The following is a 54,766-nucleotide window of genomic DNA, read 5'->3' on the forward strand; positions in this document are numbered from 1 at the left end:
GCGTACGGCAGGATCGGTGCAATGGACGCGGAGGTGTCACCGCCGTGGCGGCCGCCGACCCGGCAGGAGGTCGCGGCGGCGGCCGGTCGCGGCCTGGTGGATGTGATCGGTCCCGGCCTGCGGGTGCTGTTCTGCGGGTTCAACCCGGGGTTGTACTCGGCGGCGGTGGGGGAGCACTTCGCCCGGCGGGGTAGTCGGTTCTGGCCGGCCCTGCACGGCGCGGGCTTCACCGACCGGGAGTTGCGCCCGTGGGAGCGCGCCGAGCTGCTGCGGCAGGGGTTGGGCGTCACCAGCCTCAGCAACCGGGCCACGGCCCGGGCCGACGAGCTGACCGCCGCCGAACTGGTGGCCGGGGTGACCGGGCTGGCGGTCAAGGCCGAGCGGCACCGGCCACGGTGGGTGGCGATCCTCGGGGTGACCGCGTACCGGATCGCGTTCGTCCGGCCGAAGGCCGGCCTGGGGCCGCAGCCGCAGCGGCTGGGACCGGCCCGGGTCTGGGTACTGCCCAACCCGAGCGGCCTGAACGCGCACTTCCCGCTGCCGGCGTTGACGGCCGAGTTCGCCCGACTGCGCCGGGAGGCCGGACCCTAGGCCCGCTCGGCAAGGGTCTCGTAGTAGGACCGCATCGCGGGGTGGTACTCGTCGAACTCCGGTCGAGGCGTGCCGTCCCGCGAGGCGACGAGCATGTCCAGGTAGTACTCCCAGCCGGCGCCCACCTCGGCGACGCCGTCGAGGCTGCCCAGTTGCTGGGTGAACCGCAGCTCGGTGACGCCGGCGCTCTCGGTCAGCGCGAACTCCAGCAGCCAGTTGCCCGAGCCGTCGACCATCGACACGCTCAGGCGTCGCGGTGGCTCGCACTCCTCGACGCGGACGTCGCACCAGGGCTGCTGCTCCTCGTACGCCATCTGGACCCGGATGGTCCGGCCGGGCCCGGCGTCGCCCTCCCACGGGCCGAACCAGCGGGCCGTGCGCTCCGACTCGGTCAGGCTCGCCCACACGTCGGCCGCCGAGGCGCGGAACGTGCGGGTGAGGACGAGGTCGTGGCCGGTGGCGGTGGGGAACAGGCGGCCAACGGGGGTACGGGTCATGCGGTGTGCTCCGTTCGGTGCGCGGCCGGGCCGCGGCTGCGGCGTTCCCGGCGGGTTCGATAGACCTCGGTCTCCAACGCGTCGAGGCGCTGCTCCCACCGGTCGGGTGCGACGAGCTCGCCGAGCCAGTCGACAAGCGGGGCGAGCGGGCCCGGATCGAGCCGGTAGATCCTCGTGCGGCCGATCAGCTCGTCGCGGACCAGGCCGCTCTCGCGCAGCACCCGCAGGTGTCGGCTGATCGCCGGGCGGCTGATGGCGAACCGTCCGGCGATTTCGCCCGCGGCCAGCGGCGCGTCGCGGAGCATGCTCAGGATGCGCCGCCGCACCGGGTCCGCGAGCGCCGCGGCCACCTCGTCCACCCCGAAAGCGTAACTCATGAGTTACGGGTTTTCCGGTAGGGGTGCGTCGGTGGTGGGCACATGATCACGTGACCTGGCACTCTTGACGGCATGCCAGCCCAGCTTCGATCCCGCCTGCTCGACTGGACCGTCTCCGTACCCGTGCTCGCGGTGCTGGTGTTGCTCGTGACGTGGGGGCGAGAACTTCCCGGCCCCGTCGTCGTGGTGGTCGCCGCGCTGCTGGGCGGCGCGGTGCTCGCGGCCGTGCACCACGCCGAGGTGGTCGCCCACCGGGTCGGGGAGCCGTACGGCTCGCTGGTGCTCGCCGTCGCGGTCACCGTCATCGAGGTGGCCCTCATCGTCACGCTGATGATCAGCGGCCCGGAGAAGACACAGTCGCTGGCCCGCGACACCGTCTTCGCCGCCGTCATGATCACCTGTAACGGCATCCTCGGACTGTCCCTGCTGCTCGGGGCGCTACGCCGACGTGTGGCCGTATTCAACCCCGAGGGCACCGGCGGGGCCCTGGCGACCGTGATCACCCTGGCCACGCTGAGCCTCGTCATCCCGACCTTCACCACGGCCCGCCCCGGCCCGGAGTTCAGCCCGGCCCAGCTCACCTTCGCCGCCGTCGCCTCGCTGGCGCTGTACGGGCTGTTCGTGCTGGTGCAGACCGGCCGGCACCGCGACTACTTCCTGCCGGTCGACAGCCGGGGTCGGGTGATCGACGCGGAGGAGCACGCCAAGCCGCCCACCACCCGCGCGGCGCTGGTCAGCCTGGGACTGCTGCTGGTGGCGCTGGTCGCGGTGGTCGGCGACGCCAAGACCGTCTCACCGACGATCGAGGCCGGTGTGGCGGCGGCGAACCTGCCGCACGCGTTCGTCGGCGTGATCATCGCGCTGCTGGTGCTGCTGCCGGAGACCCTCGCCGCCGCCCGCGCCGCCCGCCGCGACCGCGTGCAGATCAGCCTCAACCTCGCCCTCGGCTCGGCGATGGCCAGCATCGGTCTGACCATCCCGGCCATCGCCATCGCCTCGATCTGGCTGGACGGCCCGCTGCTGCTCGGCCTCGGCGGCACCCAGCTCGCGCTGCTGGCCCTCACCGCCGTGACGGCGGTGCTGACCGTCGTGCCGGGCCGGGCCAACGTGCTCCAGGGCGGCGTGCACCTGGTGCTGCTGGCCGCGTTCGTCTTCCTGGCCGCCAGCCCCTGACGCGCCGGCGCAGCCTGGTCGGTGCCCGCGTTGCTCAGCCGGCGGTCGGGTCGTCCGCCAGGGCGTCCGCGCGGGCGTTGAGGTAGCGCTGCTGTGCCAGGTTCGTCGAGCGTGCCGCCGCCATCCGGTACGCCTCGCGCGCCGCGACACGCTCGCCGGTCAGCTCCCACAGGTGGGCGCGGGCAGCCGGCAGTCGCGGGCCGTCGGCCAACCGGGGGTCCTCGTCCAGTCCGGCACCATCCACCGGGCTGCGGTCTCCTCCCGTCGCGCCCGCGCCTGGTCACGCCGTAGCAGGTCGGTGAGCCGCCGGGACGCGACGGTGATCAGCCAAGCCCGAGGATTGTCCGGTACGCCGTCACGCGGCCACCCGTCCGCCGCCGCGATCAGCGCCTCCTGCACCGCGTCCTCGGCCGTGTCGAAGTGCCCGAAGCGGCGTACCAGCGCGCCGAGGACCTGCGGCGCCAACTCGCGCAGCAGGCCATCGGCGGGTGTCTCCGGCACGCCTCAGCCGGCCAGGTCCTCGACGCCGTCCAGCACCGGCCGCACGTCCACGTACGCGCCCGGGGTGTCCGGATCGACCAGGCCGGCGGCGATCTCGGTGGCCCGGTCGAAGCTGGCGCACTCCACGATCGTGTAGCCCGCCAGCACCTCCTGCGTCTCCGCGTACGGGCCGTCGGTCACCACGGGCGCCCCGCCCCGCACCTGCACGCGACGGGCGTGCACGGGCTCGCTCAGGCCCCGCGCGTCGACGAGTTCCCCGGACTCGGCGAGCGCCTGGTGGAACGTCTCCCATGTGCTGGTGCATGGCCGCGACCTGTTCGGCCGACATGGACGGCCGGTCGGAGGGCCGCCCCGACAAGGCGTCGTAGTACTGCTGCGAGCCGCAAAAGCATGATCATGTATTTCATGGTGGCCTTCCTGTTCCCGGTGCCGCCCCGGCACCGCTCACCAGAAACGTCGAACCCCAACCCCGCGCCCCGTCCCGTCCCCGTCCCGCCCCGTCCCCGTCCCACCCCGTTGATCATGAAGTTATTGCCATCGATGTCGGCGTGTCGGCGCAATAACTTCATGATCAACGGAAGTGGGCGGGTCGGCGATGCGGGGGTGGGGGTGGGGTGGGGGTGGGGTGGGGGTGGGTTATTGGCCGTAGGAGAGGCGGAGGCGGTTGTTGATCAGGTAGTTGAGGCGGTGGCGGAGGTAGCCGAGGGTGCTCTCGCTGGGCGGCTCCGCGTCGGGGGTGGTCAGAGTCCAACGCACCGCACAGTCACCGCCGGGCAGCCCGGGCGAGATGTCGAAACGGATCTCGTCCAGTGGCCGGTGCGGCCACAGCGACGACCACACCAGCAGCACCGGCGCGTAACCCGTCACCACCCGTGGCGGTACCTCGTCGTCGCGTAACTCCAGCCAGGGGCGACTCCCGGCCTCGTACGGGTCACGGAGCGACCGCCACACGACCTGCGCCGGGGCAGGCTGGCTCCGTTGACGGCTGCCCAGCACGTGCACGTCGCCCCTCCTGACCGGGCGGTCGCGTCCGCCCCCGGGCCATTGTGGCGGCCCCGCACCACGGCGCGCGAACCGCCCGGCCTGCGCCACGCCAACAACTCCGGCCGGCACCACGCCGCGACAACCTGTGCGTGAACTGTCCGGGCCGGTCAGGCGTGAATCCGGTGGCGGGCGTGGTGGTCGTACCGTCGGGGTATGGCGCGGTGCGAGCGCCGATGTTGGGGGAGGCACAGTGGGGGCTTGGTCAGGACGCGACTCCCGGGGACCCCTGGCGGGCCTGATCTGCTGGTGCATGGCCGCGACCTGTTCGGCCGACATGGACGGCCGGTCGCTGGCCCGGCCGGACAGGACGTCGTAGTCCTGCTGCGAGCCGTAGAGCAGAATCAGGTACTTCGCGGATCTCTTCTCCTGCCGCCGGCGCCGGTGCGGCGCCGCTCACCGGAGACGTCGACGCCGACCAGCCGTTCCGGACACCGTGGTGGCGACATCAGGGTGCGCCGACGGGGTGGTGCGCCGAGGCTACCGTCGGGCGCATGACGACGGTGTGGGTGGTGGTGGGCACCCTCGCCCTGCTTCTGGTCGGATCGTTCGGCTACGTCGCCCGGCGGGACCGCCGCCGGCTCAGCTCCGACGACGACGGCGGCGCCGCGCGCGCCGCTCGCTCCGCCCAGGAGCGGTACGCCGCCGAGCGGCACGCCGTGCAGGGCGACACCTGGCTGCGTGGCCGCGACGGCGCCTCCGGCTGAACCGTCCCGACGCGGCGGCCGTGTTGACTGTGGGGGATGGTGACCCGTTCATCGGGGTACTGCGACACGATCGGGCACCTGGGGAGGGTGATGTGATGGCACGCTCGGGTCGCCCGCGCGGGCCACTGGCCGCCGCGCTGGTGGCGTTGGTGGTGGCCGTCGGCTGCGCCGTCGGCGGAGTCCCGGACAGTGGGCCACGGGCACCCGCGCCGGAGACGTCCCGCTCGGTCAGGACCGGGGAGCCGACCGCTCGCGCCGACCGCACGACGAACGCCGACAGCTTCCAGGACGACATCAGCGTCGCCGTCGAGAAGGCCGACCTCTACTGGCGTTCCCAGTTCGACGCGTCCGGGCGGTCGTTCCGGCCGATCAGCCGGATCGTGCCGTACCGCCGCGACGGGGAGGTGGCCTGCGGCGGCCAGGGACTGCCGCGCAACAACGCCGTCTACTGCTCCCAGGGAGACTTCATCGCCTACGACCTGAACTGGTCGGTGGGCGCCTACCAGCAGGTCGGCGACGCGTTCGTCTACTACCTGCTCGGCCACGAGTATGCCCACGGCATCCAGGTCAGGCTGGGCATCCGCTACAACTTCACCATCCAGCAGGAGTTGCAGGCCGACTGCATGGCCGGTGCGTACCTCGGTGACTCGATCCGCAGCCAGCAACTGCGGCTCGAGCAGGGTGACCTCGACGAGTTCCGGGAGGGCCTGCTCGCGGTCGGTGACGACCCGAGCCAGCCCTGGTTCGCCGAGGGCGCGCACGGCACCGCCGAGCAGCGGACCGACTCGTTCTTCCGCGGCTACGAGAAGTCGCTGTCAGCCTGCGGCCTGGACTGAACCGGGGGAAGACGGGCCGACCTGCGCCGCGTCTTCCCCCGGATCTGCTGCCCGAAGGGGCGGACCCGCTACGGGTAGGTGTTGCGCCAGGTGCCGCAGCTGTCGTTGCCGAGGTCGTCCTCGCACACCCGGATGCTGTCGGCGTACCCGTTCAGGACGCCCTTGCCGCAACCCTCGGCGGAGCCGTTGCCGTCGCCGACCTTGCCGTACGTGCCGCCACCGGACCACTTGACCTGTACGTAGACGCCGTTGCCGTCCTGCTCCTTGTCACAGGCGTAGACCGTGACCTGGCCGCCGTTGGGGTTGTTCTTGAACAGGGTGCCGTAGTCGTCGCCCTGGTAGGCGATCATGTTGGCTGCCTGCACGGCCAAGGCCGCCGTCGGGCTGCCGATCGTGACCGCGACGCCGAGCGCCAGAGCGCCCAGGCCGGCACCGATTCTTCGTGCCACCGTCATGCTGTTTGGATTCCTTCCCCCGTCGAAAGTGGAGCGTCGATCGTATCGACGATGCGCCGGACGGCATCGACGAGGGTGAGCCGGGGACCGGTTGCGACCTGTGCCGCGCGACGCTGCCACGGCCCCTTGCGGTGACGTCGTCGCAACTGACCGTTATCGATTAGGGCGGCGGCGGTCCGGTGCCGGCCGGCGGGACGCCCCGGCGCCGTGGCGTACCCGACGACCACCGGGGCCGCCCCCGGCTGGCAGGATCAGGGCAGTCGCCGCACCCTGGAGGATCCGCTGAGCAGCCATTACCCCGCCGCCGTGCTCTTCGACATGGACGGCACGCTCATCGACAGCGAGAAGCTGTGGGACGTCGCGTTGCAGGAGTTGGCCCGCGGGTACGGCGGGGAACTGTCCGCCGACGCACGCCGGGCGATCATCGGTACCGCCATGGCCGAGTCGATGCGCATCCTGCACGACGACCTGGGGCAGCCCGAACGCGATCCGGACAGCAGTGCGGCGTGGATCAACGCACGGATCCTGGAGCTGTTCCGCACCGGTCTGCCCTGGCAACCGGGAGCGTTCGAGCTGGTGCACGCGGTCCGCGTGGCGGGAATCCCCACCGCGCTGGTCACCTCCAGCCCTCGGGCGCTGGTCGAGATCGCCCTGGACACCCTCGGTCGGGACAACTTCGACGTGGTCGTCGCCGGCGACGAGGTGGTCGCTGCCAAGCCGCACCCGGAGCCGTACCTGACCGCCGCACGGCACCTCGGTGCCCCGATCGAGCGGTGTGTGGCGATCGAGGACTCACCGACCGGGGTGGCCAGCGCGCTCGCCTCCGGCGCGGCCGTGCTGGCCGTACCCGCCGAGGTGCCGCTGCCCCCCATCGCCGGCGTACACCAGGTGCCGAGCCTGACCGGCGTGGACCCGGAGGCGCTCGCGGCGCTGCTGACCGACCGGGCCGCGGCGACCGGCTGACGCGGTCGACGCCACCGGCCGAGGAAGCGCGCGACCCCCGACGCCGCGAGTGGCGTCGGGGGTCGCGAGGTGGAACCGGTCAGTCGTGGGCGATCGCGCCCAGGACGTTGATCCGGGCCGCCCGCACGGCGGGGACCACCGCGGCCACCACCCCGACGATCGCGGCGAGACCGAGGAAGACGCCCATCTGTCCCCAGGGCAGGATCAGGTCGGTGATGCCCTCGTCCTTGAGCGCCTCGACCACGGCGGCGCCCAGGCCGGTGCCGACCGCGACGCCCAGCAGCGCGCCGAAGACGGAGATCACCACCGCCTCGACCGTGATCATCCCCATGGTCTGGCCACGGCGCAGCCCGATCGCGCGGAGCAGGCCCAACTCCCGCGTGCGCTCCAACACCGACAGCGCGAGCGTGTTGACGATGCCCAGGACGGCGATCACGATGGCCAGCGCCAGCAGGATCTGGATCATCGTGAGCAGCCCGTCGAGCGAACTCGTCTGCTGCTTGATGAACGCGTCCCGGTCGGCCACCGACACCTCGGGGCTGTCCGCGAGCAGCGTCTCCACCTGCGGTTGCACGTCGGCCACCCGGGCGCCCGGTGCCAGCTGGATGAAGCCCTGGATGGGCTGCGGGATCGCGAAGTCCTTCGCCGCGGCCGGCGGCAACGTCACCGGGTTGGTCAATTGCGACGACTCGTAGATGCCGCTGATCGTGTACGTGCGAGGCTCACCCCGGGTGAGCTGCACGGTCACCGTTGAGCCGACCGACCAGCCCCGGGACTTGGCGGTGTCGGAGCTGGCGAGCATCTGCGTCGGTGACAGCCGGTCGATGTCACCGGCGGTCGCCTTGGCACCGAAGATCTGCCGCAGCGACGCGACCTCGCTGCTCGCCGCCACCCACGTGCTCTGACCGTCCACGCGTGCCATGTCGCCGTACTCGCCGTCGACCAGTCGCACGCCGGGCAGCGCCTTCACCTGGTCCAGCACGCTCGGGTCGAAGCTCGGCGGACGCGGGCCACCCTGCTGACCGGCGATCACCAGCTCGGCCTTGATGGTGTCCTGGGCGAGCGCGCTGATGCTGCCCTTGGCCGAGTCGAGGATCACCGTGACGCCGGTGACCAGCGCGATGCCGACCATCAGCGCGGCAGCCGTGATGGCGGTGCGGCGGGGGTTGCGCCCGGAGTTGAGCCGGCCCAGCTTGCCCGGCACCGACCAGGAGAAGATCGCGCCGAGCAGGTTCACCACCGGCCGACTGATCAGCGGGGTCAGCAGCGCCACACCGATGAAGGCGAACAGCACGCCGCCCAGGATGGTGGCGAGCGTCTGACCGCCCGCGTTGCCGCTGAGCCCCAGGAAGAGCAGCACCGCGCCGATGCCGGTGACCAGCGACCCGGCCACGGTGATCTTGGTCAGCGGTCGGTCCGGGGTCGCCACGTCCTGCATGGCGGCGATCGGCGGGATCCGGGACGCCCGCAGCGCCGGCAGCAGGGCCGCCACCACGGTGATCACCAGACCGACACCGAACGACCCGATCACGGCCGCCGCCGGCACGCCGATCCCGGCCAGGGTCAGGCCACCGGCCAACTTGCCGAACAGGAACGCCAGCAGCGCGCCCACCCCGATGCCGGCGGCCAGGCCGAGCACCGACGCGATCAGACCCACCGCGATGGCCTCCAGCACCACCGAGCCGATGATCTGCCGCCCACTCGCACCGATGGCGCGCATCAGCGCCAACTCACGGGTGCGCTGCGCCACGATGATCGAGAAGGTGTTGAGGATCAGGAAGGTGCCGACCAGCAGCGCCACGGCGGCGAAGCCGAGCAGGATCTTGTTGAAGAAGGAGAGGCCCTCCTTCAGGCTGGCCGCAGCGTCATCGGCGACCTGCTCGCCGGTCTTCACGTCGTAGTCCGCGCCCAGCGTGCGGGCCACGTCGTCGCGCAGCGCCTCATCCGAGACACCGCCGGCGGCCTTCACCGTGACGCTGCTGAACACCCCCGGTTCGCCCAGCATCAGCCGCTGCGCCACCGGCGTGGTGAAGAAGACCTCGTTGACGCCGCCGATCGAGTCCCGGTCACCGCTGTAACCGGCGATGCCGACCAGCGTGAAGTCCCGCTTCTTCGACTCGAACGCGGTCAGCACGCCGACCTTCTCGCCGACGCGCACCTTCGCCGACGTGGCCAGCGACTTGTTGACGACGATCTCGTCGTCGGCCTGCGGCGCGCGCCCCTCGCGCAGTTGCAGCAGGTCCCCCTCGCCGACCCAGTTCTCACCCAGCTGCGGCGGCCCGAACGACGTGACGACCTTGCCGTTGCTGCCGATCACCCGCGCACCGTCGGCGTTGACGACACCGGTCGCCGAGGCCACCCCCGGCACCTGCTTGACCCGGTCCACCACGGCGGCCGGCAGCGGGGCGGCGGTCTGCTCGCCCTCCATCTCGTTGACCTCGACCTTGGGCTTCGCCGCGACGTTCACGTCGATCTCGGAGAAGCCGTCGGCGAACACCGAGTCGAAGGAGCGACCCAGCGTGTCGGTCAGCACGAACGCGCCGGAGACGAACATGACCCCGAGCACCACCGCCAGACCGGACAGGATCAGCCGGACCTTGCGGGCCAGCAGACTCTTGAGCGTCGCCCGGAACATCAGTTGCCCACCTCGGCCGGAGTGTCCAGCTTCTTCATGGTGTCCAGCACCGTGTCGGCGGTCGGCTCGATCAGCTCCGAGACGATCTGCCCGTCGGCGAGGAAGACCACCCGGTCGGCGTACGCCGCGGCGGTCGGGTCGTGGGTGACCATCACGATGGTCTGGCCGTGCTCGCGCACCGAGTCGCGCAGGAAGCCGAGCACCTCCGCGCCGGAGCGCGAGTCCAGGTTGCCGGTCGGCTCGTCCGCGAAGATCACCTCGGGGCGGGACACCAGCGCACGCGCGCACGCCACCCGCTGCTGCTGACCGCCGGAGAGCTGCGCCGGCCGGTGGTCCAGCCGGTCCTGCAGGCCCACCGTCCGGATCACCGTGTCGTACCAGGCCTGGTCCGGCTTACGCCCGGCGATCGACATCGGCAGCAGGATGTTCTCCTTCGCGGTGAGCGTCGGCAGAAGGTTGAACTGCTGGAAGATGAAGCCCACCTTGTCCCGGCGCAGCTTCGTCAGTCCGGAGTCGCCCAGCCCGGTGACCGTCGTCTCACCGATCGACACCGTCCCCCGGGTCACCGAGTCGAGACCGGCGAGGCAGTGCATCAACGTCGACTTGCCGGAACCCGACGGGCCCATGATCGCGGTGAAGCGGGCACGTTCGAACTCCGCGCTGACCCCCCGCAGCGCGATGACCTGAGCCTCGCCGCTGCCGTACACCTTCCACACGTCGTTCGCCCGGGCCGCGGCCTGCGCCTGCTGGCCTACCGTCGCGGTCACGTCATCTACCTCTTCCGTCTGTCCGAATCCCACGCCGCCCCCCGATGGTCCGGCGCGACCGTTCAATCATCGGCGCTGCTCGCGCCCGTACCGTCCGCCCCTGGGGGGACGCGGAGCGGATTTCCCGCTGCGGGTGCACCCCCATGCCGCATCAGGGTTGCCCCTGACCCGACGGCCGGTCGACCGGTTTTGCACACTTCCCCCTCACGTCACAGGAGGGTCAACCGCGCCGTGCCGTCTCCGGTCACGGTAGGTGAGCACGGCAACCGGGCCGTCCCTCCACGGGGGGATCTTCGAGTACGCCGCGTGAGGTACCCGGGGCTTCGCGGCTACGCCCGTGGGCGGACCAGACCCGACTCGTACGCCAGCACGACCGCCTGCACCCGGTCGCGCAGCCGCAGCTTGGTCAGCAGGTGCCCGACGTGGGTCTTGACGGTGGTCTCGCTCACCGACAGCACGGCCGCGATCTCGGCGTTGGACAACCCTCGGGCCACCTGCACCAGCACCTCGCGTTCCCGGTCGGTGAGCGCGTTGAGCGCCGCCGACGGCGTGGCCGACGGGTCGGGCAGCAGCTCCGCGAAGCGCTCCAGCAGTCGCCGCAGGATGCGCGGCGAGACCACCGCGTCCCCGCCGGCCACCGTGCGGATCGCCGCGATCAGCTCCTCGGCGGGTACGTCCTTGGCCAGGAACCCGCTCGCGCCCGCGCGCAGCGCCCCCACCACGTACTCGTCGAGGTCGAACGTGGTCAGCACCAGCACCCGCACCGGCAGGCGGGAGTCGACGATGGCTCGGGTCGCCGCCACCCCGTCCATGCGGGGCATCCGGATGTCCATCAGCACGACGTCGGGCAGCAGCCGCCGGGACAGCTCGACCGCCTCCACGCCGTCGCCCGCCTCCGCCACCACGTCCAGGTCACCCTCGGCCCCCAGGACCATGCGGAAGCCCGTACGCAGCAGCGGCTGGTCGTCGGCGAGCAGGATGCGTACCGGCCGAGCCGGGGCCACCCGATCGCTCATCTCGTCTCCCGTCCCGCTGCACCGGCCTGTGCGTTTCGCCGACCACGGTAAAGGTCGCCCCGCTCCGCCACTCCCTCCTCCGCCGCGATCTTGCACTTTCTGCGCCGACAGGCTGGGGCGAATCACCCGATGTCGACAACCGAGACTGCAAGATCGCCGGGGCGGGGCGGGGCGGGGCGGGGCGGGGCGGGGCGGGGCGGGGCGGGGTGGGGTGGGGTGGGGTGCGGGGTGGGGTGCGGGGTGTGGGGTGGGTTAGTCGTCGGCGCCGGGGGGTGTGGGGGTGCTGCGGGCGTCGCGGAGGGGGTCGGCGTTCGCCGCCGCGACGGGGAACGGCGGGGGAGTTCCGCCGAACGTGGGGCAGAGCGCCTGGTGGCTGCACCAGTCGCACAGTTTGCTCGGCCGGGGCCGGAAGTCCTGTCGGGCGGTGGCCTGCTCGATCGCCCGCCACAGCGCCACCACGGTGCGTTCGAAGCGGACCAGCTCGTCGGCGTCGGGCGTGTAGTCCAGCACCTCGGCGTCGCGCAGGTAGAGCAGGCGCAACACCCGGGGTACCACCCCGCGGGTGCGCCACAGCACCAGCGCGTAGAACTTCAGCTGGAACAGCGCGCGTGCCTCGAACGCCTCCCGGGGCGCTCCGCCGGTCTTGTAGTCGACCACCCGCAGCGCGCCGTCCGGGGCCACGTCCAGCCGGTCGAGATAGCCCCGGATCAACAACTCCTCGTCCACGACCGCCGAGATCAGACTCTCCCGTTCGGCCGGCTCGAGGCGCGTCGGATCCTCCACGGCGAAGTAGCCCTCCAGCAGCCCTGCCGCCGAGCGCAGGAACTCCACCGGGCCGGCTGGCTCGGCGTCGTCGAAGATCGCGGCCAGTTCCGGCTGCTCGGTGACCAGCCGATCCCACTGCGGGGCCACCAGATCGCCCGCCGCGGCCGGGGTGCGACCCGACGCGGGCAGGTCGAAGAGCCGCTCCAGCACCGCGTGCACCAGCGTGCCCCGGGCCTGCTCGATGGTCGTCCGCTCGGGCAGCCGGTCGATGCTGCGGAACCGGTAGAGCAGCGGGCAGGTCTTGAAATCCGCGGCCCGTGACGGAGACAGCGAGGCACGCACCGTCGTGGGCGTCTGCGCCGGGGGAGAGGACTGGGGGGTGGTGACCGGTTCCGCCGTCATGTGCGCAAAGGTTAGGGCACCGGTATGACACCGCCCGCCAGCCGCCCCGCAGGTGACCGGTCCGTAGCATCGGTGCGATGGAGCAGAAATCCCGGCCCCCACGCCGGTCCGACCGGCGACCCGGTCTGAGCGTGGGGCGAGTGCTCGGAGTGCCCCTGTACCTCAACGCCTCCATGCTCCTGCTCGCCGTGCTGGTCGCCGTGCTCTACGCCGAGTTCGCCCGCCGCCAGTTGGATCTGCCACAGGTCAGCGGCTACCTGATCGGCTTCGGGTTCGTGGTGTCCCTGCTCGGCTCGGTGCTTCTGCACGAGTTGGGCCACGCGCTCACCGCCCGCCGCTACGGCATCGGTGTGCGCGGAATCACCCTCGAACTGCTCGGCGGGTACACCGAGATGGAGCGCGACGCCCCGACGCCCCGGATCGACCTGCTGGTCTCGCTGGCCGGCCCGGCGGTCTCGGCGGTGCTCGGCGGCCTCGCGGTCGCCGCCACGCTCGCCCTGCCCCCGGGCACCGTCGCCCACCAGCTCGCCCTCCAGCTCGCGTTGAGCAACGTCATCGTCGCGGTGTTCAACAGCCTGCCCGGCTTGCCGCTGGACGGCGGCCGGGCGCTGCGGGCCGCCGTCTGGGGCTTCACCGGCGACCGGCACCGCGGCACCGAGGTCGCCGGCTGGGCGGGGCGCGTCGTCGCCGTCGGCACGGCCGCACTGGTGGGGCTGCTGACGTTCACCCACGCTCTGGCACCGGTGGCGCTGCCGCTCATGCTGCTGGTCGCGGTCACCCTCTGGCGCGGCGCCGGGCAGTCGATCCGGGCCGCGCGGGTCAGCCGGCGGTTCCCCCTGATCGACCTGGCCCAGATGGCGCGGCCGGTGTGGCCGGTGACCACCGGCACGCCGCTGGCCGAGGCCCAGCGCCGCCGCGCCGAGAGTGGCCAGCCCGCAGCCGCCCTACTGGTCACGAATTCGATCGGCCGCCCGGTGGCGCTCGTCGATCCGGCCGCCGCCGCTGCCGTCCCCGCCGAGCGTCGTCCCTGGCTGGCGGTGGACGCCGTCGCCCGGTCCCTCACCGAGCTTCCCGCGCTGTCACTCGGTCTCGACGGCGAACGGGTGATGGAGGTCGTGCAGACCCACCCGGGCGCGCAGTACGTGGTGACGTCAGGCGAAGATGTCGTCGGCATTCTGCACATCGGGGACCTGGCACAGCTCCTCGAACCCAACCGGAAGATGACACCGTGACCGCAACTCCCTCCACCGTCGGAGCCGACGCCGCCCCCCGGACGCTGACACCTGTGCACCGAGGCCCGTTCCGGCCCGGCGACCGTGTGCAGCTGACCGACCCCAAGGGGCGGATGCACACCGTGACGCTGGAGCACGGCAAGGAGTTCCACACCCACCGCGGGATCCTGGCGCACGACGCGCTGATCGGGCTGCCCGACGGCAGCGTGGTGACCACCTCCGGCGGTGGCACCGCGTTCCTGGCGCTGCGCCCGCTGCTCTCGGACTACGTGCTCTCCATGCCTCGCGGCGCCCAGGTGATCTACCCGAAGGACTCGGCGCAGATCGTCGCGATGGGCGACATCTTCCCCGGCGCGAAGGTCCTCGAGGCCGGCGCCGGCTCCGGCGCGCTGAGCTGCTCGCTGCTGCGCGCCGTCGGCACCGAGGGTGAGTTGCACTCGTTCGAGGTGCGCGACGACTTCGCCCAGATCGCCAAGCGCAACGTCGAGGCGTTCTTCAACGGGCCGCACCCCTCGTGGCACCTGCACGTCGGTGACGTCGCGCAGTGCCAGGAGACCGGCTTCGACCGCATCATCCTGGACATGCTCACCCCCTGGGAGACCCTCGACATGGTCGAGCGGGCGCTGGTGCCCGGCGGCGTGTTCATCGGGTACGTCGCCACCACCCCGCAGCTCTCGGAACTGGTCGAGGCGCTGCGCGAGCGCGGTGGCTGGACCGAGCCGCGCGCCTGGGAGTCGCTGGTGCGGGACTGGCACGCCGAGGGCCTCGCCGTCCGACCCGACCACCGGATGATCGCGCACACCGCGTTCCTGGTCTCCGCGCGCAAGCTCGCCCCGGGCGTCACCGCGCCGCCACGTCGCCGAAAGCCCAGCAAGGGCAATGAGGCGTACGTGCAGCGTCGCGAGGACCTGCGCGCGGCCGAGGCGGCCCGCCAGGCCGCCGCCGCGCAGGCCGACTCGACGGGGGAGATGGACAGGCCGTGACCATCGGTGAGCGGGGGGAGGCGGCCCGATGAGCCGACCGGGTTACGGCGGCGGCGACCTGCCCGCCGTGTTTCCGGACTGGTCGCCCTACCAGGACCTCGAGTCGGCGGCCCGCGCCTACCTCCGGGACCCGGACGTAGCCCTGGAGGCGCTCGGCGGCGTGCTGCGCGGCGCCTCGGTGCTCGGCTTCACCCTGGAACGGTTCGTCAACGAGGTCAACGGCGTGTGGCAGGAGGTCGTCGTCTGCGACGGCAGCCGGTTGATCCTCTGGCACGGCGAGGACGTGCCGCCGGAGGAGGGGCCAGCGGGCTCGATGACGTCTTCGCTGCGGGTCGTGCCCGTCTCCACGGTCACCGAGGTGGGCTGCCGGCGGCGACTCAACCGCTCCGAGAGCGGCGAGATCCGGGTCGACAGCATTGACGTCTACCTGCTGCTCACCTCGCTGGACGAGGCGCCGCCGAGCGAGGAGATGGCCGGTACGCCCCGGCACGACGCGCTGCGGTTCGGCAAGACCCTCGACGACGGCGGGGCCGGGCAGATCGCCCGACTCGAGGAGTTCGCGCGGCTGGTCGCCTCGGTCGTCGGCCGCCCGATGCTCTGAGGCGTACCCCGTCGGGGTCAGCGCCGCGCGGTCCGCGCGGCGCTGGCTCAGTCGTCCTCGGCGTCCGGGCCGGCGACCTCGACGCCGTCGCCGCGCACCACGTGGATGCAGTCGCCCGGGCACTCCTTCGCCGAGTCGATCACCTCGAGTCGCAGGTGCTCGGGCACGTCGACGCGGCTGCCCGGGGCCAACTTCAGCTCACCGTCGACACCCTTGACGTACGCCAGGCCGTCGATGTCGAACTCGAACACCTCCGGCGCGTACTGCACGCAGAGCCCATCGCCCGTGCAGAGATCCTGGTCCACCCAGACCTGCAACTGGTCGGTCGCGACCTCGGCCACGGTGCACCCCCCATGTTCTCCCGTACCTGCCTCCGACGGTACCCGAACGCCGGTAACGACCCCGCAGACCACCCCTTGGCGATCAAGGTTCAGTGACGAGGGTGTTGCGTGGGACCGAATCGGGCTCATAGCGGCTAGTGTTAGCTCAGAACGTTCAAGCCCCCCGGGGAGGTGGGACGTGGCAGCACGCAGCGACGACGCGGACTCGCGCGCCGCACGGTGGGAGAAGGAAGCCCACGATCTCTCCACGCAGGTCGCGTTCCTTCAGGAGGAACTCGCCCTGGTGCGGCGCAAGTTGACCGAAAGCCCCCGACACGTCCGGCAGCTCGAAGAGCGGCTGGCGGCCACCCAGGCACAGTTGGCGCGGCTGACCGAGAACAACGACCGGCTGGTGAGCACCCTCAAGGAGGCTCGCACGCAGATCGTCACGCTCAAGGAGGAGATCGACCGGCTCGCGCAACCGCCGAGTGGCTACGGAGTCTTCCTGGCCAAGCACGACGACGGCACGGTGGACGTCTTCACCGGCGGCCGCAAGCTGCGGGTAGCCGTCTCGCCCTCGCTGGACGTGGCCGAGCTGCAGCGCGGCCAGGAGGTCCTGCTCAACGACGCACTCAACATCGTCGACGCGTTCGGGTACGAGCGGGTCGGCGAGGTGGTGATGCTCAAGGAGATCCTGGAGGGGCCGAACGGCGCGCCGGGTGACCGGGCGCTGGTGGTCTCCCACTCCGACGAGGAGCGCATCGTGCACCTCGCCGAGACCCTCATCGGTTCGGCGATCCGTGCCGGCGACTCGCTCATGATCGAGCCCCGCTCGGCGTACGCGTACGAGCGGATCCCGAAGAGCGAGGTCGAGGAGCTGGTCCTGGAGGAGGTGCCCGACGTCGACTACTCCGACATCGGTGGCCTCCAGTCGCAGATCGAGCAGATCCGCGACGCGGTCGAGCTTCCGTTCCTGCACGCGGACCTGTTCCGCGAGCACCAGCTCCGCCCGCCCAAGGGCATCCTGCTCTACGGACCGCCCGGCTGCGGCAAGACGCTGATCGCCAAGGCGGTGGCCAACTCCCTGGCCAAGAAGATCGCCGAGCGGCAGGGCAAGGAGAAGCACACCAGCTTCTTCCTCAACATCAAGGGCCCGGAGCTGCTCAACAAGTACGTCGGCGAGACCGAGCGGCACATCCGGCTGATCTTCCAGCGGGCTCGGGAGAAGGCCGGCGAGGGCACCCCGGTGATCGTGTTCTTCGACGAGATGGACTCGATCTTCCGGACCCGTGGCTCCGGCGTCTCGTCCGACGTGGAGAACACGATCGTCCCGCAGCTGCTCAGCGAGATCGACGGTGTGGAGGGGCTGGAGAACGTCATCGTCATCGGCGCCTCCAACCGGGAAGACATGATCGACCCGGCGATCCTGCGCCCCGGTCGGCTCGACGTGAAGATCAAGATCGAGCGGCCGGACGCCGAGGCAGCGAAGGACATCTTCTCCAAGTACATCCTCCCCGGGCTACCGCTGCACCCGGACGACCTCGCCGAACACGGCACCGACCCGCAGGCCACCGTGGCCGCGATGATCGACGCCGTCGTTCTGCGGATGTACTCCGAGACCGAGGAGAACCGCTTCCTCGAGGTCACCTACGCCAACGGCGACAAGGAAGTCCTCTACTTCAAGGACTTCAACTCCGGCGCGATGATCCAGAACATCGTCGACCGGAGCAAGAAGATGGCCATCAAGGAGTTCCTCACCTCCGGTCGCAAGGGGCTGCGCCTGCAGCACCTGCTCGACGCCTGCGTCGACGAGTTCCGCGAGAACGAGGACCTGCCCAACACCACCAACCCCGACGACTGGGCCCGCATCTCCGGCAAGAAGGGCGAACGGATCGTCTACATCCGCACGCTCGTCTCCGGCGGCAAGGGCGCCGAGGCCGGCCGGTCCATCGAGACCGCCAGCAACACCGGCCAGTACCTGTAAGAACGCGCTGACACCAGCGGGGCTCGGGACGCGAGGCGTCCCGGGCCCCGCTCGTCGCACCGGCCCACACACGCCCACCCGACCCGGTACGCTGTGGCGCTTCCCACCCCTGCGAAACGTCGAGGATCCGCGTGCCGTCCGAACTCACCGTCACCGACCCGCCGGCACGCCCCGCGGTCGATCCGCGGACCCCGCCTTCCGCCCGCTCGTACCGCACGCTGCTCCTCGCGCTGGCGGCCGCGTGGCTGGTACCCGCGGTCGCGTACCCCCTGCACCTGGCCTGGCTGCTGCCCCCGCTCGTGCTGCTGGCCACAGCCAGCCTGCTGCGCGGCGGCCGCACCCTGCTCGACCGGCTCGTGCTCGCCACGCTGCTGCTCGTCGGCGCCACCACCATCGCCGGGCTGCTCTTCACTCTCTGGCCCTGGGGGCTGCACCCGGTCGCCGTCAGCGGCGCCGCCCTCAGCGCGCTCGCCGTCGTCGCCACGGTGACCGGCCGACGCCCCAGCCTGCCCAGACCGGTGTGGACCGACCTGCTGCCGGTCGTCGCCACCGTCGCCGTCGTCGGCTACCTCGCATCACCCTGGCTGCGGGCCAGCACCCTCGCCGGGCGCCTCAGCCTCCTCGCCCTCGGCGAGGACAACTTCCGCCACGTCGCCCTCGTCGACGCCATCGGCCGGCTCGGCGGGTACGTCTTCCTCGACCCGTCGGCCGCCCGCGACGACATCGTCTCCCTGCTCGCCCGCTACCCGCAGGGCTGGCACCTCACCACCGCCGTGCTCGACGCGCACCTGCGCTCCGCCACCGGTACGCCGAGCGGGGCCAGCAGCCTCGGCCACTACGGGTGGTGGTGCTTCGCCACCTTCGGCCTGTTCGTGCTCACGCTCTTCTGGGCCGCCCAACGCCTTCCCGGACCCCTGCACCCGCTGCACCGGGTCGTCCTGACCGTCGTCGTCAGCGCCCTCGTCCTCGGCAGCCAACTGCCCCGCCTGCTCATCGCCGGCTACCCCAGCGAGGTGCTCGGGCTCGCGCTCGCCGTCGCGCTGACCGCGCTCGTCGTACGCCCGCTCGCCAGCAACCGGGAACAACTCGTCCTGCTCGGCGCGCTGCTCACCGGCATCGGCTTCACCTACTACCTGTTCCTCCCACCGGCCGGGCTGCTGGTGCTCGGCTGGCTGATCGCGCACCGCCGGGAGTTGCTCCACACCCGCCGGACCGTCTTCGCCGTCGGCCTGGTCACCGCCCTGCTCGCCCCGCTGCCCCTGGTACTGGGCGTCTTCGCCGCAGGTCAGACCGAAGCCCTCGACGCCAAGGCCGGCCTGGAACTCGCCGAGGCGTGGCGTGCCCTGCTCGGCTTCGCCCCGATCGTCCTGATCGGCCTCGTGATCCAGGCCCGCCGCGCCGACCGGGCCTGGCGGAGGCACCTCGCCGCCGTGCTGGTTGCCGTCGCCTTCGCCCTCGCCATCGCCCTGGCGAACGTCCTCGCCGGCGTCCAGCCCGCCTACTACTTCATGAAGGGCGTGCACCTCGCCACGGTCGGGCTCATCGTCGGCACCGCCGCCCTGGTCCTGCTGCTGCCCGTGCCGTCCGCCGAACGGCGTTCGAACCGGGTCCGGGCCGTCGCCGTACCCGCGCTCGCCGCCACCCTGGCCGTGCTCACCGTCGTGACCCTCTGCGGGCTCACCGGCTGGAGTCGGAGCCTGCTCGTGGTGGACAAGCAGAGCTGGACGCAGCTCTGGGTCCAGCACAGCGTGGACAAACCGTCGAGGGTCGCCCAGGTCTGCGCCGCGGCCTACCGCCGCCACCCCGACCAGCCGGGCACCATCACCGTCGTGCTCGACCGGACCGGCTACCGCGGCTACGTGGAATCGATCTGCCTCTCCGCCCTGCAGGGCACCACCGCCCAGAGCGAGCCGGCGATCTACCTGCCGATGTTCGAGGAACCCGAGCGCACCCGCAAGATTCTGCGCTCAACCCGTGGTCCGATCCGCCTGCTGGTCAGCGACCCGGCCGCGCAACGACGCGTCGACAAGCTGCTGACCAGGTACCCGGACCTGCGCGGCCGGGTCACCACCGTTCCAATGATCATCAAGTACTGAACGTGGCGGGCGGGGCGCGGGGCGACACCCGTAACCCGCCCGCACCGGCGCGCCCCCGACCCCGAACAGTCGGACTACGCTCGACATGACGGGGACCGGGTCGGGCGAGCGAAGCGGGTAGGTCGATGAGCGTAAGACGGATCATGGGCACCGAGGTCGAGTACGGCATCTCCGTACCCGGCCAGGCCGGAGCGAACCCGATGGTGACCTCGTCCCAGGTGGTCAACGCCTACGGGGCCCGGCCCGAGCTCAACCGGGGCGGCCGCGCCCGCTGGGACTACGAGGAGGAGTCGCCGCTGCGCGACGCCCGCGGCTTCACCTACTCCGGAGCCGCCTACGACCCCGCCGAGGCCCTCGCCGACGAGGACCTGGGCCTGGCCAACGTGATACTCACCAACGGCGCACGCCTCTACGTGGACCACGCGCACCCCGAATACTCCACTCCCGAGGTCACCACGCCCCGCGACATCGTGCGCTGGGACAAGGCCGGCGAGCGGGTGATGGCCGAGGCGTCCCGCCGCGCCGCCACCATCCCCGGCAGCCAGCCCATCCACCTCTACAAGAACAACACCGACAACAAGGGCGCGAGCTACGGCGCCCACGAGAACTACCTGATGCGCCGGCAGACCCCGTTCGCCGACATCGTGGCGTACCTGACGCCCTTCTTCGTGACCCGGCAGATCGTCTGCGGCGCCGGCCGCGTCGGCATCGGACAGGACGGCGGGCAGAGCGGCTTCCAGATCTCCCAGCGCGCCGACTTCTTCGAAGTGGAGGTCGGCCTCGAGACCACCCTCAAGCGACCGATCATCAACACCCGCGACGAGCCGCACGCCGACGCCGACAAGTACCGCCGGCTGCACGTCATCATCGGCGACGCCAACCTCTCCGAGATCTCCACCTACCTCAAGGTGGGCACCACCGCGCTGATCCTCACCATGATCGAGGAGAAGGCGCTCAGCGCCGACCTCGGCATCGCCGACCCGGTCAGCGAACTGCGCGCGGTCAGCCACGACCCGTCCCTCACGCACCTCATGCGGCTGCGCGACGGCCGCCGGCTGACCGCCCTGGACGTGCAGTGGGCGTACCTCGAACGGGTGCGGTCCTTTGTCGACGACCGCTACGGCACCGATGTCGACGAGCAGACCGCCGACGTGCTGGACCGGTGGGAGGGCGTGCTGGACCGGCTCGGCCGCGACCCGATGCTCTGCGTGGACGAGTTGGACTGGGTGGCGAAGCTGCGGCTGCTGGAGGGCTACCGGGAGCGGGAGAAGCTCGGCTGGGGTTCGCACAAGCTCCAGCTCGTCGACCTCCAGTACTCCGACGTACGCCCGGAGAAGGGCCTCTACAACCGGCTCGTCTCCCGAGGGGCCATGAAGACGCTGCTCACCGACGAGGAGGTCCGCAGCGCGATGACCGAGCCGCCGGAGGACACCCGGGCCTACTTCCGGGGCCGCTGCCTCGCGCAGTATGCCTCCGAGGTGGTCGCCGCGAGCTGGGACTCGGTGATCTTCGACGTGGGCCGGGAGTCGCTCGTCCGGGTGCCGATGATGGAGCCGGAGCGTGGCACCCGCGCTCACGTCGGGGCCCTGTTCGACCGCTGCGCCAGCGCCAAGGACCTGCTGGAGACGCTGACCGGCGGCTGAACGCGACACCGATTGCCCGCTGCGCGCCGCAAGCCGGCGCGCGGCGGGCTTTTCGTCGTCCGGGCGAGGTAAGTTCATCGCAGACGATCGTGGAGGAGGCAGCAATGGCCACTCATGACAGCGGCGGCCAGTCGCAGTCCGGCAAGTCCCGCCAGGGCGAGGAAATCGAGGACGTCACCACCGAGGCCAACCCCGAGGTGGCCGAGCGGCACGCCGAGATCACCGAGGACGTCGACGACCTGCTCGACGAGATCGACTCCGTCCTGGAAGAAAACGCCGAGGAATTCGTCAGGGGCTATGTCCAGAAAGGGGGTGAATGATACTATATGTCTGATTTGCCGGACAGTGCCGAGAAGGCGTGTCCGCAGTGCAAAAGAGTGCTGGCCACCTCGGACTTCCACCGCGACCGGCGGAGGAAGGACGGGCTGGCCTTCTGCTGCAAGGTCTGCGCCGCTGCACGGTCGGAGGCAAGTCGTCGTAAGCGTGGTATCGGCCCACAGCGAAAGTCACCCACGCCCGTCGGCGAAGGCCTCAAGTGGTGTCCGGACTGTGCGCAGATCAAGCCCTTGGAAGACATCCCCACCACCTCCACCAAGACCAGCGGCCGACACAGCTACTGCAAACCCTGCCACAATGCCCGCGGGAAAGAGACGGCGCAGCGGCTGTACGGCGGCACGCGCGAGTACCACCTGCGGCGGCGCTACGGCATTGGGGAGAAGGAGTTTCAGGAGCTCCTGGCCGAACAGGGCGGGGTCTGCGCGATCTGTGGCGGCGCGGACCCGCAACATCTGGACCACGATCATCGCACCGGATGGGTGCGCGGGATACTCTGCTTCAACTGCAACGGTGGTCTTGGCCAGTTCCGTGACAGTCCTACGAGGCTGGCCAGGGCGATCACGTACCTGAGAGGAACCACGTGGCAGCGGGCTTTGATCCATCCGGGCGTCTACCAGATGTGTTCACCAACGCGGGGACGTCCTCCTTCACCACGTTCCTGAGCCGGGTGGCGCCCGAGATGCTGCCCGGTCGTCGACCCCTTCCGCCGGGCATGGCCGCCGACCTGGCGCCGCACGCGACCACCATCGTGGCGATCTCGGCCGCCGGTGGCGTGGTGATGGCCGGTGACCGACGGGCCACCATGGGCAACCTCATCGCCCAGCGCGACATCGAGAAGGTGCACCCCGCCGACGCGTACTCGTTGGTCGGCATCGCGGGCACCGCGGGCATCGGCATCGAGCTGATGCGACTGTTCCAGGTGGAGCTGGAGCACTACGAGAAGATCGAGGGCGCGATGCTCTCGCTCGATGGCAAGGCCAACCGGCTCGCGTCGATGATCCGGGGCAACCTGGGTGCGGCCATGCAGGGCCTCGCCGTCGTTCCGCTGTTCGCCGGCTTCGACCTGGCCGCCAGCGACCCGGCGCGGGCTGGGCGGATCTTCAGCTTCGACGTGACCGGTGGCCCGTACGAGGAGACCGGCTACGACGCCATCGGCTCCGGCTCGCTCTTCGCCAAGTCGGCGCTCAAGAAGCGTTTCCGGACCGGCGTGTCCCTCGATGACGCGACCCGGCTCGCGGTCGAGGCGCTCTACGACGCGGCCGACGACGACACCGCGACCGGCGGACCGGACCTGACCCGCCGGATCTATCCGGTGGTGATGACCGCTACCGCCGAGGGCACGCGCCGGTTGACGGACTCCGAGACGGCGGCGATCGCCGAGGGTGTGGTCGCCGGCCGGATGGAGAACCCGGGCGGCTGAACCCCCGTCCACCCCCACCAGTCAGCAGTCCTCAGCACAGCGCCGTAAGGAGAACCGCCGCCGTGGCCATGCAGTTCTACGCCTCGCCCGAACAGATCATGCGCGACCGCTCCGAGCTGGCCCGCAAGGGCATCGCCCGGGGTCGCAGCGCGGTGGTCCTGAGCTACTCCGGCGGGGTGATCTTCGTCGCGGAGAACCTCTCCAGCGCCCTGCACAAGGTCAGTGAGATCTACGACCGGATCGGCTTCGCCGCGGTCGGCCGGTACAACGAGTTCGAGAACCTGCGCCGTGCCGGTGTGCGGATGGCAGACCTGAACGGTCTCAGCTACGACCGGCGCGACGTCACCGGGCGGGCGCTGGCGAACGCGTTCGCGCAGACGCTGGGCGCGATCTTCACCGAGCAGTCGAAGCCGTTCGAGGTGGAGATCTGTGTGGCGGAGGTCGGGGCGACCCCGGACGAGGACGAACTGTACCGGCTCACGTACGACGGGTCGGTCAACGACGAGCCGGGTCGGATGGCGATGGGTGGCCAGGCCGAGGCGATCACCGGTGTCCTGAAGTCGCAGCACCGGGCGGACATGTCGCTCGGCGAGGCGGTCCGGGTGGCGGTGCAGGCGTTGAGCACCGTCGGTGGCGAGGGCGGTGCGGCTCGTACGATCGCCGCGAACCAGCTCGAGGTGGCGGTGCTGGACCGTCAGCGGGTGGGGCGTACGTTCCGGCGGATCACGGGGGCGGCGCTCACGGCGCTGCTCGACGGTGACGTCGCGGCGGCGGAGGAGCCGGCCGAGGCGGGTGGGCCGGACACGCCGGCGCAGCCGACCACGGAGGCCCACAAGCCGACGACGTCGGCGGGCTCCGCCGACCTGGAGGACAAGCCGGCGGACGGCAAGTAGGACCTGTCGTGTGCGGCGGGCGGCCCGGAGAACGGGGTCGCCCGCCGCCTGCGTTTCACACCCCCCAGGCGCCCAGCCCAGCCCCGCCCTAGCCCAGCCCCGCTTCAGCCTCGCCGATCTTGCACTTTCTGTCGCCCGAGTGCACCTTTTGCGCGCATTTGTCTCGACAGAAAGTGCAAGATCGCCGGGGCCGTGGCCGGGGCCGGGGCCAGGGCCAGGGCCAGGGGGTTCAGGAGCCTGCGGGTACTCCGGGTGCGACGGCCTCGCGGGCGGTGGTGGTGTGCATGGGCGCCGGGCCGCTTGTGCGGGTGCGGAGTAGGGCGGCCATGGTGGCGGCGACCACGACGGAGCCGATGGCGTAGCCGAGTTCGACCCGCAGCGCGGTGGCGACCGGGGCGAGCGTGGCGGCGACCAGCGCGGCCACGCCCACGGCCCAGGCGACCGCCTGCGCCCGGTGCCGGTCGAGGGCGAGTAGCGCCTGACCGAGGACCATCGCCCAGAGGTAGGCGAGGGTGGCCGCGGCGAGCCAGGCGAAGTCACCGTGGCCGAGGACGTCGGGCGCGTCGAAGAGGGTCTGCACCAGCCACGGGCCGAGCAGGACGGCGAGCACGGCGCCGGTGAGGCCGAGCGCGGTGACGACGCCCAGGGCCCGGCGCAGCAGCCCGTTGAAGGCGGCGCGGTCGCCGGTGGCGGCGGAGGTGGCGAGACCCGGGAGCAGGGACGCCTGGAGTGAGGCGAAGACGAACAGCGGAATCCGGACCAGCACCAGAGCGGAGAGCAGGGCGCCGGCGGTGGCCACGTCGGACGGGTCCAGCACCTTGACGTTGATCACGCCGATGTTGACGACGACCTGGGACAGCAGGCTCGACGTGATGAGCAGACCGAGGCCGCGCAGGAATGCGGCCCAGGCGACGGGGACGCCGCCGCCGATGGCCCGCAGGACCGGTGCGGCGGTGACCGCCACGCCGATCAGCGGCGCGACGATCAGCACCGCGCCGAACCAGACGGGGGAGGTGACACCGGTCAGGCCGAGCAGGGCGACGAGGGCGATGCGCAGGCCGCCGTCAACGCCGAGTTGGGTGCCGTACCAGGGGAACAGTTGCAGGCCGGAGAGCACGCCACGGGTGGTGTGCGCGACGGCGAGCGCGGCGAGCGACCCGATGAGGACGGCGACCATTGTGTCGTCGCCGGCGAAGAAGCGGTCGGCGAGCGGGCCACGGGCGGCGATGATCAGCGCGACGATGGCGACCAGCAGACCGAGGGCCAGGGCGGCCCCCCGGGCCAGTACGGGCCCGGGGGTGTGACCCTGACTGTGCCGGCCGGCGACGAGTCGGGCGACCTCCTGCTCGACGGGCATGAACAGGCCGATGCCGAGCGTGAAGACGATCGTCCACAGCACGGAGAGGCTGCCGTAGTCCGCCACGGCGAGGCTGTGCCCGGCGACGGCCAGGTGGACGTAGGAGGCGAGCCCCAGCAGGGCCAGGCCGGCGCCGACGGCGACGGTGCCCGGTGGGACGAGACTCAGGAGCCGGCGGATCACCGGCGAATGAGCGCCAACGTGAGGACGGCGAAGGCGCGACCGAGGTAGATCATGGCCTTGGCCGGGGAGTGGCTGGGGGTGCCCGCCATCCGCTTGCGCATGGCCACCGGGACCTGGCGGATGGTGTAGCCCCGCCGGGCGGTGTGCACAAGCGTCTCGACCGTGTCGCCCAGGTATTCGACCGGGTACCAGGTGGCGAACATGTCGATCACGCGGCGGTTGGCGGCCCGGAACCCGGAGGTGGTGTCGGTGAGCTTGGTGCGGGCGACGCGGGAGAGGACGCCGGAGAGCATGACCATGGCCCAGCGGCGGGGGCCGCGGACGTTGTAGTCGCCCTCGCCGGCGAACCGGGCGCCGATCACCAGGTCGGTGTCGTCGAGCAGGTCAACGAGCTTCGGCACGTACCGGGGGTCGTGCTGGCCGTCCGCGTCGATCTGGATGGCCACGTCGTAGTCGTGGTCGCGGGCGTACCGGTAGCCGAGGCGCATGGCGCCGCCGACGCCGAGGTTGTACGGCAGCTTGGCGACCCGGGCGCCGGCCGCCGCGGCGACGGCGGCGGTGCGGTCGGTGGAGCCGTCGTCGACGACCAGCACGTCGACGCCGGGCAGTTCGCCGCGGACCTCGCCGACGACGTCGGCGATCGAGCCGGACTCGTTGAGCGCGGGGATGATGATCAGGACCCGCTTGCCGTTAACCATCGTGTGACACCAGTTCGTCTCGGGCCGCCCGGTCCGCGTCGATCTCGGCGCGTAGCAGGGCGAAGTCTTCTGCCAGGGTGCGGGTCTCCTCTTCCAGGGCGCTGACCTCCCAGCTGAGGTGCACGCAGACCAGCAGCAGGAAGACGATGCCGAGGAAGAGCACGAGGCTCACGCCGGACTGGACGCCGAGCAGCTCGGCGACGTTGTCCAGCAGGCGGGGGAAGAGCGACAGCGGAATGACGATCACCAGGACGCAGAGCCAGAGCATGCCGTACTTCTCGCGGAGCTGCCGGCGGCGCAGCAGCTCGACGATGGTGGCCAGCAGTATCAGGCCGGTCAGGCCGGTGACGAGGGTGAGCTTCATGCGACCTTCCACGGGGCGGGTGGAGCGGCGGAGGCGTACCTGGCGGCCAGGGTGGTGCGCCCGCCCGGAAGGGGTGACACACCAGCGGCGGCCCAACGGCCGTTCCCTAGCAGACTGTACGCCGGTCGGGGGGCTAAACGGGGGGACTGATCGGTCGGGTCATGCGGTCGGCGCCGCCTTGAGCGGCTCCCACCAGGCGCGGTTGTCGCGGTACCACTGCACGGTCTGCGCCAGACCGTCGGTGAGGTCGATGCTCGGGGCGTACCCCAGCTCTTGATTGATCTTGGTGATGTCCAGCGAGTAGCGACGGTCGTGGCCCTTGCGGTCGGTGACCGGGACGACCCGGTCCCAGCCGGCGCCGCAGGCCTCCAGCAGCAGGCCGGTCAGCTCCTTGTTGGTGAGCTCGGTGCCGCCGCCGATGTTGTAGACCTCGCCGGCGCGGCCCTTCTGCTGGACCATCGCGATGCCCCGGCAGTGGTCGTGCACGTGCAGCCAGTCGCGGATGTTGCCGCCGTCGCCGTAGAGCGGGACGGTGCCGCCGTCGAGCAGGTTGGAGACGAAGAGCGGGATGACCTTCTCGGGGAACTGGTACGGCCCGTAGTTGTTGGAGCAGCGGGTGACCACCACGTCCATGCCGTGGGTGCGGTGGTAGGCCAGCGCGAGCAGGTCGGAGCCGGCCTTCGAGGCCGAGTACGGCGAGTTGGGGGCGAGCGGCCAGGTCTCCGTCCAGGAGCCCTCGTCGATCGAGCCGTACACCTCGTCGGTGGAGACGTGCACGAAACGGCCGGTGCCGTGGCGCAGCGCGGCGTCGAGCAGGGTCTGGGTGCCGAGCACGTTGGTGGTGACGAAGGGCGCGGCGCCGGCGATCGAGCGGTCGACGTGCGACTCGGCCGCGAAGTGCACGATCACGTCGTGCCCGGCGACCACCTCGTCGACGACGGTCGGGTCGCAGATGTCGCCCTGCACGAACCGCAGCCGCGGGTCGTCGCGCACCGGGTCGAGGTTGCCCAGGTTGCCCGAGTAGGTGAGCTTGTCGAGCACTGTCACGCCGGCCGGGTCGAGCGCTGGCACGCCCTCGGCCGTGCCGCCGGGCACGCCCAGCAGCATGCGGACGTACTCCGAACCGATGAATCCGGCACCGCCGGTGACGAGGATCCTCACGGGTCCAGGAGTGTACGCGAAGGCGTACGCGGGCATGTCGGCGGCGACCTGCGACATGCCGGCGGGCTGGTTGCGGCTAAGCTCCCCAGGTGCGCGGAATTCTACTCGCCGGCGGTACCGGTTCCCGGCTCTGGCCGATCACCAGGGCAGTGTCCAAGCAGCTGCTGCCGGTCTTCGACAAGCCGATGATCTACTACCCTCTCTCCACCCTGATGATTTCCGGGGTGCGGGAGATCCTGGTGATCACCACTCCGGAGGACCAGGACCAGTTCCGCCGGTTGCTCGGCGACGGCAGCCAGTTCGGGCTGCGGCTGGAGTACGCGACGCAGGACCGCCCGGAGGGCATCGCCCAGGCGTTCCTGTTGGGCGCGGACTTCATCGGCGCCGAGTCGGTGGCCCTGATCCTCGGCGACAACATCTTCCACGGTGTCGGCCTGGGTCGGCAGCTCGCCGCCCACAGCGAGGTCGTCGGCGGCCGGATGTTCGCCTATCCGGTGGCCAACCCGCAGGAGTACGGCGTGGTGGAGTTCGACGCCGAGGGGCGGGTGCTCTCGATCGAGGAGAAGCCGGCGCGGCCGAAGTCCCGCTACGCGGTGCCCGGGCTGTACTTCTACGACAACCGGGTGGTCGACATCGCCGGCAAGCTCACCCCCAGCGCCCGGGGCGAGCTGGAGATCACGGCGGTCAACGAGGTGTACCGGGAGACGGGCGAGCTGTCCGTCACCCTGCTCGACCGGGGTACCGCCTGGCTGGACACCGGCACCCACGCCTCGATGATGCAGGCCGGCGAGTTCGTCCGGGTGATCGAGGAGCGGCAGGGCCTCAAGATCGGTTGCGTCGAGGAGGTGGCCTGGCGGGCCGGCCTCATCGACGACGACCAGCTGCGGGTGCTCGCCGAGCCACTGGTCAAGAGCGGGTACGGCGAGTACCTGTTCGGGCTGCTGGCCGAGAAGAACGAGGGGCGCGTGGGCCGGTGAAGATCCGCGAGCTGAGCATCGAGGGCGCCTGGGAGATCAGCCCCCAGCAGCACGGCGATCCGCGCGGCATGTTCATGGAGTGGTACCGCTTCGACAAGCTGGCCGAGGCGGTGGGGCACCCGCTGCGCCTCGCCCAGGCCAACCTGTCGGTCTCCGCGCGGGGCGTGGTGCGCGGCATCCACTTCGCCGACGTACCGCCGGGGCAGGCCAAGTACGTGACCTGCGTGCGCGGCGCGGTCCTCGACGTGATCGTGGACCTGCGGGTGGGCTCGCCGACCTTCGGCCGCTGGGAGGGCGTCCGGCTGGACGACACCGACCGGCGGGCGGTCTATCTCAGCGAGGGGCTCGGGCACGGGTTCTGCGCGCTGACCGACGACGCGACGCTGAGCTACCTGTGCTCGGCCACGTACAACCCGACCGGCGAGCACGCGGTGCACCCGCTGGACGAGGAGCTGGGCATCGAGTGGCCCGCCGAGGTGCCGCTGCTGTCCGCGCGCGACGACGCCGCGCCGACCCTCGCGCAGGCCCGCGAGAGCGGCCTGCTGCCGGAGTACGACTCCTGCCGGCGGTTCGTGGCGAGCCTCGGCCCGGACGGAATGTCGCACTCGGCCGGTATGTGACCGCCCCTCGGGCACGACCTGTGGTGTGACAGTGACGAACCGGGCCTCCGGGCGGCTAATGTCTCATCATGGAGCGGCGAATCTTCGGCCTCGAGACCGAGTACGGCGTCACCTGCACCTATCGCGGGCAGCGGCGGCTGTCCCCGGACGAAGTCGCGCGGTATCTGTTCCGGCGCGTCGTGTCCTGGGGTCGGTCGAGCAACGTGTTCCTGCGTAACGGGGCCCGTCTCTACCTGGACGTCGGGTCACACCCGGAGTACGCGACACCGGAGTGCGACTCGGTGACCGACCTGGTGGCCCACGACCGGGCCGGCGAGCGGATCCTGGAGGGGCTGCTCGTCGACGCGGAGAAGCGGCTGCACGACGAGGGCATCGCAGGTGAGATCTACCTGTTCAAGAACAACACCGACTCGGCCGGCAACTCGTACGGCTGCCACGAGAACTATCTGGTGTCCCGGCACGGGGAGTTCGGTCGGCTCGCCGACGTGCTCATCCCTTTCCTGGTGACCCGGCAGTTGATCTGCGGGGCCGGCAAGGTGCTGCAGACGCCGCGGGGCGCGGTCTACTGCCTGTCGCAGCGGGCCGAGCACATCTGGGAGGGCGTCTCCTCGGCGACGACCCGCAGCCGCCCGATCATCAACACGCGCGACGAGCCGCACGCCGACGCCGAGCGTTACCGGCGCCTGCACGTGATCGTCGGTGACTCGAACATGAACGAGGTCACCACGCTGCTCAAGGTCGGCACCGCCGACATCGTGCTGCGGATGATCGAGGCCGGTGTCGTCATGCGCGACCTGTCGCTGGAGAACCCGATCCGGGCCATCCGCGAGGTGTCGCACGACATCACCGGCCGCCGCAAGGTGCGCCTGGCCTCCGGCAAGGAGGTCAGCGCTCTGGACATCCAGCAGGAGTACCTGGCCAAGGCCACCGAGTTCGTCGAGCGTCGTGGCGGCGACCAGGCCGCCAAGCGGGTCGTCGAGCTGTGGGGCCGGGTGCTCAACGCGGTCGAGAGCGGCGACCTCGAGCCGGTCTCGCGCGAGATCGACTGGGTCAGCAAACTGCGGCTGATCGAGCGGTACCAGCGCAAGCACGACCTGCCACTGTCGCATCCCCGGGTGGCGCAGATGGACCTGGCCTACCACGACGTGCGCCGTGGCCGTGGCCTCTACGGGCTGTTGGAGCGCCGTGGCGAGGTGGACCGGGTCGCCACCGACCCGGAGATCTTCGAGGCCAAGGAAACCCCGCCGCAGACCACCCGGGCGCGCCTGCGCGGCGAGTTCATCCGGCACGCCCAGGAGAAGCGGCGCGACTTCACCGTCGACTGGGTGCACCTGAAGCTCAACGACCAGGCGCAGCGCACCGTCCTCTGCAAGGACCCGTTCCGCGCGTACGACGAGCGGGTGGAGCGGCTGATCGCCAGCATGTGACGGGTACACCGGCCCCGGCGGTGGTGTTCACCGCCGGGGCCGGCGCAACCGGTAGGCTGAGCGCGCCATGACGACTTCCGGACCACCCGACCGCACCGAGCGCGGCGCCGAGCGGCAGAACTGGGTCGAACGTCGGCGGGAAAAGATCCGTGCCGAGATCGACCGCAACCGACGCGGTGAGTACACCGTGCCGACCTGGGTGCTGGCCGTGGCGCTGGTGGTCATCGTGGGTGGCTGGCTCGCTCTGATCTTCCTGTCCTGAACCGCGTTGTCCCGGTCCGGTCAGCGCTGCGTGCCGTGCTCACCCTCTCTGCTGGTCGTCGTGTCCGTGTCGATTGCCCAGTCGCCGTTGGCGGTCGTTCCGATGTGCTCGTGTGCTCTCATGGGCATGACGCTACTGACCACTTGTCAGGAAGCTGTGAGGCTCCAATAGGGATCCGATGGTGGTTCGCCACGCCCTGCGACCCGTCCCGTCCTCGTGTGTCGGTCACGAGGTGAGGTAGTCCCGGAACGTGTTCGTCGAGCAGTGGATCTCGCCTTCGCCCACGTGCGCGGAGGTGAGATCGTCCGCGTAGCCGACCTGGTAGCCCACCGTCGCCAGTGCCCGGGTGGCGGCGGTCTCGAACACGTCGTGGCCGCCGAGCAGAGGGCCGTACGGTTTGGGCGCGACGTACCGGTTGCCGTTGACCACCAGCCCGTTGATCAGGTTGGGGGTCTCGCCGACGGCGTACCGCATGGCGTTGAGGGCGACGATCGCGTCGTCCTTCTCCGGTCCGTCGTCCATGCCGTCGATCGCGCTCTGTGCCAGCGCCCAGTCGAAGCTGCGGGCGGTGAACAGGACCGGAATCCGGACGATCCGGGACGCCGGCAGGCCCAGCGTGGCGATGTTCTGGTCGATCCGGCGGGCGGCGATGCGGTTGGTGTCGACGAACTGGTCGTCGGCGCGGAACTCGGCGACGGTGCGCTTGTCGATGCGCTCGTCGTAGGGCCACTCCAACGTCGGCAGGTTGCCGTGCAGCTTCTCCTTCTGCGGCACGCCGGCCAGCATCGTGAGGCCGGCGGCCGGGTCGGCGACGATCGCCTTCCATCCGCCGTCGACGGGCAGGAACTGGATGAACTCGTCGACGTGCCCGACGGTCAGCCAGCCGGTGTCCACCGTGACCACGTCCTGCGCGCCCTGTGCCCGAAAGAACGTCATGACCCGCGCCGAGGGCGTGCCGCCCACCACGATCGTCCCGTTCGGGTGACCCGGCGTGGGCGGCATGGTCTCCAGGTTGCCCATCGAGTCGTACGTGTTGTCGTCGTCGCTGTCGGCCTGCGGCACGTCGGCGATGTGCACCACCGCCACGTCGCGTCCCCGCAGCTGCGTGTAGGCGGCGCGCGCGGCCTGCCGGTGCCGGTCGTTCACCGAGGGCACGAGCACCCGCATGCCGTTCCCGTCGACCTTCTGGTACGCCGGTTCGAACAGGTCCTGCGTCCAGCCGTCGTCGGCGGTCGCCAGGGTGGTCAGCGGTGCCACCTTGGCGATCTCGGCATGCCAGCCGCGAACGTTCTCGTCATCGGATTCGGCGGCGAACACACGTTGCAGTCGTTGCGTGTTGAGCTGGGTGAGCACGGGTGCCGCCCGCAGACGTACCGCACGGGTGGTGGCTGCGCCCGCGACGGTGACGGTCAGGGTGACCACCGCCGTGCCGTCCCAGTCGGCCCGGTCCCGCACGACGTCGGTGCCCTCCAGGCCCAGGTCGACGCCTCGGCGCAGCTCGGCGACCGTCAGGACGTCCGCCACCTCCCAGCGGGCGCGCTTCACGAACAGCCGCACTTTGCCGCTCGTCGTCACCCTCGCGGTGGCGGCGGCCGGCGCGTTCGACCAGGGCGTCACCCGCAACCGGAACAGGTCCCGCTCGTCTGCGGCACCGTTCACCACCGCGTCGGCGGCGTCGTTGCACGCGGCCAGCTGCCGGTCGGCGAGGTTCTGCTCCCACCGGTGCGACCGACGCAGGGCCAGGAAGTCCCTCTCGGCCTGCTCCTGGTCCGGTAGTTGGGCGAGGGCATCCTTCTCGTCGCTGAAACGTTGCTCGTTGGCCTCCTCGCGGGCCACCGCCTCGCTCGTGATCCGCTGGGCCGCCGACCGGCAGGCGTTCGCGTCGTCGTCGATGTTGGCCAGGAACAGCCCGCCCGGAGTGACCTCCTGGAGCTGGGCGCCGCTGCTGTCCGCGGCCGAGGCCGGAACGGGCGCAACGGTCAGGGCGACGGCGGTCAGGCCGGCCACCGCCCACGTGGTGGATCGATTCATGGGCGTGGACGCTAACGACGACTTGTCAGGGAACGGTCAGCGTTCGGTTGGAAACTGTTCGTGGATCGCCTCGCCCACCGAACCGTCAGGGAAGCGGCCCGATGCCGGGACGCGGGCCGGCGTGGTCGGCGGTCCGCGCCTGACCGTCGTGCCGGCGTCCGTCGGTGACCCACCGGGGCCAGAGATGGCCCAGCCGGGTCGCGCCCTCGGGTATCCGTTGGCCGTCGCCGACGTGGGTGGTCCGCCCGCATCGGGTTCCGGTGCGGGCCGTCCGCCCGCACTGCGCGCCCCAGCGGTCTCGGCCCATCCTGCGCCGGTGCGGGCAACTCCGCCCGCCCGGCCCGTCGGCGGCGACGACGACGCGGGAGCCGATCATGAACGTCGAGCCCCTACCCCAAGACCAACGCCCAGTAATCCGCTGACCCCCAGACCACGAGCACCGCCCGCGTTGATCATGAAGTTGTTGCCAAGACACGCCGGGGCGGCGCGCAATAACTTCATGATCAACGCGGGGTCAGGGGGTGGGGGTGGGGTTTGGGGGTGGGGGTGGGGGTTGGGGGAGGTGGGTTGTGGTGTGGCGGCCGGCTGCTGCTGCTGCCAGGAAGTAGGCGTGGTCGGCGTCCAGGGCGCGGCCCATGGTGGACAGGGGGACTGGGCTGGCGCGCAGCGCGGCGTCCAGGCCAGCCGTGGGCACCGTCACGATCCGGTGCCGGGCCGCCAGTGGGGCCAGGGCCGCGTCGACCTCGGCGGCCAGGGCGGGGTCCAGGCCGTCGGGCACCACCAGCTCCGCCGGGGCGAGCGCCACCCGGCCGTACGCGGTGAGACTGTGGTGCGACACGCCGTTGTGCCGGGGGCGGGGGTCGGCGTCGGAGATGCGCAGCGAGCCGACCGGCCGCCCGCCGAGCGTGGCGATCGCGTTGACCGCCTCGCCAACGGCGACGCCGGAGAAGCCCCACCGGGTGCCCGTGCCCAGATTGCCGGGCCCCTGCGCCACGATGGCCACGTCGGCGCGCAGCACGTGCCGGGCGGCGAGCAGACCGCCGTGCAGGGTCGTCGCTTCCAGGTCGCCGCCGAACGCCTGCCCGACCGTGATCGTCCCAGCCAGCTCGTCGCGTAGACCGGCGAGGGTGCGGGAGAACCAGGCCGGCAGCGCCCCACCGTCGGTGAGCAGGTACGCGACCCGCGCCTGCGGGGCGTCGACCCGGATGCCGGCCAGGATCGCCGGCAGCGCCGAGTGCAGGTCGGCGGTCACCACCGGCATGCCGCCCAGGTCGTCGGCGTCGGCCAGCACGGCGCGGTGCGGGGAGGCCTCCTCGTCCACGCCGAGCAGGATCGGCTGCAACGGCGTGTAGCGGGCCTTGACCAGGTGCCCGGAGTCGCGGTTGTCGGCGGCGTCCGGCGGGTCCGGGGGCAGCCGGTCCGGCAGCGCCACCACGAGGGCGTACCCGCCGGTGCCCAACCCCATCAGCAGCGCACCGGCGTTGAGCAGCACCCGGTCGCCGGGCTCGGGCGTGCCGACCAGCTCGGGATAGGCCAGCGCCCGCATGCGCGTGCCGTCGGGCAGGTCGACGTCGAGTTCCACCGCCCCGGTCCACTGCCGCCGCAGCGCCGCCACCGTCCCCGTACGCCATCGCACCATGACGGGCACGCTAGCCGCGCGGGCGCGGCGGACCGCGACCGGGTGCGACGCCGGCGTGATCAGGTGGAGTCGTCGCCGAGCGGCGCGGCCTGGGTGTGTCGGGCGTTGCCGGTGGCGCCCGGCTGCGAGCGGGTGGGGTCGAGGAACACGAAACGAATCTCCGGGTACCGCTCGGTGAGCCGCCGCTCGGCCTCGTCGGCGGTGGCCTCGATCTGCGCGCCGGTGGCCTCGTCACGGAAGTCGACCTTGGCGGCGACGAGGATGTCGTCCGGGCCGAGCTGCATGGTCAGCAGGGTGTCGATGCGGTCCACCTCGGGCAGTTCGGCCAGCTCCTGTTCGATCTCGTGGCGGAGTCGCTCCGGGACGGCCCGGCCGACCAGCAGCGACAGGTTGTTGCCGGCGAGGACCCCGGCGACCGTCAGCAGCAGCAGGCCGATCAGGATCGACGCGACGCCGTCCCACACCTCGTCGCCGGTGGCGTGCGACAGGCCGACGCCGAGCCCGGCCAGCACGAGGCCGATCAGGGCCGCGCTGTCCTCCAGGAAGACCGCCTTGACTGTGGTGTCGGCGGTGAGCCGTAGGAACCGTCGGGGGGTGGTCTGCCAGCGCTCGGACTCGCGGCGGACCTGCCGTACGGCCCGGGCCAGCGAGATCGACTCGATGACGAACGAGACCGCCAGCACGATGTACGACACGAGGTAGTCGCCGCTGTGCTCGTGCACGAGGATCGTGGTGACGCCGTGGGTGACGGCGAAGCCGGCGCCGGCCACGAAGGTGAACATGGCGGCGAAGAACGCCCAGACGTAGGCCTCCTTGCCGTACCCGAAGGGGTGTCGCTTGTCGGCCGGGCGGGCCCCGCGGCGTAGCGCCTGGAACAGCAGCACCTCGGTGGTGGTGTCGGCGACCGAGTGCGCGGCCTCGGACAGCATCGCGGCCGACCCGGAGATCAGGCCGGCGACCAGCTTGGCGACCGCGATGGCGAGGTTGGCCACGCCCGCGACGACCACGGTGCCGACGCTCTCGCTCTCGGTCTTCATCCCGGCTTGCGACATGAGGGCAACCCTATGACCGTGGGCGGCGGCGCGCCGGGGGAGAGGCTCGATCCGAACAAGTGTGCGGCACGCCCGCGTGGGTGCACGTCCTGGGCGTGTCGGCTGCTAGCGTCTACCGCGTGTCGCGGACCCGCACCGAACGCCTGGTCAACCTGGTGATCTGCCTGCTGTCCACGCGACGGTTCCTGACCGCCGCGCAGATCGCCGCGACCGTGCCCGGCTACGAGCACGATCCCGACGACGCGCGTGACCACGAGGCGTTCCAGCGCAAGTTCGAGCGGGACAAGGCCGAGCTGCGCGAGCTGGGCGTCCCGCTGGAGACCGGCACGGCCAGCGTCTTCGACGCCGAGCCGGGTTACCGCATCGCCCACCGTGAGTACGCGCTGCCCGACATCCCTCTCGAACCGGACGAGGCCGCCGCCGTCGGCATCGCCGCGCGCCTGTGGCAGCACGCCGGGCTGGCCGCCGCGGCGTCGTCCGGGCTGGCCAAGCTGCGCGCCGCCGGGGTGGACGTGGACCCGCAGGCCACCCTCGGCCTGGAGCCGATGGTCACCGTCGACCCCGCGTTCGCGCCGCTGACCGCCGCCGCCCGGGACCGCCGTGAGGTCGGGTTCGACTACCGGGTACCCGACCGGGACGCCTCCAGCCGCCGCCGGCTCCAACCGTGGGGCGTGGTCTGCTGGCGGGGTCGGTGGTACGTGGTCGGTCACGACCTCGACCGGGACGCCACCCGCTGCTTCCGCCTGTCCCGGGTCGTCGGCGCGGTCCGGGTGGCCGGTGCGCCCGGCGCCTACCAGCCGCCGGCCGGAGAAGACCTGATCAGCTACGTGGCCCGGTGGTCGGGGCCGGTGGAGCGCACCGGCCGGGCGACCGTGCTGGCCGCGCCGGGGCGGGCCGCCGGCCTGCGCCGCTGGGCGGTCGAGGTGACCGCCGGGCCGGACGGCGACCGGTTGGTCCTGCCGTACGCCGACCCGGACGGTCTGGCCGGCCACCTCGTCGGGTACGGCCCGGACGTGCGGGTGCTCGACCCGCCGGAGGTCCGGGAGGCCGTCATCCAGCGCCTCAAGGAGATCGCGGTCCGCCACGACGAGCTGGCGGTCTCGGGAGGTGCCCGGTGACCCGTCCGACCGCCCGTGGCGGTTCCAAGACCTCCGCCGACCGGCTGGCGCGCCTGCTCAACCTGGTGCCCTACCTGTTGGCCCGCCCCGGCATCGAGGTCGCCGAGGCGGCCGGTGACCTGGGCGTCACCGAGCGGCAGCTCCGGGAGGACCTGGAGCTGCTGTGGGTGTGCGGGCTGCCCGGGTACGGCCCCGGCGACCTGATCGACATGGCCTTCGACGGTGATCGGGTGACCATCACCTACGACGCTGGTATCGACCGGCCGCTGCGGCTCACCCCCGACGAGGCCCTCGCGCTCGTGGTGGCGCTGCGGATGCTCGCCGAGACCCCCGGCGTCGCCAACCGGGAGGCCATCGAACGAGCCCTCGCCAAGATCGAGGATGCCGCCGGTGACCTGGTGGGCGCCCCGGTCGCGGTGCGGCTGCCCGGGGACAGCCGCCGGGTCGAGGCGCTGCGCGCCGCCGTGGAAGGCGGCCGGGCGCTGCGGATCACCTACTACACCGCCGCCCGGGACGAGACCACCGAGCGCGTGGTCGATCCGCTGCGGATGCTGATGGTCGGCGGTCGGGCGTACGTGGAGGCGTGGTGCCGGCGCGCGGAGGCGGTCCGGCTGTTCCGCGCCGACCGGATCGACGCGATCACCGAGCTGGACGAGCCGGCCACCGTCCCGCCGCAGGCCGTCCCGCACGACCTCACCGAGGGCGTCTTCCGCCCGTCGCCCGACCTGCCGCTGATCACCCTGCGGATCGGGCGGGGCGAGCGGTGGATCACCGAGTACTACCCGTGCGAGCGGGTCGAGGCGGGCGACGGCGAGCAGTGGCTCGTCTCGCTGCGCGTGACCGACCTCGGGTGGGCGCGACGCTTCGTGCTGGGCCTCGGCCCGGACGTCGCCGTGGTCGCCCCGGTCGAGCTGGCCGAGCAGGTCCGGGCGTCCGCGTCCGCCGCGCTCGACGCGTACGCGGTGCCCGCGCCGGTGACACGGCTGCCCGACGGCGAACCGGCGGCCGCGGCAGCCGCCGTGCCGTCGGGCGATCCGGCGGTGGCCGGCCGTACCCAGTAGGCTGGCCGGCGTGCTGATCTGGATCGTGCTCGCGCTGGTGCTGCTCCCACTCGTGGCGCTCGCGCTGGCCGTGCGCCCGGTGCTGGCCCGACTGCCCCGGCTGCGTCGCGCCGCCGAGGCGTTGCAGCGCCGGGCCGGGGAGGCGGAGTCGCTGCGGGAGACCGCCGAGGCGTTGCAGCAGCGCGCCGAGGGCGTCCAGCGTCAGCTCGACACCGCCCAGCAGCGCCTTGAGCTGATCAAGGCCAAGCGCGGCTGACACTGCCGTCGGCCCGTGTGGTTGACGGACCATCGCGCGTTGGTCAAGACTTCACCGGCCGGGCCGGACCACCACCACCCGGCGGGTGGCATCCGACCGATCCGCACGTACGATGGGCTGCGTACCACCCCCCGGACACAGAGCGACTGGAGCTTCTCATGGGTGCCCTCAAGCCGTGGCACATCGCCGTTCTCGTGGTTGTGCTGATCCTGCTCTTCGGCGCGAAGCGGCTTCCCGACGCGGCCCGCTCGCTGGGTCGCTCGCTGCGGATCATCAAGGCCGAGACCAAGAGCCTGCAGGACGACGACCGCGACCTGGCCGAGAAGGCCGACGCGCAGGCCGGCTACCAGCCGCTGCCGCCGCACGCCGGTCAGCAGGCGCCGTACGCCGGGCAGCCGCAGCAGCCGCCGTACCAGCAGGCGCCGGCGCAGCAGCCGGTCGTCGACCCGGTGCACCGCGTCCGCGACAACTGACCGAAGGGCCCTGGCACCGTGGCCTTCGCCCTGCGTAAGCGTGGCCCGAGCGAGTTCGAGCGGGCCTCCGACGGCTCGATGACGCTCATCGAGCACGTCCGTGAGCTGCGCAACCGCCTCTTCCGCGCCTCCTTGGCGATCATGATCGGTTTCGGTTTCGGCATCTGGTTGGCGACGCCGGTCCGGGTGCTGCTGTCGAAGCCGTACTGCGACCTGCCGCAGTCGATCGATCTGGCGACCGGCAAGTGCAAGTTCGTCCAGCTCGGCGTGGCGGACGTCTTCCTGCTGAACCTCAAGATCGGCCTGTGGGTGGGTCTGATCATCGCGGCGCCGATCTGGCTCTACCAGCTCTGGGCGTTCATCGCGCCGGGCCTGCACCGACACGAGCGGCGGTACGCGTACATCTTCACGGCCCTCGCCGCGCCGCTGTTCGCGGCCGGCGCGGTGCTGGCCTTCTTCGTCACCACGAAGGGCCTCGAGTTCCTGCTCAACGTGTCCGGCGACGACATCGCGACGAACCTCGAGGTCACCCGGTACATCTCCTTCGTCACCAACCTGATCCTGCTGTTCGGGGTGGCGTTCGAGTTCCCGCTGATCGTGCTGATGCTCAACTTCGTCGGCCTGGCCAGCGCGAAGCGGTTGCTGAGCTGGTGGCGGGTGGCGATCTTCGTGTTCTTCGCGTTCTCCGCCGTGGTCACCCCCACCCCCGACCCGTTCGGGATGACCGCCCTGGCCGTCTGCCTCTCCGCGCTCTACTTCGGCGCGGTGGGCATCGCGTTCATCAACGACAGGCGGCGGGGTCGCGGCAAGGAGGTCTACGCCGGTCTCGACGACGACGAGGTCTCGCCGCTGGAGTTCGACACGGACCCGGTCGTGGCCGGGCAGCGGGTCGACGCGACCGCGCCGATCGGTGCTCCCGAGCCGATCGCGAAGCCGGCGCCCATCGAGCGCCGCTACGACGACATGACCTGACGGCCTCGCGCTGTCCGTTCCGTCGACGCCGTTCCCGCTTCGCGGGGGCGGCGTCGACGCATATCGACCGGGTCGGCCGCCGGGAGCGCTACCAACGAAGGATGAACAACGTGTGTACGACGAGTACGGTGCTGGCCGTGACCGCGAAAGATCTTCGGCCTGGACCGGCGGAGGACGCCGCGTCGGCCGCTGGCCCGGTGGCCGTGCTCGCCAACCCGACGGCCGGCCGGGGACGACGGCGGGCCCTGCTGCCCCGGCTGCTGGACGGGCTGTCCGCCGCCGGCCGGCCGGTGACGGTGCTGTCGGCGTCCACCCCCGATGAGGCGGAGGTGGCCTGTCGGACGGCGGTCGCCGAAGGCGCGGGCGCGCTGGTCGCGATCGGCGGAGACGGCACCGTGCACCGGGCGCTGCAGGCCGTGGCCGGCACCGACATCCCGTTCGGACCGGTGCCCGCCGGCACCGGCAACGACTTCGCGATCGACACCGGCTTTCCCGCCGATCCCGTCGCCGCCGTGGAGGTGATCGTCGAGGCGCTGCGTGCCGGCCGGAGCCGCGAGGTCGACCTGGCCCGGATGACCGGCGCCGACGGCACCGAGCGCTGGTACGGGGCGGTCCTCGCGGCGGGTTTCGACGCGATCGTCAATGAGCGGGCCAACCGGATGCGGTGGCCGCGCGGGCCTCGCCGCTACGACCTGGCGATCCTCATCGAGATGGCCCGCCTGAAGCCCCGGCGCTACACGATCCGCCTCGACGGGGTGCTCCACGAGATGGACTCGGTGCTGGTGGCGGTGGGCAACTGCCCGTCGTACGGCGGTGGGATGCGGATCTGCCCCGACGCCGACCCGACCGACGGCCTACTCGATGTGGTGGTGGCCGGCCGGGCGGACCGGCGGACCATGATCCGGGTCAAGCCGCACATCTACCAGGGCACCCACGTCGACCACCCGGTGGTGAGCAGCTACCGGGCCCGTACGGTGGAGTTGGCCGCCGAGGGGATCGTCACGTACGCCGACGGGGAGCGCTCGCTCGGGCTGCCGGTGTCGATCACCGCAGTGCCGGGGGCTCTGCGGCTGCTGCGCTGACCCGTACCGCGCCGATGCTGGCGGCGATGACCAGCACGATGGCGACGCACTCGGCCACGGTCAGCGCCTGCCGCAGCACCAGCCAGCCGGCGAGGGTGGCGGCGGCCGGGCCGAGACTCATCAGCACCGCGAACGTGGCGGTGGGCATCCGGCGCAGCGCCAGCAGTTCCAGGGTGTAGGGCAGGCCGGAGGCGAGCACCGCGAGGGCGGTGCCGAGGGCCAGCACGGGCGGGTCGAGCAGGACCGCGCCGCCGTCGGCGATGCCCAGCGGCAGGGTGACCAGCGCGGCGAGGGTGAGCGCGAGGGCCAGCCCGTCCGCACCCGGGAACCGGCCGCCGACGCGGGCGCTGAGCACGATGTACGCGGCCCACATGGCGCCCGCGCCGAAGGCGAACGCCACGCCGGCCGGGTTGAGTCGGTCGAAGCCACCCTGCCCGAGCAGAGCCACCCCGGCCAGCGCGAGCCCCGCCCAGCACCAGCTCGCCAGCCGGCGGGCGGTGAACACCGACAGCGCGAGCGGGCCGAGCACCTCCAGCGTCACCGTCGGTCCGAGCGGGATTCGCTCGATGGCCTGGTAGAACAGCGAGTTCATGCCGGCCAGGGCCAGCCCGAACGCGCCGACGGCGAGCCAGGCGGAGCGGTCGTGCCCGCGCAGGCGGGGCCGGCACACGACGAGCAGCAGCACCGCCGAGATCGTCAGTCGCAGGGTCACCGCGCCGGCCACCCCGGTACGGGGGAAGAGCAGCGCGGCGACGGCGGAGCCGAACTGCACCGACAGCGCCCCACCGAGCACCAGCGCCACGGGGACGACGCCACCGTGCCGCTGTGGGGGCGCGTCGGTCGGTGTCGACGCTGGCAGGAGGGTGTCGGTCATTGCGCTGACCTTATCGCCCGGCGTGCAGGCACGCGAAATGCGAGATCCACTACCGCTATGGTCGAGCGTGACCGTTGGGGCGGCTGCGACGTCCTTCCTCTTCACCATCAGAGCAGCTCACCAACGCGCCAACCGATGACCGCCTTCCGGCAATCCGGTCCCCGTTGCCAGTGTCGCTCATTGCTCTACTGGTACTCCGGTCCTAGACTCTTGTTGTGGTCGATGTCGGTGTCGTGCCCGTCTCAACACCCCGGATTCGCACGACCGTCACGGCCGCGTTGTCGTACCGTGCTGGACGGTTGGGATGAAGGAGTCATTCAGCTTCAGCACAATTACGGACTTTGACAGCTACATCGCTCGCGAGATCCGAGGTTACGACATTCTCTCGGAGATTGTGGTGGGCCTTGCGGACGCAATCATCGAAGCCGGCACTACCGTGTACGATATCGGTTGTTCGACAGGCCGCCTTATCAACACGTTAGCCACCAACGTTGCGGCAGAGACCGATGAGTCTCGCCAGAGAGCGGTTAACTTTGTCGGTATTGAACCTAATGTGAACTTTACGCGGCTGTTTAGGCCAGCGAACGACGCGGTGCGCCTGTGCCGAGACAAGGTCACCGCCGCAACTCGTTTCGACAACGCCAGCCTGATAACGTCGATATTCACGCTTCAGTTCGTTCCGGTCCGTGAACGCGCGGCTATAGTTCGCAATATCTACCATGGATTGAATACCAACGGCGGCTTCATTCTCGCTGAGAAGGTGTACGCGGGCGATGCGGCGATCGAGCGGTTGATCAACGATCGACATATCGACTTCAAGTTGCAGGGCAGCAGCGCGGACGCCATCCTCAGCAAGGATCGGAGGCTGCGTTCGATCATGCGCCCTTTCACCTTGGAGGCGAACTTCCAGATGCTCGAACGGGCCGGTTTCACCCGATTCGAGAGCTTCTGGCGCGTGAACAACTTCGTTGGCATCCTGGCCGTGAAGTCCTGACCAAGCTAGGACGGTGTCATGTCCCCTGATCCCCGCCCAGCGCGACGCTCGTTCGACGAGCTTCGACAGACGGTGAAGGTCGTCAAGCCGGTCGACTTCCAGGACAGATACCGCGAGTACCTGGAAGCCAGCGATGAGAAGCCGGTGCTTGCTGCAGGGCTTGCGCCATTGCTACGCCGGGGCAGTCTGTTGGACATCGGGGCCGGTTCCGGCGACGTGCCCGATTTGCTTGACGTGGATCAGGAGACCTACACGGCGGTCGAGTGCCAGCCCGAGTTCGTCCGACTGCTGCGTGACAAGGGTTACCGGGTAATCGATGACCTCTTTCCCTGCCAGGTCGGCGGTCCTTTCACCAACGTCTTACTCTGCTACTGCCTGTATGGTCGAGAGCAGTGTGAGTTGTTGATCCACGCAGGGTGGGCAGCGGTAGCGCCGAGTGGCCAACTCCTCGCCGTAACCTTCCGCGATCACCTTGACGAGTACAACAGCCTGCTGCACCGGGTGGGCCACACCAACCGAGGCGGCCTCGACGTGCACTACAACTTCCTTACCACCACCTTCGCTTCCCTCGGCGTGCTCACGACGCACGTCTGGACCAGCTACATCTATAGTCGGGATCTGGCGGAGCTCGCCGGCATCGTCAGCTTCATGGCTACCAACAGCAACGTCGGGACACTGCAACGCCGAGCCGAGATCTATGCCGGGATCATGGCCGAGCGGAGATACGTCGACGAGCGTTTTCGCACGGTCGCCGGTGACTATCGTCTTCCTGTGCACCACCATGTGTTCGTCGTTGCGAAAGACGTGTCATGACTGCTGTTCAACTACTGGTTGGCGCCCTGGTCGTCGACGCGGACGAGTTTCTGCTGCTGCGGCGTAGTGAACGGGAGACATTCCTGCCCGGCCGGTGGGGGATCCCGGCCGGCAAGGTGAAACCGGGCGAGGACTTGAAAGTGGCGGTGCTGCGGGAGCTCCGAGAAGAAGCCGGACTCGCCGGGACGGTCGAGTGTTCGGCGGGCTCGGTGTGGTTCGACAGCGTGCGTGACGGCCAGCCGTGGAGAAATTTGCAGGTCAACTACGTGGTGCGACCATACTCCCGTCAGGTTCAACTTGATCACTCGAATAGTGCCTGCGCGTGGGTGTCGTTGGCGGATATGACAACCTCACCGGTAGAGGTCGACGCCTTCACCCGTCGGATCGTGGAAATGGCCCTTCAAGCCGGTCCGGCAGGGCATGCACCGCGCCTGTGAGCTCAAGCTGAGTCATTCAGGTGTTGGCGGAGCCGGTCGAACACCGTCTCCAGCGATTCGTGCCGTCGTTCGGTGCCGTCCGATCGATAGCTGGAGCTCATCGACTTCTCGGTTCGTCCCTGAAGGAAAAGTGAGAGGGTTCCGGGACGAATGTGCGCCAGGCTGTGTATCTGCCGATGATGCAGGGAGATGGCGCTGCCCCGCAGTACGGTCCGCGAGCCGTCCGGCAGCGGTGCCTCGGCCCCGTCCGGCCGTTTGTAGTCGACGTTGTCGTAGCCGCCGGAGAGGATGAGGGACACGAAGTTGTAGCGGTGGTCGTGGGGGACATCCGCGTACGAGCCGGACGTGACCGCGTCATCCTTGTACTGATGAAGCCACACCTTCCACCGGTCGCCGTCCCCTGCTGCGATCAGCCACTTGTAGTGAGTGGTCACCTCCCGGGAGGCTCGCATCAGCGCGGCGTAGTCGCGCTCGTTGACACCGTCAGCCGCATTCGACAGCTCCGCCGTCAGAGCGTCGGCGTTGATGGTGAGAAAGCGGGCCAGTGCTGGTGCCCAGTCCGTGCCTGCCGCTCTGATTTGACCGACGAGTTGCGCCGTCGTCGGGCCAAGTCGAAGGATGCGGGCCATGGCTACTCAACCTCCCATCGGACCACTGCTTTGCGCAAGGACCGACTTGGTGAACCGGTCGATCCAATCCGCTCTTGCGATCTCCCTGCGGGACAACCAGCGAGCCTCGACCACGTCGTCGGTGTTCGGGTGGAGCTGTCCGTGGAACCCGTCGACGAGATAGTTCAGCTGAAGAACAGGTATGCGATCCTGGTAGGTCGGTTCGTCGTAGATCGAAGTACCGACGAGTTCGGCCCTGTCCACGGTGAGCCCAGTCTCCTCGAGCATCTCCCGCCGCAGCGCATCCTCCGGGGACTCGCCGTGGTGAACGTGGCCCCCTGGCACACTCCAGCGACCTGGTAGGTGTGGATCATTGAACGACCGCTGGATCAGCACCACCCGGTCATCGGCGGCGCAGACGCCAACGATGGCCACCGCGAACAGATCCCTGCCTGAGGTCATCTTTCGATCCGGGTCATATTTGCGAAGAACCTTTTCTCGAAGTTCTTGGCCTGCATCCTCAGCGCGGCGATCTCAGTGCCTCCGATCTCGTCGAGGCCGAGCCCTTTGAAGATCTTCACCAGGTCGGCGTCGTCCTGACCGCGCTCGAAGGTCACCCGCTGCTGGGCAATTTCCAGTTGACGAGCGACCTCGAGCGAGTACGTCTCGAAGGCGATCGCGCCACGTACGTAGCGATACGTGGTCGGATTCACCGCGGAAGAGCCCGGGCGGGCATGGTAGAGGGCAACGTAGATCGCGTCGTCGGTGCGTTCGAGCCGCACCACAGACACCAACGTGCCGTCCAAGCTGACGCATACCTTGCTGGTGTGCCTCAGATCGAACAGGGCGACGATCGTACGAGTCACTTCGTTGCGCAACTCCTCGACCACGGCATCAAGGGTGCGTCCAGTGTTGCTAGGGATCAGCAGTCGGTCAGCCGCCCGTTGGCGTAGTGCCGCTGTGTTCACGGGGTTGAGCATCAGCACCTGGATCTCTGCGAAGCTCTTGCGGCAGTAGTTGACGTACGGTGCTACCCACTTAGCGCTGCTGCCCCGAAACTGGAAGCTGGACGAGACGCGCATGTCGTTGATCAGATCGGTCGTGAATACTTCGTCGAAGGACCCGGTGGGCGGGTACTCCTTGGCGGGGAGATGAACCTTCGAGGTGGTGCTGACGAGATCCAGAACATCCTTCTGTTGCTGCTCGAAAAGGGACTGCAGAGATGATTCCATGACGTGCTTAGACTCTCGGTTGATGAAAAGTGTTACAAAAGCACCGAAGAGTGCTGCCGAGAGGATGCCGCCACCGACGGTGGAGAGCTTGAGTTGCAGAGAGGACTTATCGTCCACCATCAGTAGGCCCAGGCCGATGACGGCGCTGAGCGTGGTCATCAACCAGAAAGCGTAGGTAAGTGCTCGGCCAGCGGTCTTGTCCTGCCTGGCGGATGGCATCACGATGACCTCTGTCACTCTGGACGTCAGGCAGCGCAGTCTAGCTCCGTCCTGAAGTGACGCACAACGCATTCGTCGGGACATGGCAATAATTGATCACTTGTCCCGGACGATGGCCTACGGTTCGCCTCGTCGTCGAGGGTCAGAATTGACGGTTGCGATGCGCCGTTGTGTCTCTCGCCCGACTGGTAAGGCCCAATCGTTGGCGCCAACCGAACGCCGGGGATCCACCCCGCGCCTGACAGGTCGGCTCAGGCAGGCAGCGCCAGGTCCAGGACCGCGCCGAGCCCGTTCTCGCGGCCCGGGTCGGCGGCCGGCAGCACCAGCACCGCGCAGCCGGCGGCCACCGCGCCGGCGTCGGCCGGGGTGTCGCCGACCATCAGCGTCTGCTCGGGATCGACGCCCAGCATGCCGCAGGCCCGCCAGAAGATCGCCGGGTCGGGCTTGCAGCGCCCCACCTCGTACGACAGCACGAACGCGTCGACGAGGTCGGTCAGCCCCCAGGCGTCGAAGTGCGGTCGCAGGTCGAAACCGATGTTGCTGACCACCGCCACCCGCACACCGGCGTCGCGCAGCGCGGTCAGCGTGGGGGCGGTGTCCGGGTACGGCAGCCAACCCTCGGCCACGAGCAGCCGCTCGTACAGCGCGTCGGCGAAGCCCTCGATGCCCGTGTCCACGGTCTCGGCCAGCCCGGTGTACGCCCCCCGGTGCGCGTGCGGGTAGAGGTCCCGGTCGGCCCACAGCTCGGCGAGCCGGGGTGGAACCCGGGCCGGTAGTGGCCCGCCCGCACGGCCGGCGGTGAGCAGGCGGTCGGCCAGCGAGGTGGCCCGGACCGGGTCCAGGGTGACGCCGCACACCGCCGCGGCTTCCCGCACCCACTGCCGAGGCTCCTCCACCTGGGCGAGGGTGCCGTGGAAGTCGAAGAGCACCGCCTTGACGGGCCGTCGCGACGCCCGCGCCGTGGTGGCATCCGCGGCACTGCCCGGCGGACTGGTCTGGGGCGGTTCGGCATGGTCCGGCACGCCGTGCACCCTACCGACCCCCGCCGACGACCCCTCGGGACGGCCTTGTGGGGTGCACTGTCCCGACACGCACTAATCTTGGTGCCATGTCGAGCCCCGCCGAGCGGTACGCCGCGGCGCGCCACCGGGCCGCGCAGGCCGCACAGTTTCCGGCGCTGGACGAGTTCGCCCTCGATCTGGGGTTCGACCTCGACGACTTCCAGCGCGAGGCGTGTCAGTCGTTGGAGCGGGGCAGCGGTGTGCTGGTGTGCGCCCCGACCGGCGCTGGCAAGACGGTGGTCGGCGAGTTCGCCGTACACCTGGCTCTGCGGGGGCGGCCCGACGACCCGGCGGCGGCCGACGGCGCGGCGACGCCGACGACCCGGCGCAAGTGCTTCTACACGACGCCGATCAAGGCGCTGTCCAACCAGAAGTACCACGACCTGGTCGCCCGGTACGGGGTCGAGCAGGTCGGTTTGCTGACCGGCGACAACGCGATCAACGGCGACGCGCCGGTGGTGGTGATGACCACCGAGGTGCTGCGCAACATGCTCTACGCGGGTTCCAGCACCCTGCGGGGGCTCGCCTACGTGGTGATGGACGAGGTGCACTACCTCGCCGACCGCTTCCGTGGCGGCGTGTGGGAAGAGGTGATCATCCACCTGCCGGAGTCGGTCACCCTGGTCTCGCTGTCGGCGACGGTGTCCAACGCCGAGGAGTTCGCCGACTGGCTGGTCACCGTGCGCGGTGAGACCGCCGTGGTGGTCAGCGAGCACCGGCCGGTGCCCCTGTGGCAGCACATGCTTGTCGGCAAGCGGATGTTCGACCTGTTCCACGACGCCGACGCCGCCCGCAAGCACGACGTGCACCCGGAGCTGCTGCGTTACACCCGCGACACGATGCGCCGGCTGGAGTTGGGCGAGGGGCGCAGCGCCGGGCCGGGCGCCGGTCGGCGTGGTCCCCGCTGGCGTGGCCCGATCCGGCCGGACATCGTCGACCGGCTGGACCGCGAGGGTCTGTTGCCGGCCATCCTGTTCATCTTCAGCCGCGCGGGCTGTGCCGCCGCCGTGCAGCAGTGCCTGGCCGCAGGGCTGCGGCTCACCTCGCCCGAGGAGCGCGCCGAGATCCGCCGGGTGGTCGAGTCCCGGGTCACCGCCATCCCCGGTGAGGACCTGACGGTGCTGGGCTACTGGGAGTGGCTCGACGGCCTGGAGCGCGGCCTCGCCGCCCACCACGCCGGCATGCTCCCGGTGTTCAAGGAGGTCGTCGAGGAGTTGTTCGTCCGGGGCCTGGTGAAGGCGGTCTTCGCCACCGAGACCCTGGCGCTCGGCATCAACATGCCGGCACGCTGCGTGGTGCTGGAACGCCTGGTCAAGTACAACGGCGAGGCGCACGTCGACCTGACGCCGGGGGAGTACACCCAGCTCACCGGCCGCGCCGGCCGACGGGGCATCGACGTCGAGGGGCACGCCGTGGTGGTGTGGTCCCCGGAGACCGACCCACGGCACGTGGCCGGGCTCGCCTCGACCCGCACCTATCCGCTGCGGTCCAGCTTCCGGCCGTCGTACAACATGGCGGTGAACCTGGTCGGCTCGGTCGGCGCGGAGCCCGCCCGGGCGCTGCTGGAGTCCTCGTTCGCCCAGTTCCAGGCCGACCGGTCGGTGGTCGGCCTGGCGCGGCAGGTGCAGCGCAACACCGAGACCATCGAGGCGTACGGCGCGGAGGCCGCCTGCCACCACGGCGACTTCGACGAGTACTTCGCGCTGCGGGTGGCGATCGCCGACCGGGAGAGGTCCATCGCCCGGCAGGGGCAGACCCAGCGCAAGGCCGCCGCCGTGGCGTCGCTGGAGCGCCTGCGGGTCGGCGACGTGATCCGCGTGCCGTCGGGCCGGCGCGCTGGCCTGGCGGTCGTGCTGGACCCGGCGACCGGCGGGTTCGGCGAACCCCGTCCGCTGGTGCTCACCCAGGACCGCTGGGCGGGACGGGTCAGCCCGGGCGACTTCACCACCCCGGCCGAGGTGTTGGCCCGCATCCGGGTCCCCAAGCACTTCAACCACCGCTCGCCGGGTGCCCGGCGGGATCTGGCCGCCGAGGTCAGCGGCACCGGCCTGGACCGGCACGGAGGTCGCCGCGGTGGCCGTTCCCGGCAGACGCCCGGCGAGGACCACCGGCTCAGCCAGCTCCGCACCGAACTGCGCAACCACCCCTGTCACGCCTGCCCGGAGCGGGAGGAGCACGCCCGCTGGGCGGAGCGCCGCCACCGTCTGGAGCGCGACACCGAGGAGCTGCGCGAGCGGGTGTCCGGGCGTACCGGGTCGCTCGCGCGGACGTTCGACCGGATCGTCGCGCTGCTGACCGACCGTGGTTACCTCGCCCGCGACGGCGCGGTCACCGACGCCGGACGGATGCTCGGCCGGATCTGGACCGAGGCGGACCTGCTGGTCGCGGAGTGTCTGCGCCGACGCGTCTGGGACGGGCTGTCCCCGGCCGAGCTGGCCGCCGCGGTGTCCGTGGTGGTCTTCGAGGCGCGCCGCGACGTCGACGAGCGGGCGTCCCTGCCGCGCGGCCCGGTGGCCGACGCCGTGGACGAGACGCTGAAGCTGTGGGGCGAGATCGAGGCGGACGAGGCCGCGCGCGGGCTTGCGGCGACTCGGGAGCCGGATCTGGGCTTCGCCTGGCCGGTCTACCGGTGGGCGCGGGGTGAGGCTCTGGCCAAGGTGCTCGGCAGCGGGCACGAGATCGACGGCGAGATGCCCGCCGGTGATTTCGTCCGCTGGGCGCGGCAGGTCGTCGACCTGCTTGGTCAACTTTCCGACTCCGGTGGCGCGTCGCCGGAGCTGCGCTCCACGGCTCGACAGGCGATCGCGGCCATCAACCGAGGTGTACTGGCGTACCACACCTCTGCCTGATAATCACTTTCGGTCAACGGCCTCGGCGAATCGACGCATCGTACGGTCACCACAAAGGCACCCCGCGAATAGCCCGAGGGTGCTATTGCGCCTGCTCGGAGCACACCTGATCATTACCCCGGCGCCGTTCCTGCGCGCCGGTAACGAATGGGGAGAGCAACCGCCGTGGCGGACATCAATCACTTTGAGTACGGGTGGATCACGCCCGCGCTGAGCTACGCGCTGTCGGTGCTCGGGTCGATCCTCGGGCTCGTCTGCGCCGGCCGTATCCGTACGGCCCGCACCGCCGGGCAGCGCGCCTGGTGGGGCCTTCTGTCCGCCTGGGCCCTCGGCGGCACCGCCATCTGGGCGATGCACTTCATGGCCATGCTCGGCTTCGCCGTCGACGGGACCCGCATCCGGTACGACGTGCCGCTCACCGCCGCCAGCACCGTCATCGCGGTGGTCGCGGTCGGCATCGGCCTGGCCATCGTCGGCACCGGCCAACTGAACCCGGTACGCCTCGTCGCCGGCGGCGTGTTCACCGGTGCCGGCGTCGCCGCCATGCACTACACCGGCATGGCGGCGATGCGCCTCAACGGCAGCCTCGGCTACGACACCACCCGCGTCGTCCTCTCGGTGGTGATCGCGGTCGTCGCCGCGACCGTCGCGCTGTGGCTCGCGATGACCGTCCGGCGTGGCCTGGCGATCTTCGGCTCCGCGCTGGTCATGGGCGTCGCCGTGAACGGCATGCACTTCACCGGCATGAGCGCGCTCTCGGTGCACCTGCACGAACGCTCGGGTGGGGTGACCGGCGCCGGGGTGAGCGCGTTGCTGGTGCCGATCGTCGTAGCGGTGATCTTCGGGGTGGTCGGGCTGCTCTACGCCCTGCTCGCCGCTCCCACCGACGACGACCTGGCCGCCACCGCGTACCTGGACGCGCGTCGGGCCCAGACGTCCGCGCCGGTCACGCCGGAGGCCGCCCCGGACCCGGTCGGGCTGCGCGCCCGTTCCACCCTCGGGCAGCCCGGCACCCCGTTCCCGTCCCGCCGGGACACGCCGCCGCGCTGACGCCGCCAGGCCGCCACCGAACCGCCGCCGTTGCGAGGCCGTCGCGGCGATGCCGGGCGTGCTCGCCCGTGCGCGACGGCCGCGTCTCATCCCGCTGACCGAGGCGATCCCGCCGTGCGACCGGCGCGGTGTGTCGGTGTTGAATGCGGGGGTGTCCGCCACCCCGCGAGTCAACCGGACACAGAGGAGGGTGAGATGAACTTCCAGCGCCTCGGACCGAGCGGCCAGGAGATCCCGGTCGTCCAGCACGACGGTACGACCTTCGACCTACGGCCACTCACCGCCGACCTGGACGGGACGTTCTGGGCGTCGGAGGGGATCGCGCGGACGCGGGCCGCGCTGGACGGCGGCGAGCTGGCCGAGCTGCCCGACGCGGACAGCCTGCGGGTGGGCGCACCGGTGGCGCGTCCCGCCAAGATTGTCTGCGTCGGGCTCAACTACCGCGACCACGCTGCGGAGACCGGCGCGGCACTGCCCGCCGAGCCCGTGGTCTTCATGAAGGACCCGATGACCGTCGTCGGGCCGTACGACGACGTCCTCGTTCCGCGTGGTTCGACCAAGACCGACTGGGAGGTCGAACTCGCGGTCGTCGTCGGGAAGACCATCCGGTACGCCGAGTCTCCCGAGCAGGCCCTGCGGCACGTCGCCGGGTACGCGGTGTCGCACGACGTGTCCGAGCGCGCCTTCCAGTTGGAGCGTGGCGGCCAGTGGGACAAGGGCAAGAGCTGCGAGACCTTCAACCCGCTGGGGCCGAGCCTCGTGCCGGCCGACGAGGTCGGCGACCCGCAGTCGCTCGCGCTGCGCCTGTGGGTCAACGGGGTGCTCCGCCAGGACGGGTCCACCGCGAACATGATCTTCCCGGTGGCGCACGTCCTGTGGTACCTCAGCCAGTTCATGGTCCTGTACCCCGGCGACGTCATCAACACGGGAACGCCGGCCGGGGTGGCGCTCGGCCTCCCCGACCATCCCTATCTGCGCGCCGGTGACGTGGTGGAGTTGGAGGTCGCCGGCCTGGGCCGCGCACGTCAGACGTTGGTGGCGGCATGACCCCGGAGTTCGCCGGGCTGGCCGCGATCGTCACGGGCGGCTCATCCGGGATCGGTCGCGCGACGGCCGTGGAACTGCGCGCCCGAGGCGCCCGGGTGGCCGTCCTCGACCTCGACCCGAGCGGGCTTGAAGATGGCATCGTCGGCATCACCGCCGACGTGTCGAGTCGGCCGTCGGTGGACGCGGCGGTCGCCGCGGCCGCCGAGGCGCTCGGCGGCCTCGACGTGGTGGTCAACAACGCCGGTATCGGCGCGACCGGCACCGTCGCCGACCAGAGCGACGACGAGTGGCACCGCGTGCTCGACGTCAACGTGGTCGGCATGGCGCGGGTCGTCACCGCCGCGCTGCCCTGGCTGCGTCACTCCGACCACGCGTCGGTCGTCAACCTCTCGTCCATCGCGGCCCTCAACGGCCTACCGGGCCGCGCGCTCTACTCGGCCAGCAAGGGCGCCGTGCTGTCGCTGACCCTCGCCATGGCGACCGACCACGTCCGCGAGGGCATCCGGTTCAACTGCGTCTGCCCGGGCACCGCGGACACGCCCTGGGTCGGACGGCTGTTGGCGCAGGCGGACGATCCGGCCGCCGAACGCGCGGCGCTGCAGGCCCGCCAACCCATCGGACGACTTGTCACCCCGGACGAGGTCGCCAACGCGATCCTCTACCTCGCGTCGCCGCGCTCGGCGTCGACCACGGGTACGGTGTTGGACGTCGACGGCGGTGTCACCCACCTGCGGGTCCGGCCGTGACGACGGGCGGGGGTGTTCCGTGCGGATCGCACTGTTCGTGACCTGCCTGGCCGACACCATGTTTCCGCAGGCGGCCACGGCGACCGTACGGCTGCTGGAACGGCTCGGCCACGACGTGGTCTTCCCGACCGAGCAGACCTGCTGCGGGCAGATGCACGTCAACACCGGTTACCAGCGCGAGGCCGTGCCGCTGGTGCGCCGGCACGTGCGGACCTTCGACAGGTACGACGTGATCGTCGCGCCGTCGGGCTCCTGCGTCGGGTCGGTACGCCACCAGCACGCGATGGTGGCCCGGCGTGCGGGTGACGAGGGTCTGGCCAGCCGGGCCGAGTCGGTGGCCGAGCGGACGTACGAGTTGTCGGAGCTGCTCGTCGACGTGCTCGGGGTGACCGACGTGGGCGCGTACTACCCGCACCGGGTCACCTACCATCCGACCTGTCACTCACTACGGATGCTGCGGGTGGGTGACCGACCGCGACAGTTGCTGCGCGAGGTGCGCGGCCTCGACCTGGTCGAGTTGCCGGCGGCGGAGCAGTGCTGTGGTTTCGGCGGCACGTTCGCCGTGAAGAACCCGGAGACGTCCACGGCGATGTTGGCGGACAAGATGCGTCACGTGCTGGACACCGGCGCCGACGTGTGTGCCGCCGGCGACGTGTCCTGCCTCATGCACATCGGCGGCGGACTGTCGCGGCTGCGTACCGGGGTGCGCACCGTGCACCTCGCCGAGATCCTGGCGTCGACGGAGACCAGCGGCGCAGCGGCGGCCCGGTCGTGACCCGCCCGACGTTCCTCGGCATGCCGACGACCGCGCCGCCCGGCGTGGGGCACCTGCGCGGCGACGAGTCGTTTCCGAGCGCCGCGCGGCGCAGCCTGGCCGACCCGCAACTGCGGCGCAACCTGCGGCACGCGACGACGACGATCCGGACCAAGTCCGGAGCAGTGATCGCCGAGCAGGCCGACTGGGAGGAGCTGCGCGCGGCCGGCGCGGCCATCAAGGCCGACACCCTGCACCGCCTGCCCGAGCTGCTGGAACAGCTCGAGGTGAAGGTCGCCGCAGCCGGTGGTGTGGTGCACTGGGCGGCGGACGCCGTCGAGGCCAACCGCATCGTCACCGACCTCGTCCGGGCGACCGGCGCGGACCGCGTCATCAAGGTCAAGTCGATGGCGACCCAGGAGATCGGCCTCAACGAGGCCCTGGAGGCGGCCGGGATCACCGCCGTCGAGACCGACCTCGCGGAGCTGATCGTGCAGCTCGGCGACGACCGGCCGAGCCACATCCTCGTACCCGCGATCCACCGCAACCGCGCCGAGATCCGCGAGATCTTCCTCCGCGAGATGCCCGGCGTCGACCCCGCGCTGACCGACGACCCGCCGGCCCTGGCGGCCGCCGCACGCCGGTTCCTGCGCCAGACCTTCCTGAGTACGCCGGTGGCGGTGTCCGGCGCGAACTTCGCCGTCGCCGAGACCGGCACCCTCGCCGTGGTGGAGTCCGAGGGCAACGGCCGGATGTGCCTCACCCTGCCGGAAACCCTCATCACCGTCATGGGTGTGGAGAAGGTGGTGCCCACCTGGCGCGATCTGGAGGTCTTCCTCCAACTCCTACCGAGGGCCTCGACGGGGGAGCGGATGAACCCGTACACCTCGATGTGGACGGGCGTCACCCCGGGCGACGGACCGCAGGCCTTCCACCTGGTCCTGCTGGACAACGGGCGCAGCGCGGTGCTCGCCGACGAGGTCGGCCGGCAGGCGCTGCGGTGCATCCGCTGCTCGGCGTGCCTCAACGTGTGCCCGGTCTACGAGCGTGCCGGCGGGCACGCGTACGGGTCGGTGTATCCGGGGCCCATCGGCGCGATTTTGTCGCCGCAGCTC

Annotated in this window: 58 protein-coding genes and 1 pseudogene (1 of these 59 cut by a window edge); 34 read left to right on the plus strand and 25 right to left on the minus strand. The window is 70.8% G+C overall.

Annotated elements, in window-relative coordinates:
* Window positions 1-21: 21 nt before the first annotated feature.
* Window positions 22-591, plus strand: a complete 570-nt coding sequence (gene mug, locus ABZU91_RS03550; protein WP_355233470.1) for a G/U mismatch-specific DNA glycosylase — start codon at window positions 22-24, stop codon at window positions 589-591.
* On the opposite strand, the gene ABZU91_RS03555 is transcribed toward mug, so the two are convergent.
* Both ABZU91_RS03555 and ABZU91_RS03560 read right to left on the minus strand, forming a co-directional pair.
* The gene (locus tag ABZU91_RS03555) at window positions 588-1,088 is read right to left on the minus strand and encodes an SRPBCC family protein (RefSeq protein WP_355233472.1); all 501 of its coding nucleotides are present in this window, start codon (window positions 1,086-1,088) and stop codon (window positions 588-590) included. The genes mug and ABZU91_RS03555 overlap by 4 nt on opposite strands.
* On the minus strand, window positions 1,085-1,447 hold the full coding sequence (locus ABZU91_RS03560) for a metalloregulator ArsR/SmtB family transcription factor (protein ID WP_355233474.1): 363 nt from the start codon (window positions 1,445-1,447) through the stop codon (window positions 1,085-1,087). The genes ABZU91_RS03555 and ABZU91_RS03560 overlap by 4 nt, the downstream gene beginning before the upstream one ends.
* A 90-nt stretch (window positions 1,448-1,537) precedes the next feature.
* Between ABZU91_RS03560 and ABZU91_RS03565 the strand changes: the two genes are divergently transcribed.
* The gene (locus tag ABZU91_RS03565; RefSeq protein ID WP_355233476.1) at window positions 1,538-2,638 is read left to right on the plus strand and encodes an ionic transporter y4hA; all 1,101 of its coding nucleotides are present in this window, start codon (window positions 1,538-1,540) and stop codon (window positions 2,636-2,638) included.
* Between the two features lie 34 nt (window positions 2,639-2,672).
* Here ABZU91_RS03565 and ABZU91_RS03570 read toward each other — a convergent pair whose 3' ends face one another.
* From ABZU91_RS03570 to ABZU91_RS03585, 4 genes and pseudogenes are all read right to left on the minus strand, one after another.
* Window positions 2,673-2,849: a hypothetical protein gene (locus ABZU91_RS03570; RefSeq protein ID WP_355233478.1), complete on the minus strand. Its 177-nt coding sequence runs from the start codon at window positions 2,847-2,849 to the stop codon at window positions 2,673-2,675.
* A gap of 35 nt (window positions 2,850-2,884) precedes the next feature.
* Window positions 2,885-3,139, minus strand: a pseudogene (locus ABZU91_RS03575) (sigma factor); the annotation flags it as partial.
* A 3-nt stretch (window positions 3,140-3,142) separates the two neighbouring features.
* On the minus strand, window positions 3,143-3,361 hold the full coding sequence (locus ABZU91_RS03580; RefSeq protein WP_355233480.1) for a YciI family protein: 219 nt from the start codon (window positions 3,359-3,361) through the stop codon (window positions 3,143-3,145).
* Between the two features lie 414 nt (window positions 3,362-3,775).
* The gene (locus ABZU91_RS03585) at window positions 3,776-4,141 is read right to left on the minus strand and encodes a hypothetical protein (RefSeq protein WP_355233482.1); all 366 of its coding nucleotides are present in this window, start codon (window positions 4,139-4,141) and stop codon (window positions 3,776-3,778) included.
* 533 nt (window positions 4,142-4,674) lie between these two features.
* Here ABZU91_RS03585 and ABZU91_RS03590 point away from each other — a divergent pair.
* Together ABZU91_RS03590 and ABZU91_RS03595 are read left to right on the plus strand one after the other, a co-directional pair.
* Window positions 4,675-4,887 (plus strand): hypothetical protein, encoded by a 213-nt coding sequence (locus ABZU91_RS03590; protein WP_355233484.1) that lies wholly within the window; start codon window positions 4,675-4,677, stop codon window positions 4,885-4,887.
* A gap of 95 nt (window positions 4,888-4,982) precedes the next feature.
* Complete coding sequence (locus ABZU91_RS03595; protein ID WP_355233486.1) at window positions 4,983-5,723, plus strand: neutral zinc metallopeptidase; 741 nt, start codon at window positions 4,983-4,985, stop codon at window positions 5,721-5,723.
* Between the two features lie 68 nt (window positions 5,724-5,791).
* Here ABZU91_RS03595 and ABZU91_RS03600 read toward each other — a convergent pair whose 3' ends face one another.
* Window positions 5,792-6,178 (minus strand): hypothetical protein, encoded by a 387-nt coding sequence (locus tag ABZU91_RS03600; RefSeq protein ID WP_355233488.1) that lies wholly within the window; start codon window positions 6,176-6,178, stop codon window positions 5,792-5,794.
* A 306-nt stretch (window positions 6,179-6,484) separates the two neighbouring features.
* Here ABZU91_RS03600 and ABZU91_RS03605 point away from each other — a divergent pair, with 306 nt between their 5' ends.
* Window positions 6,485-7,141 (plus strand): HAD family phosphatase, encoded by a 657-nt coding sequence (locus tag ABZU91_RS03605; RefSeq protein WP_355233700.1) that lies wholly within the window; start codon window positions 6,485-6,487, stop codon window positions 7,139-7,141.
* Between the two features lie 79 nt (window positions 7,142-7,220).
* On the opposite strand, the gene ABZU91_RS03610 is transcribed toward ABZU91_RS03605, so the two are convergent.
* From ABZU91_RS03610 to ABZU91_RS03625, 4 genes are all read right to left on the minus strand, one after another.
* On the minus strand, window positions 7,221-9,776 hold the full coding sequence (locus tag ABZU91_RS03610; RefSeq protein WP_355233490.1) for an FtsX-like permease family protein: 2,556 nt from the start codon (window positions 9,774-9,776) through the stop codon (window positions 7,221-7,223).
* Window positions 9,776-10,543, minus strand: coding sequence for an ABC transporter ATP-binding protein (locus ABZU91_RS03615; protein WP_355233492.1), 768 nt, complete (start codon window positions 10,541-10,543; stop codon window positions 9,776-9,778). Before ABZU91_RS03615 ends, ABZU91_RS03610 begins: the two co-directional genes overlap by 1 nt.
* A 329-nt stretch (window positions 10,544-10,872) precedes the next feature.
* Window positions 10,873-11,559: a response regulator transcription factor gene (locus ABZU91_RS03620; protein ID WP_355233494.1), complete on the minus strand. Its 687-nt coding sequence runs from the start codon at window positions 11,557-11,559 to the stop codon at window positions 10,873-10,875.
* A 252-nt stretch (window positions 11,560-11,811) separates the two neighbouring features.
* Window positions 11,812-12,726, minus strand: coding sequence for a RecB family exonuclease (locus ABZU91_RS03625; protein ID WP_355233496.1), 915 nt, complete (start codon window positions 12,724-12,726; stop codon window positions 11,812-11,814).
* 77 nt (window positions 12,727-12,803) lie between these two features.
* Here ABZU91_RS03625 and ABZU91_RS03630 point away from each other — a divergent pair, with 77 nt between their 5' ends.
* The 3 genes from ABZU91_RS03630 to ABZU91_RS03640 are packed head-to-tail and all read left to right on the plus strand — an operon-like array spanning window position 12,804 to window position 15,542.
* A complete protein-coding gene (locus tag ABZU91_RS03630) occupies window positions 12,804-13,958 on the plus strand; it encodes a site-2 protease family protein (RefSeq protein ID WP_355233498.1) in 1,155 nt (384 codons plus the stop codon).
* A 44-nt stretch (window positions 13,959-14,002) separates the two neighbouring features.
* Window positions 14,003-14,941 (plus strand): tRNA (adenine-N1)-methyltransferase, encoded by a 939-nt coding sequence (locus tag ABZU91_RS03635; RefSeq protein ID WP_355233702.1) that lies wholly within the window; start codon window positions 14,003-14,005, stop codon window positions 14,939-14,941.
* 28 nt (window positions 14,942-14,969) lie between these two features.
* A complete protein-coding gene (locus tag ABZU91_RS03640) occupies window positions 14,970-15,542 on the plus strand; it encodes a hypothetical protein (protein ID WP_355233500.1) in 573 nt (190 codons plus the stop codon).
* Window positions 15,543-15,589: 47 nt separating this feature from the next.
* On the opposite strand, the gene ABZU91_RS03645 is transcribed toward ABZU91_RS03640, so the two are convergent.
* Complete coding sequence (locus tag ABZU91_RS03645) at window positions 15,590-15,883, minus strand: ferredoxin (RefSeq protein ID WP_355233502.1); 294 nt, start codon at window positions 15,881-15,883, stop codon at window positions 15,590-15,592.
* 178 nt (window positions 15,884-16,061) lie between these two features.
* Here ABZU91_RS03645 and arc point away from each other — a divergent pair, with 178 nt between their 5' ends.
* The 7 genes from arc (at window position 16,062) to prcA (ending at window position 24,234) form a co-directional block, all read left to right on the plus strand.
* Window positions 16,062-17,846, plus strand: coding sequence for a proteasome ATPase (gene arc / locus ABZU91_RS03650; protein ID WP_355233504.1), 1,785 nt, complete (start codon window positions 16,062-16,064; stop codon window positions 17,844-17,846).
* A 131-nt stretch (window positions 17,847-17,977) separates the two neighbouring features.
* Window positions 17,978-19,942, plus strand: coding sequence for a hypothetical protein (locus ABZU91_RS03655; RefSeq protein ID WP_355233506.1), 1,965 nt, complete (start codon window positions 17,978-17,980; stop codon window positions 19,940-19,942).
* A 125-nt stretch (window positions 19,943-20,067) separates the two neighbouring features.
* Window positions 20,068-21,585: a depupylase/deamidase Dop gene (gene dop, locus ABZU91_RS03660; protein ID WP_355233508.1), complete on the plus strand. Its 1,518-nt coding sequence runs from the start codon at window positions 20,068-20,070 to the stop codon at window positions 21,583-21,585.
* 104 nt (window positions 21,586-21,689) lie between these two features.
* Window positions 21,690-21,905 (plus strand): ubiquitin-like protein Pup, encoded by a 216-nt coding sequence (locus tag ABZU91_RS03665; protein WP_088948111.1) that lies wholly within the window; start codon window positions 21,690-21,692, stop codon window positions 21,903-21,905.
* Window positions 21,906-21,911: 6 nt separating this feature from the next.
* Entirely contained in the window at window positions 21,912-22,583 is a 672-nt protein-coding gene (locus tag ABZU91_RS03670) for an endonuclease VII domain-containing protein (RefSeq protein ID WP_355233511.1), read from the plus strand.
* A complete protein-coding gene (prcB, locus tag ABZU91_RS03675; protein ID WP_355233513.1) occupies window positions 22,502-23,341 on the plus strand; it encodes a proteasome subunit beta in 840 nt (279 codons plus the stop codon). Before ABZU91_RS03670 ends, prcB begins: the two co-directional genes overlap by 82 nt.
* A 62-nt stretch (window positions 23,342-23,403) precedes the next feature.
* Window positions 23,404-24,234 (plus strand): proteasome subunit alpha, encoded by an 831-nt coding sequence (gene prcA / locus ABZU91_RS03680; protein WP_355233515.1) that lies wholly within the window; start codon window positions 23,404-23,406, stop codon window positions 24,232-24,234.
* A gap of 229 nt (window positions 24,235-24,463) precedes the next feature.
* Here prcA and ABZU91_RS03685 read toward each other — a convergent pair whose 3' ends face one another.
* The 4 genes from ABZU91_RS03685 to rfbB form a co-directional block, all read right to left on the minus strand.
* Window positions 24,464-25,774 carry a polysaccharide biosynthesis protein gene (locus ABZU91_RS03685; protein ID WP_355233517.1) on the minus strand — a complete coding sequence of 437 codons (1,311 nt, stop codon included), beginning with the start codon at window positions 25,772-25,774 and terminating at the stop codon, window positions 24,464-24,466.
* Complete coding sequence (locus ABZU91_RS03690; RefSeq protein ID WP_355233519.1) at window positions 25,771-26,472, minus strand: glycosyltransferase family 2 protein; 702 nt, start codon at window positions 26,470-26,472, stop codon at window positions 25,771-25,773. The genes ABZU91_RS03685 and ABZU91_RS03690 overlap by 4 nt, the downstream gene beginning before the upstream one ends.
* The gene (locus tag ABZU91_RS03695; protein ID WP_007459918.1) at window positions 26,465-26,836 is read right to left on the minus strand and encodes a DUF2304 domain-containing protein; all 372 of its coding nucleotides are present in this window, start codon (window positions 26,834-26,836) and stop codon (window positions 26,465-26,467) included. The genes ABZU91_RS03690 and ABZU91_RS03695 overlap by 8 nt, the downstream gene beginning before the upstream one ends.
* Window positions 26,837-26,995: 159 nt before the next feature.
* Window positions 26,996-27,997, minus strand: a complete 1,002-nt coding sequence (gene rfbB / locus ABZU91_RS03700; RefSeq protein ID WP_355233521.1) for a dTDP-glucose 4,6-dehydratase — start codon at window positions 27,995-27,997, stop codon at window positions 26,996-26,998.
* Between the two features lie 89 nt (window positions 27,998-28,086).
* On the opposite strand from rfbB, the gene rfbA reads away from it, so the two are divergent.
* From rfbA to ABZU91_RS03720, 4 genes are all read left to right on the plus strand, one after another.
* Complete coding sequence (rfbA, locus tag ABZU91_RS03705; protein ID WP_355053027.1) at window positions 28,087-28,974, plus strand: glucose-1-phosphate thymidylyltransferase RfbA; 888 nt, start codon at window positions 28,087-28,089, stop codon at window positions 28,972-28,974.
* Entirely contained in the window at window positions 28,971-29,594 is a 624-nt protein-coding gene (gene rfbC / locus ABZU91_RS03710) for a dTDP-4-dehydrorhamnose 3,5-epimerase (RefSeq protein WP_355233523.1), read from the plus strand. Before rfbA ends, rfbC begins: the two co-directional genes overlap by 4 nt.
* Window positions 29,595-29,662: 68 nt before the next feature.
* Window positions 29,663-31,021, plus strand: a complete 1,359-nt coding sequence (pafA, locus tag ABZU91_RS03715; RefSeq protein WP_234581936.1) for a Pup--protein ligase — start codon at window positions 29,663-29,665, stop codon at window positions 31,019-31,021.
* Window positions 31,022-31,088: 67 nt separating this feature from the next.
* A complete protein-coding gene (locus ABZU91_RS03720; RefSeq protein WP_355233526.1) occupies window positions 31,089-31,283 on the plus strand; it encodes a hypothetical protein in 195 nt (64 codons plus the stop codon).
* Between the two features lie 225 nt (window positions 31,284-31,508).
* Here the strand turns inward: ABZU91_RS03720 and ABZU91_RS03725 are convergent, their stop codons facing one another.
* The 4 genes from ABZU91_RS03725 to ABZU91_RS03740 form a co-directional block, all read right to left on the minus strand.
* Window positions 31,509-33,314: a protein-arginine deiminase family protein gene (locus ABZU91_RS03725; protein WP_355233528.1), complete on the minus strand. Its 1,806-nt coding sequence runs from the start codon at window positions 33,312-33,314 to the stop codon at window positions 31,509-31,511.
* 85 nt (window positions 33,315-33,399) lie between these two features.
* Entirely contained in the window at window positions 33,400-33,690 is a 291-nt protein-coding gene (locus ABZU91_RS03730; protein WP_355233530.1) for a hypothetical protein, read from the minus strand.
* A gap of 138 nt (window positions 33,691-33,828) precedes the next feature.
* A complete protein-coding gene (locus tag ABZU91_RS03735) occupies window positions 33,829-34,953 on the minus strand; it encodes a DUF3866 family protein (protein ID WP_355233532.1) in 1,125 nt (374 codons plus the stop codon).
* Window positions 34,954-35,012: 59 nt separating this feature from the next.
* Window positions 35,013-36,005, minus strand: a complete 993-nt coding sequence (locus ABZU91_RS03740) for a cation diffusion facilitator family transporter (protein ID WP_355233534.1) — start codon at window positions 36,003-36,005, stop codon at window positions 35,013-35,015.
* 119 nt (window positions 36,006-36,124) lie between these two features.
* Here ABZU91_RS03740 and ABZU91_RS03745 point away from each other — a divergent pair, with 119 nt between their 5' ends.
* From ABZU91_RS03745 to ABZU91_RS03770, 6 genes are all read left to right on the plus strand, one after another.
* Window positions 36,125-37,123: a WYL domain-containing protein gene (locus tag ABZU91_RS03745; RefSeq protein ID WP_355233536.1), complete on the plus strand. Its 999-nt coding sequence runs from the start codon at window positions 36,125-36,127 to the stop codon at window positions 37,121-37,123.
* Window positions 37,120-38,184, plus strand: a complete 1,065-nt coding sequence (locus ABZU91_RS03750; RefSeq protein ID WP_355233538.1) for a YafY family protein — start codon at window positions 37,120-37,122, stop codon at window positions 38,182-38,184. The genes ABZU91_RS03745 and ABZU91_RS03750 overlap by 4 nt, the downstream gene beginning before the upstream one ends.
* Before the next feature lie 10 nt (window positions 38,185-38,194).
* The gene (locus ABZU91_RS03755; RefSeq protein WP_355233540.1) at window positions 38,195-38,440 is read left to right on the plus strand and encodes a hypothetical protein; all 246 of its coding nucleotides are present in this window, start codon (window positions 38,195-38,197) and stop codon (window positions 38,438-38,440) included.
* 158 nt (window positions 38,441-38,598) lie between these two features.
* Window positions 38,599-38,913 carry a Sec-independent protein translocase subunit TatA gene (gene tatA, locus ABZU91_RS03760; RefSeq protein ID WP_355233542.1) on the plus strand — a complete coding sequence of 105 codons (315 nt, stop codon included), beginning with the start codon at window positions 38,599-38,601 and terminating at the stop codon, window positions 38,911-38,913.
* Window positions 38,914-38,931: 18 nt separating this feature from the next.
* Complete coding sequence (tatC, locus tag ABZU91_RS03765) at window positions 38,932-39,885, plus strand: twin-arginine translocase subunit TatC (RefSeq protein WP_355233544.1); 954 nt, start codon at window positions 38,932-38,934, stop codon at window positions 39,883-39,885.
* A gap of 137 nt (window positions 39,886-40,022) precedes the next feature.
* A complete protein-coding gene (locus ABZU91_RS03770) occupies window positions 40,023-40,967 on the plus strand; it encodes a diacylglycerol kinase (protein ID WP_355233546.1) in 945 nt (314 codons plus the stop codon).
* Here the strand turns inward: ABZU91_RS03770 and ABZU91_RS03775 are convergent.
* On the minus strand, window positions 40,930-41,841 hold the full coding sequence (locus tag ABZU91_RS03775) for an EamA family transporter (RefSeq protein WP_355233548.1): 912 nt from the start codon (window positions 41,839-41,841) through the stop codon (window positions 40,930-40,932). The genes ABZU91_RS03770 and ABZU91_RS03775 overlap by 38 nt on opposite strands.
* Before the next feature lie 304 nt (window positions 41,842-42,145).
* Between ABZU91_RS03775 and ABZU91_RS03780 the strand changes: the two genes are divergently transcribed.
* The 3 genes from ABZU91_RS03780 to ABZU91_RS03790 are packed head-to-tail and all read left to right on the plus strand — an operon-like array spanning window position 42,146 to window position 44,085.
* Entirely contained in the window at window positions 42,146-42,835 is a 690-nt protein-coding gene (locus ABZU91_RS03780; RefSeq protein WP_355233550.1) for a hypothetical protein, read from the plus strand.
* Window positions 42,836-42,853: 18 nt separating this feature from the next.
* Window positions 42,854-43,648, plus strand: coding sequence for a hypothetical protein (locus tag ABZU91_RS03785; protein WP_355233552.1), 795 nt, complete (start codon window positions 42,854-42,856; stop codon window positions 43,646-43,648).
* Complete coding sequence (locus ABZU91_RS03790; RefSeq protein ID WP_355233554.1) at window positions 43,645-44,085, plus strand: NUDIX hydrolase; 441 nt, start codon at window positions 43,645-43,647, stop codon at window positions 44,083-44,085. The genes ABZU91_RS03785 and ABZU91_RS03790 overlap by 4 nt, the downstream gene beginning before the upstream one ends.
* Before the next feature lie 2 nt (window positions 44,086-44,087).
* Here the strand turns inward: ABZU91_RS03790 and ABZU91_RS03795 are convergent, their stop codons facing one another.
* The 4 genes from ABZU91_RS03795 to ABZU91_RS03810 all read right to left on the minus strand — a co-directional run bounded on the left by ABZU91_RS03795 (window position 44,088) and on the right by ABZU91_RS03810 (window position 47,166).
* Window positions 44,088-44,714 carry a hypothetical protein gene (locus tag ABZU91_RS03795; RefSeq protein WP_355233556.1) on the minus strand — a complete coding sequence of 209 codons (627 nt, stop codon included), beginning with the start codon at window positions 44,712-44,714 and terminating at the stop codon, window positions 44,088-44,090.
* Between the two features lie 6 nt (window positions 44,715-44,720).
* Window positions 44,721-45,155: an NUDIX hydrolase gene (locus tag ABZU91_RS03800; protein ID WP_355233558.1), complete on the minus strand. Its 435-nt coding sequence runs from the start codon at window positions 45,153-45,155 to the stop codon at window positions 44,721-44,723.
* Window positions 45,152-46,084 (minus strand): hypothetical protein, encoded by a 933-nt coding sequence (locus ABZU91_RS03805; RefSeq protein WP_355233560.1) that lies wholly within the window; start codon window positions 46,082-46,084, stop codon window positions 45,152-45,154. Before ABZU91_RS03805 ends, ABZU91_RS03800 begins: the two co-directional genes overlap by 4 nt.
* 311 nt (window positions 46,085-46,395) lie before the next feature.
* Window positions 46,396-47,166, minus strand: coding sequence for an HAD-IA family hydrolase (locus ABZU91_RS03810; RefSeq protein ID WP_355233562.1), 771 nt, complete (start codon window positions 47,164-47,166; stop codon window positions 46,396-46,398).
* 86 nt (window positions 47,167-47,252) lie between these two features.
* Between ABZU91_RS03810 and ABZU91_RS03815 the strand changes: the two genes are divergently transcribed.
* The 6 genes from ABZU91_RS03815 to ABZU91_RS03840 all read left to right on the plus strand — a co-directional run.
* Entirely contained in the window at window positions 47,253-50,054 is a 2,802-nt protein-coding gene (locus ABZU91_RS03815; RefSeq protein ID WP_355233564.1) for a DEAD/DEAH box helicase, read from the plus strand.
* A gap of 165 nt (window positions 50,055-50,219) precedes the next feature.
* Window positions 50,220-51,104: an MHYT domain-containing protein gene (locus tag ABZU91_RS03820; protein WP_355233566.1), complete on the plus strand. Its 885-nt coding sequence runs from the start codon at window positions 50,220-50,222 to the stop codon at window positions 51,102-51,104.
* Between the two features lie 195 nt (window positions 51,105-51,299).
* Window positions 51,300-52,151, plus strand: coding sequence for a fumarylacetoacetate hydrolase family protein (locus ABZU91_RS03825; RefSeq protein WP_355233568.1), 852 nt, complete (start codon window positions 51,300-51,302; stop codon window positions 52,149-52,151).
* Complete coding sequence (locus ABZU91_RS03830) at window positions 52,148-52,897, plus strand: SDR family oxidoreductase (protein WP_355233570.1); 750 nt, start codon at window positions 52,148-52,150, stop codon at window positions 52,895-52,897. Before ABZU91_RS03825 ends, ABZU91_RS03830 begins: the two co-directional genes overlap by 4 nt.
* 19 nt (window positions 52,898-52,916) lie before the next feature.
* Complete coding sequence (locus tag ABZU91_RS03835; protein WP_355233572.1) at window positions 52,917-53,672, plus strand: (Fe-S)-binding protein; 756 nt, start codon at window positions 52,917-52,919, stop codon at window positions 53,670-53,672.
* A 20-nt stretch (window positions 53,673-53,692) separates the two neighbouring features.
* Window positions 53,693-54,766, plus strand: the 5' portion of a protein-coding gene (locus tag ABZU91_RS03840; RefSeq protein WP_355233704.1) for a LutB/LldF family L-lactate oxidation iron-sulfur protein. It continues 348 nt past the right edge of the window; only the first 1,074 of its 1,422 coding nucleotides appear in the window; it begins with the start codon at window positions 53,693-53,695; its stop codon lies beyond the right edge, outside the window.

This window comes from Micromonospora sp. NPDC005174, assembly GCF_040608495.1.
Taxonomy (GTDB): domain Bacteria; phylum Actinomycetota; class Actinomycetes; order Mycobacteriales; family Micromonosporaceae; genus Micromonospora.

What these genes read in the sequence shown, in the direction of transcription:
- mug (WP_355233470.1), top strand. Translation starts at nt 22, where the DNA reads ATGGACGCGGAGGTGTCACCGCCGTGGCGGCCGCCGACCCGGCAGGAG.
- ABZU91_RS03555 (WP_355233472.1), bottom strand. Translation starts at nt 1,088, where the DNA reads ATGACCCGTACCCCCGTTGGCCGCCTGTTCCCCACCGCCACCGGCCAC.
- ABZU91_RS03565 (WP_355233476.1), top strand. Translation starts at nt 1,538, where the DNA reads ATGCCAGCCCAGCTTCGATCCCGCCTGCTCGACTGGACCGTCTCCGTA.
- ABZU91_RS03590 (WP_355233484.1), top strand. Translation starts at nt 4,675, where the DNA reads ATGACGACGGTGTGGGTGGTGGTGGGCACCCTCGCCCTGCTTCTGGTC.
- ABZU91_RS03595 (WP_355233486.1), top strand. Translation starts at nt 4,983, where the DNA reads ATGGCACGCTCGGGTCGCCCGCGCGGGCCACTGGCCGCCGCGCTGGTG.
- ABZU91_RS03600 (WP_355233488.1), bottom strand. Translation starts at nt 6,178, where the DNA reads ATGACGGTGGCACGAAGAATCGGTGCCGGCCTGGGCGCTCTGGCGCTC.
- ABZU91_RS03610 (WP_355233490.1), bottom strand. Translation starts at nt 9,776, where the DNA reads ATGTTCCGGGCGACGCTCAAGAGTCTGCTGGCCCGCAAGGTCCGGCTG.
- ABZU91_RS03620 (WP_355233494.1), bottom strand. Translation starts at nt 11,559, where the DNA reads ATGAGCGATCGGGTGGCCCCGGCTCGGCCGGTACGCATCCTGCTCGCC.
- ABZU91_RS03625 (WP_355233496.1), bottom strand. Translation starts at nt 12,726, where the DNA reads ATGACGGCGGAACCGGTCACCACCCCCCAGTCCTCTCCCCCGGCGCAG.
- ABZU91_RS03630 (WP_355233498.1), top strand. Translation starts at nt 12,804, where the DNA reads ATGGAGCAGAAATCCCGGCCCCCACGCCGGTCCGACCGGCGACCCGGT.
- ABZU91_RS03640 (WP_355233500.1), top strand. Translation starts at nt 14,970, where the DNA reads ATGAGCCGACCGGGTTACGGCGGCGGCGACCTGCCCGCCGTGTTTCCG.
- dop (WP_355233508.1), top strand. Translation starts at nt 20,068, where the DNA reads ATGAGCGTAAGACGGATCATGGGCACCGAGGTCGAGTACGGCATCTCC.
- ABZU91_RS03665 (WP_088948111.1), top strand. Translation starts at nt 21,690, where the DNA reads ATGGCCACTCATGACAGCGGCGGCCAGTCGCAGTCCGGCAAGTCCCGC.
- ABZU91_RS03670 (WP_355233511.1), top strand. Translation starts at nt 21,912, where the DNA reads ATGTCTGATTTGCCGGACAGTGCCGAGAAGGCGTGTCCGCAGTGCAAA.
- ABZU91_RS03690 (WP_355233519.1), bottom strand. Translation starts at nt 26,472, where the DNA reads ATGGTTAACGGCAAGCGGGTCCTGATCATCATCCCCGCGCTCAACGAG.
- ABZU91_RS03695 (WP_007459918.1), bottom strand. Translation starts at nt 26,836, where the DNA reads ATGAAGCTCACCCTCGTCACCGGCCTGACCGGCCTGATACTGCTGGCC.
- pafA (WP_234581936.1), top strand. Translation starts at nt 29,663, where the DNA reads ATGGAGCGGCGAATCTTCGGCCTCGAGACCGAGTACGGCGTCACCTGC.
- ABZU91_RS03720 (WP_355233526.1), top strand. Translation starts at nt 31,089, where the DNA reads ATGACGACTTCCGGACCACCCGACCGCACCGAGCGCGGCGCCGAGCGG.
- ABZU91_RS03725 (WP_355233528.1), bottom strand. Translation starts at nt 33,314, where the DNA reads ATGAATCGATCCACCACGTGGGCGGTGGCCGGCCTGACCGCCGTCGCC.
- ABZU91_RS03730 (WP_355233530.1), bottom strand. Translation starts at nt 33,690, where the DNA reads ATGATCGGCTCCCGCGTCGTCGTCGCCGCCGACGGGCCGGGCGGGCGG.
- ABZU91_RS03735 (WP_355233532.1), bottom strand. Translation starts at nt 34,953, where the DNA reads ATGGTGCGATGGCGTACGGGGACGGTGGCGGCGCTGCGGCGGCAGTGG.
- ABZU91_RS03740 (WP_355233534.1), bottom strand. Translation starts at nt 36,005, where the DNA reads ATGTCGCAAGCCGGGATGAAGACCGAGAGCGAGAGCGTCGGCACCGTG.
- tatA (WP_355233542.1), top strand. Translation starts at nt 38,599, where the DNA reads ATGGGTGCCCTCAAGCCGTGGCACATCGCCGTTCTCGTGGTTGTGCTG.
- ABZU91_RS03775 (WP_355233548.1), bottom strand. Translation starts at nt 41,841, where the DNA reads ATGACCGACACCCTCCTGCCAGCGTCGACACCGACCGACGCGCCCCCA.
- ABZU91_RS03780 (WP_355233550.1), top strand. Translation starts at nt 42,146, where the DNA reads ATGAAGGAGTCATTCAGCTTCAGCACAATTACGGACTTTGACAGCTAC.
- ABZU91_RS03785 (WP_355233552.1), top strand. Translation starts at nt 42,854, where the DNA reads ATGTCCCCTGATCCCCGCCCAGCGCGACGCTCGTTCGACGAGCTTCGA.
- ABZU91_RS03790 (WP_355233554.1), top strand. Translation starts at nt 43,645, where the DNA reads ATGACTGCTGTTCAACTACTGGTTGGCGCCCTGGTCGTCGACGCGGAC.
- ABZU91_RS03795 (WP_355233556.1), bottom strand. Translation starts at nt 44,714, where the DNA reads ATGGCCCGCATCCTTCGACTTGGCCCGACGACGGCGCAACTCGTCGGT.
- ABZU91_RS03800 (WP_355233558.1), bottom strand. Translation starts at nt 45,155, where the DNA reads ATGACCTCAGGCAGGGATCTGTTCGCGGTGGCCATCGTTGGCGTCTGC.
- ABZU91_RS03805 (WP_355233560.1), bottom strand. Translation starts at nt 46,084, where the DNA reads ATGACCACGCTCAGCGCCGTCATCGGCCTGGGCCTACTGATGGTGGAC.
- ABZU91_RS03815 (WP_355233564.1), top strand. Translation starts at nt 47,253, where the DNA reads ATGTCGAGCCCCGCCGAGCGGTACGCCGCGGCGCGCCACCGGGCCGCG.
- ABZU91_RS03825 (WP_355233568.1), top strand. Translation starts at nt 51,300, where the DNA reads ATGAACTTCCAGCGCCTCGGACCGAGCGGCCAGGAGATCCCGGTCGTC.
- ABZU91_RS03830 (WP_355233570.1), top strand. Translation starts at nt 52,148, where the DNA reads ATGACCCCGGAGTTCGCCGGGCTGGCCGCGATCGTCACGGGCGGCTCA.